The sequence below is a fragment of the Pannus brasiliensis CCIBt3594 genome (assembly GCF_036688125.1).
GTDB lineage: Bacteria > Cyanobacteriota > Cyanobacteriia > Cyanobacteriales > Microcystaceae > Pannus > Pannus brasiliensis.
This window is the reverse complement of record NZ_JBAFSM010000014.1, coordinates 1-57,151: the sequence shown is the minus strand read 5'-3', so window position 1 is coordinate 57,151 and position 57,151 is coordinate 1. Positions and strand designations below refer to the sequence as shown.

Annotated in this window: 56 protein-coding genes (1 of these 56 cut by a window edge); 23 read left to right on the top strand and 33 right to left on the bottom strand. The window is 52.9% G+C overall.

What is annotated here, in order from left to right; genetic code table 11:
- From V0288_RS09175 to V0288_RS09130, 10 genes are all read right to left on the bottom strand, one after another.
- Window positions 1–213 carry the 5' portion of a hypothetical protein gene (locus V0288_RS09175; RefSeq protein ID WP_332864781.1) on the bottom strand. Its footprint begins 156 nt before the window's first position, so only the first 213 of its 369 coding nucleotides appear in the window; its start codon is at window positions 211–213; its stop codon lies off the left edge, out of view.
- A 6-nt stretch (window positions 214–219) separates the two neighbouring features.
- Window positions 220–915 (bottom strand): peptidoglycan DD-metalloendopeptidase family protein, encoded by a 696-nt coding sequence (locus tag V0288_RS09170; protein ID WP_332864780.1) that lies wholly within the window; start codon window positions 913–915, stop codon window positions 220–222.
- Between the two features lie 8 nt (window positions 916–923).
- Entirely contained in the window at window positions 924–1,148 is a 225-nt protein-coding gene (locus V0288_RS09165) for a hypothetical protein (protein ID WP_332864779.1), read from the bottom strand.
- 671 nt (window positions 1,149–1,819) lie between these two features.
- Window positions 1,820–2,032: a hypothetical protein gene (locus V0288_RS09160; protein ID WP_332864778.1), complete on the bottom strand. Its 213-nt coding sequence runs from the start codon at window positions 2,030–2,032 to the stop codon at window positions 1,820–1,822.
- Window positions 2,033–2,045: 13 nt separating this feature from the next.
- A complete protein-coding gene (locus V0288_RS09155; RefSeq protein ID WP_332864777.1) occupies window positions 2,046–2,705 on the bottom strand; it encodes a hypothetical protein in 660 nt (219 codons plus the stop codon).
- A 24-nt stretch (window positions 2,706–2,729) separates the two neighbouring features.
- Window positions 2,730–3,515, bottom strand: a complete 786-nt coding sequence (locus V0288_RS09150) for a hypothetical protein (protein WP_332864776.1) — start codon at window positions 3,513–3,515, stop codon at window positions 2,730–2,732.
- Window positions 3,516–3,860: 345 nt separating this feature from the next.
- Window positions 3,861–5,450, bottom strand: coding sequence for a hypothetical protein (locus V0288_RS09145; RefSeq protein ID WP_332864775.1), 1,590 nt, complete (start codon window positions 5,448–5,450; stop codon window positions 3,861–3,863).
- Window positions 5,443–7,296, bottom strand: coding sequence for a hypothetical protein (locus tag V0288_RS09140; RefSeq protein WP_332864774.1), 1,854 nt, complete (start codon window positions 7,294–7,296; stop codon window positions 5,443–5,445). Before V0288_RS09140 ends, V0288_RS09145 begins: the two co-directional genes overlap by 8 nt.
- Before the next feature lie 9 nt (window positions 7,297–7,305).
- Window positions 7,306–8,418, bottom strand: coding sequence for a hypothetical protein (locus tag V0288_RS09135; protein WP_332864773.1), 1,113 nt, complete (start codon window positions 8,416–8,418; stop codon window positions 7,306–7,308).
- A gap of 1 nt (window position 8,419) precedes the next feature.
- The gene (locus tag V0288_RS09130; protein WP_332864772.1) at window positions 8,420–8,800 is read right to left on the bottom strand and encodes a hypothetical protein; all 381 of its coding nucleotides are present in this window, start codon (window positions 8,798–8,800) and stop codon (window positions 8,420–8,422) included.
- A gap of 349 nt (window positions 8,801–9,149) precedes the next feature.
- Here V0288_RS09130 and V0288_RS09125 point away from each other — a divergent pair, with 349 nt between their 5' ends.
- The 4 genes from V0288_RS09125 (at window position 9,150) to V0288_RS09110 (ending at window position 12,795) form a co-directional block, all read left to right on the top strand.
- On the top strand, window positions 9,150–9,443 hold the full coding sequence (locus V0288_RS09125; RefSeq protein ID WP_332864771.1) for an Arm DNA-binding domain-containing protein: 294 nt from the start codon (window positions 9,150–9,152) through the stop codon (window positions 9,441–9,443).
- 644 nt (window positions 9,444–10,087) lie between these two features.
- Complete coding sequence (locus V0288_RS09120; RefSeq protein WP_332864770.1) at window positions 10,088–10,501, top strand: MerR family DNA-binding protein; 414 nt, start codon at window positions 10,088–10,090, stop codon at window positions 10,499–10,501.
- 198 nt (window positions 10,502–10,699) lie between these two features.
- Entirely contained in the window at window positions 10,700–12,016 is a 1,317-nt protein-coding gene (locus tag V0288_RS09115; RefSeq protein WP_332864769.1) for a hypothetical protein, read from the top strand.
- Window positions 12,013–12,795 (top strand): hypothetical protein, encoded by a 783-nt coding sequence (locus tag V0288_RS09110; RefSeq protein ID WP_332864768.1) that lies wholly within the window; start codon window positions 12,013–12,015, stop codon window positions 12,793–12,795. Before V0288_RS09115 ends, V0288_RS09110 begins: the two co-directional genes overlap by 4 nt.
- Window positions 12,796–12,927: 132 nt before the next feature.
- Here the strand turns inward: V0288_RS09110 and V0288_RS09105 are convergent, their stop codons facing one another.
- The 4 genes from V0288_RS09105 to V0288_RS09090 all read right to left on the bottom strand — a co-directional run bounded on the left by V0288_RS09105 (window position 12,928) and on the right by V0288_RS09090 (window position 18,401).
- Window positions 12,928–13,482, bottom strand: a complete 555-nt coding sequence (locus V0288_RS09105) for a cupredoxin domain-containing protein (RefSeq protein WP_332864767.1) — start codon at window positions 13,480–13,482, stop codon at window positions 12,928–12,930.
- 109 nt (window positions 13,483–13,591) lie between these two features.
- Window positions 13,592–15,850, bottom strand: a complete 2,259-nt coding sequence (locus V0288_RS09100; protein WP_332864766.1) for a heavy metal translocating P-type ATPase — start codon at window positions 15,848–15,850, stop codon at window positions 13,592–13,594.
- Window positions 15,851–16,348: 498 nt separating this feature from the next.
- Complete coding sequence (locus V0288_RS09095; RefSeq protein WP_332864765.1) at window positions 16,349–17,653, bottom strand: Nramp family divalent metal transporter; 1,305 nt, start codon at window positions 17,651–17,653, stop codon at window positions 16,349–16,351.
- A 103-nt stretch (window positions 17,654–17,756) separates the two neighbouring features.
- A complete protein-coding gene (locus tag V0288_RS09090) occupies window positions 17,757–18,401 on the bottom strand; it encodes a class I SAM-dependent methyltransferase (protein WP_332864764.1) in 645 nt (214 codons plus the stop codon).
- Between the two features lie 325 nt (window positions 18,402–18,726).
- Between V0288_RS09090 and V0288_RS09085 the strand changes: the two genes are divergently transcribed.
- From V0288_RS09085 to V0288_RS09075, 3 genes are all read left to right on the top strand, one after another.
- On the top strand, window positions 18,727–19,455 hold the full coding sequence (locus V0288_RS09085; protein ID WP_332864763.1) for a DUF305 domain-containing protein: 729 nt from the start codon (window positions 18,727–18,729) through the stop codon (window positions 19,453–19,455).
- Entirely contained in the window at window positions 19,431–19,841 is a 411-nt protein-coding gene (locus V0288_RS09080; protein ID WP_332864762.1) for a hypothetical protein, read from the top strand. The genes V0288_RS09085 and V0288_RS09080 overlap by 25 nt, the downstream gene beginning before the upstream one ends.
- 424 nt (window positions 19,842–20,265) lie before the next feature.
- Complete coding sequence (locus tag V0288_RS09075) at window positions 20,266–20,817, top strand: HPP family protein (RefSeq protein WP_332864761.1); 552 nt, start codon at window positions 20,266–20,268, stop codon at window positions 20,815–20,817.
- Here the strand turns inward: V0288_RS09075 and V0288_RS09070 are convergent.
- The 4 genes from V0288_RS09070 to V0288_RS09055 are packed head-to-tail and all read right to left on the bottom strand — an operon-like array spanning window position 20,769 to window position 24,005.
- Entirely contained in the window at window positions 20,769–21,104 is a 336-nt protein-coding gene (locus V0288_RS09070) for a glycine zipper 2TM domain-containing protein (protein ID WP_332864760.1), read from the bottom strand. The genes V0288_RS09075 and V0288_RS09070 overlap by 49 nt on opposite strands.
- Window positions 21,101–21,616, bottom strand: a complete 516-nt coding sequence (locus V0288_RS09065; protein ID WP_332864759.1) for a DUF1622 domain-containing protein — start codon at window positions 21,614–21,616, stop codon at window positions 21,101–21,103. Before V0288_RS09065 ends, V0288_RS09070 begins: the two co-directional genes overlap by 4 nt.
- Entirely contained in the window at window positions 21,613–23,190 is a 1,578-nt protein-coding gene (locus tag V0288_RS09060; protein ID WP_332864758.1) for a GMC family oxidoreductase, read from the bottom strand. The genes V0288_RS09065 and V0288_RS09060 overlap by 4 nt, the downstream gene beginning before the upstream one ends.
- A gap of 2 nt (window positions 23,191–23,192) precedes the next feature.
- On the bottom strand, window positions 23,193–24,005 hold the full coding sequence (locus V0288_RS09055; protein ID WP_332864757.1) for an SDR family oxidoreductase: 813 nt from the start codon (window positions 24,003–24,005) through the stop codon (window positions 23,193–23,195).
- Between the two features lie 169 nt (window positions 24,006–24,174).
- Between V0288_RS09055 and V0288_RS09050 the strand changes: the two genes are divergently transcribed.
- The gene (locus V0288_RS09050; protein WP_332864756.1) at window positions 24,175–24,681 is read left to right on the top strand and encodes a DoxX family protein; all 507 of its coding nucleotides are present in this window, start codon (window positions 24,175–24,177) and stop codon (window positions 24,679–24,681) included.
- A 229-nt stretch (window positions 24,682–24,910) separates the two neighbouring features.
- Entirely contained in the window at window positions 24,911–26,638 is a 1,728-nt protein-coding gene (locus tag V0288_RS09045) for an SMP-30/gluconolactonase/LRE family protein (protein WP_332864755.1), read from the top strand.
- Window positions 26,639–26,770: 132 nt separating this feature from the next.
- Here V0288_RS09045 and V0288_RS09040 read toward each other — a convergent pair whose 3' ends face one another.
- Both V0288_RS09040 and V0288_RS09035 read right to left on the bottom strand, forming a co-directional pair.
- A complete protein-coding gene (locus V0288_RS09040; protein WP_332864754.1) occupies window positions 26,771–29,191 on the bottom strand; it encodes a glycoside hydrolase family 15 protein in 2,421 nt (806 codons plus the stop codon).
- Window positions 29,192–29,709: 518 nt separating this feature from the next.
- Entirely contained in the window at window positions 29,710–30,144 is a 435-nt protein-coding gene (locus V0288_RS09035; RefSeq protein WP_332864753.1) for a cupin domain-containing protein, read from the bottom strand.
- A gap of 526 nt (window positions 30,145–30,670) precedes the next feature.
- Here V0288_RS09035 and V0288_RS09030 point away from each other — a divergent pair.
- The 4 genes from V0288_RS09030 (at window position 30,671) to V0288_RS09015 (ending at window position 35,066) form a co-directional block, all read left to right on the top strand.
- Window positions 30,671–32,962 carry a molybdopterin oxidoreductase family protein gene (locus V0288_RS09030; RefSeq protein ID WP_332864752.1) on the top strand — a complete coding sequence of 764 codons (2,292 nt, stop codon included), beginning with the start codon at window positions 30,671–30,673 and terminating at the stop codon, window positions 32,960–32,962.
- A 12-nt stretch (window positions 32,963–32,974) separates the two neighbouring features.
- Window positions 32,975–33,433, top strand: a complete 459-nt coding sequence (locus tag V0288_RS09025; protein WP_332864751.1) for a hypothetical protein — start codon at window positions 32,975–32,977, stop codon at window positions 33,431–33,433.
- 7 nt (window positions 33,434–33,440) lie between these two features.
- Window positions 33,441–33,998, top strand: coding sequence for an HPP family protein (locus V0288_RS09020; RefSeq protein ID WP_332864750.1), 558 nt, complete (start codon window positions 33,441–33,443; stop codon window positions 33,996–33,998).
- A 255-nt stretch (window positions 33,999–34,253) separates the two neighbouring features.
- Window positions 34,254–35,066, top strand: a complete 813-nt coding sequence (locus V0288_RS09015) for a potassium channel family protein (RefSeq protein ID WP_332864749.1) — start codon at window positions 34,254–34,256, stop codon at window positions 35,064–35,066.
- 57 nt (window positions 35,067–35,123) lie between these two features.
- Here the strand turns inward: V0288_RS09015 and V0288_RS09010 are convergent, their stop codons facing one another.
- Complete coding sequence (locus V0288_RS09010; protein ID WP_332864748.1) at window positions 35,124–36,197, bottom strand: AI-2E family transporter; 1,074 nt, start codon at window positions 36,195–36,197, stop codon at window positions 35,124–35,126.
- A 441-nt stretch (window positions 36,198–36,638) separates the two neighbouring features.
- Between V0288_RS09010 and V0288_RS09005 the strand changes: the two genes are divergently transcribed.
- Window positions 36,639–37,187 carry a DUF3611 family protein gene (locus tag V0288_RS09005; protein ID WP_332864747.1) on the top strand — a complete coding sequence of 183 codons (549 nt, stop codon included), beginning with the start codon at window positions 36,639–36,641 and terminating at the stop codon, window positions 37,185–37,187.
- 274 nt (window positions 37,188–37,461) lie between these two features.
- On the top strand, window positions 37,462–38,805 hold the full coding sequence (locus V0288_RS09000; protein ID WP_332864746.1) for a hypothetical protein: 1,344 nt from the start codon (window positions 37,462–37,464) through the stop codon (window positions 38,803–38,805).
- Between the two features lie 109 nt (window positions 38,806–38,914).
- On the opposite strand, the gene V0288_RS08995 is transcribed toward V0288_RS09000, so the two are convergent.
- Entirely contained in the window at window positions 38,915–39,361 is a 447-nt protein-coding gene (locus tag V0288_RS08995) for an alpha/beta fold hydrolase (RefSeq protein ID WP_332864832.1), read from the bottom strand.
- 443 nt (window positions 39,362–39,804) lie between these two features.
- Between V0288_RS08995 and V0288_RS08990 the strand changes: the two genes are divergently transcribed.
- Entirely contained in the window at window positions 39,805–40,848 is a 1,044-nt protein-coding gene (locus tag V0288_RS08990) for a tetraprenyl-beta-curcumene synthase family protein (RefSeq protein WP_332864745.1), read from the top strand.
- Window positions 40,849–40,925: 77 nt separating this feature from the next.
- On the opposite strand, the gene V0288_RS08985 is transcribed toward V0288_RS08990, so the two are convergent.
- Window positions 40,926–41,627, bottom strand: coding sequence for a Crp/Fnr family transcriptional regulator (locus V0288_RS08985; RefSeq protein WP_332864744.1), 702 nt, complete (start codon window positions 41,625–41,627; stop codon window positions 40,926–40,928).
- Window positions 41,628–41,635: 8 nt separating this feature from the next.
- On the opposite strand from V0288_RS08985, the gene V0288_RS08980 reads away from it, so the two are divergent.
- From V0288_RS08980 to V0288_RS08965, 4 genes are all read left to right on the top strand, one after another.
- Window positions 41,636–41,770 (top strand): hypothetical protein, encoded by a 135-nt coding sequence (locus tag V0288_RS08980; RefSeq protein WP_332864743.1) that lies wholly within the window; start codon window positions 41,636–41,638, stop codon window positions 41,768–41,770.
- A 361-nt stretch (window positions 41,771–42,131) separates the two neighbouring features.
- The gene (locus V0288_RS08975) at window positions 42,132–42,959 is read left to right on the top strand and encodes an SAM-dependent methyltransferase (RefSeq protein ID WP_332864742.1); all 828 of its coding nucleotides are present in this window, start codon (window positions 42,132–42,134) and stop codon (window positions 42,957–42,959) included.
- Window positions 42,956–43,288: a cupin domain-containing protein gene (locus V0288_RS08970; protein ID WP_332864741.1), complete on the top strand. Its 333-nt coding sequence runs from the start codon at window positions 42,956–42,958 to the stop codon at window positions 43,286–43,288. Before V0288_RS08975 ends, V0288_RS08970 begins: the two co-directional genes overlap by 4 nt.
- Before the next feature lie 15 nt (window positions 43,289–43,303).
- Window positions 43,304–44,119 carry a YwiC-like family protein gene (locus tag V0288_RS08965; RefSeq protein ID WP_332864740.1) on the top strand — a complete coding sequence of 272 codons (816 nt, stop codon included), beginning with the start codon at window positions 43,304–43,306 and terminating at the stop codon, window positions 44,117–44,119.
- A gap of 409 nt (window positions 44,120–44,528) precedes the next feature.
- On the opposite strand, the gene V0288_RS08960 is transcribed toward V0288_RS08965, so the two are convergent.
- The 3 genes from V0288_RS08960 to V0288_RS08950 all read right to left on the bottom strand — a co-directional run bounded on the left by V0288_RS08960 (window position 44,529) and on the right by V0288_RS08950 (window position 46,678).
- Window positions 44,529–45,557, bottom strand: coding sequence for an IS701 family transposase (locus V0288_RS08960; protein ID WP_332864831.1), 1,029 nt, complete (start codon window positions 45,555–45,557; stop codon window positions 44,529–44,531).
- Between the two features lie 132 nt (window positions 45,558–45,689).
- Window positions 45,690–46,088 (bottom strand): histidine kinase dimerization/phospho-acceptor domain-containing protein, encoded by a 399-nt coding sequence (locus V0288_RS08955; RefSeq protein ID WP_332864739.1) that lies wholly within the window; start codon window positions 46,086–46,088, stop codon window positions 45,690–45,692.
- Window positions 46,089–46,441: 353 nt separating this feature from the next.
- Window positions 46,442–46,678: a CDGSH iron-sulfur domain-containing protein gene (locus V0288_RS08950; protein WP_332864738.1), complete on the bottom strand. Its 237-nt coding sequence runs from the start codon at window positions 46,676–46,678 to the stop codon at window positions 46,442–46,444.
- Between the two features lie 165 nt (window positions 46,679–46,843).
- Here V0288_RS08950 and V0288_RS08945 point away from each other — a divergent pair, with 165 nt between their 5' ends.
- The gene (locus V0288_RS08945) at window positions 46,844–47,776 is read left to right on the top strand and encodes a LysR family transcriptional regulator (protein WP_332864737.1); all 933 of its coding nucleotides are present in this window, start codon (window positions 46,844–46,846) and stop codon (window positions 47,774–47,776) included.
- Window positions 47,734–48,279 (top strand): GNAT family N-acetyltransferase, encoded by a 546-nt coding sequence (locus V0288_RS08940; protein ID WP_332864736.1) that lies wholly within the window; start codon window positions 47,734–47,736, stop codon window positions 48,277–48,279. The genes V0288_RS08945 and V0288_RS08940 overlap by 43 nt, the downstream gene beginning before the upstream one ends.
- A 260-nt stretch (window positions 48,280–48,539) precedes the next feature.
- Here the strand turns inward: V0288_RS08940 and V0288_RS08935 are convergent, their stop codons facing one another.
- From V0288_RS08935 to V0288_RS08920, 4 genes are all read right to left on the bottom strand, one after another.
- A complete protein-coding gene (locus V0288_RS08935) occupies window positions 48,540–50,507 on the bottom strand; it encodes a protein phosphatase 2C domain-containing protein (RefSeq protein WP_422661941.1) in 1,968 nt (655 codons plus the stop codon).
- A gap of 130 nt (window positions 50,508–50,637) precedes the next feature.
- Entirely contained in the window at window positions 50,638–51,621 is a 984-nt protein-coding gene (gene mdh, locus V0288_RS08930) for a malate dehydrogenase (RefSeq protein WP_332864734.1), read from the bottom strand.
- Window positions 51,622–51,648: 27 nt separating this feature from the next.
- Complete coding sequence (ndhO, locus tag V0288_RS08925) at window positions 51,649–51,864, bottom strand: NAD(P)H-quinone oxidoreductase subunit O (protein ID WP_332864733.1); 216 nt, start codon at window positions 51,862–51,864, stop codon at window positions 51,649–51,651.
- 248 nt (window positions 51,865–52,112) lie between these two features.
- Window positions 52,113–52,568, bottom strand: a complete 456-nt coding sequence (locus tag V0288_RS08920; protein ID WP_332864732.1) for a putative molybdenum carrier protein — start codon at window positions 52,566–52,568, stop codon at window positions 52,113–52,115.
- A 501-nt stretch (window positions 52,569–53,069) separates the two neighbouring features.
- Here V0288_RS08920 and V0288_RS08915 point away from each other — a divergent pair.
- The gene (locus V0288_RS08915) at window positions 53,070–53,435 is read left to right on the top strand and encodes a DUF1815 family protein (protein WP_332864731.1); all 366 of its coding nucleotides are present in this window, start codon (window positions 53,070–53,072) and stop codon (window positions 53,433–53,435) included.
- A gap of 43 nt (window positions 53,436–53,478) precedes the next feature.
- On the opposite strand, the gene V0288_RS08910 is transcribed toward V0288_RS08915, so the two are convergent.
- The 3 genes from V0288_RS08910 to V0288_RS08900 all read right to left on the bottom strand — a co-directional run bounded on the left by V0288_RS08910 (window position 53,479) and on the right by V0288_RS08900 (window position 57,021).
- A complete protein-coding gene (locus tag V0288_RS08910) occupies window positions 53,479–54,447 on the bottom strand; it encodes a glycosyltransferase family 2 protein (protein ID WP_332864730.1) in 969 nt (322 codons plus the stop codon).
- A 68-nt stretch (window positions 54,448–54,515) separates the two neighbouring features.
- Entirely contained in the window at window positions 54,516–55,787 is a 1,272-nt protein-coding gene (locus tag V0288_RS08905) for a glycosyltransferase (RefSeq protein ID WP_422661940.1), read from the bottom strand.
- 175 nt (window positions 55,788–55,962) lie between these two features.
- Entirely contained in the window at window positions 55,963–57,021 is a 1,059-nt protein-coding gene (locus tag V0288_RS08900; protein ID WP_332864728.1) for a formylglycine-generating enzyme family protein, read from the bottom strand.
- Between the last annotated feature and the right edge of the window lie 130 nt (window positions 57,022–57,151).

The following is a 57,151-nucleotide window of genomic DNA, read 5'->3' as shown; positions in this document are numbered from 1 at the left end:
ATATTCCCCCCCCGCGACCACCCCGAACTTCCGAAGGAAAAGGGGACGGGCTTGATAATGGACGATCACGAAATCCCTCTCAAGCCCGGACGCGCGGATCACCGGATTGAAGTCGATCGTGATCCGGCTGTTGGGGACTTCCCGCCCCGCGGGAGTTGTCCAGTAGAGGCTAAAAGAATTCGGGGTTTCCCGTGCCGTGATTATCTGGTTCATACTGGTTCATACAACGCTCATCACGTCTTCAGGGTTTATCGCCTGTCCGTTCCGCCAGATCTCGAAATGGAGATGAGGGCCGGTAGACCGTCCCGAACTTCCCATCGTCCCGATTACCTCTCCGGCTTCCACGATCTGCCCGTTGCGGACGTTCGCCGATTGTAGATGCGCGTATAGAGATTCGCTAAAAGACGGGTTATCGAGATGGAGGATTCTAATATGATTCCCGAATCCCCCGCCACAGCTATTATTCTCGCCCTTGCACCCGCTCTCGACCACGGAAACCCGTCCGGGCGCTATGGCATAGATCGGGGTTCCTCGATCCGCGGCTATATCAATGCCACGATGAAAAGCGCGGGTTTTTCGGATCGGGTGAATTCGGTATCCAAACGGCGATGATAGCCGTCCTATTCCCCTTGTTGGCTGAACGTATCCCCTGATCGGGTGCATCTCGAAAAGTTTCTCGATCGTCGTTTTCCCGAGAAGTTCCGGAAATTGTAGGTGTAAATGGTCTTTCGCCTTCTCCAGCGCGGCGAGGGTTTTGGTTCCCGCGAACCCGTCGATCTGTCCGGCGTTAAAGCCTTTAGAATTTAGAAGGCGTTGGAGTTCCGCTATCAAAGCTCTATCTTCGGTTTCCTCGATATTAGTAGTGGTGTTTCCCTCGGCAACTTCCGCAAGTTTCGGGTATTGTTTAGATAACATGACTTTTCCTATTTAAAAGAACATTTTTCTTCCAAGGCTTCTAACTTCTTGGTTACTTCGTCTAAACGCTCCATCCTTACCTCAAGAGTTGTCATTCGTTTTTCCTGATTGGCGATAGCGGCGTTAATCGTTATCCACAGTCCCACCAGAGCGCCGATCGTGGTGATCGCGTGAATTACTAAGCTTAGAGGGACGTAAGTATCGCTGGCTCTCCGTGCTTCCGTGTTGTGCATATCTTTATTCGGGGTCGTTGTTTTCAGGGTTTTTAGTTTTCTTCCCGTCGTCCTTGCCTCTTAGGTAAACAAAGTAATAGGTAATTGAATCCTTTCCTAATCCCTCCCAGTTAATCGAGCCACCGCTTAAAAAAGTTAGTCCCGCCGATAAAATAAGAGCGATTAGAACTACAGTGGTGGGACTGAGGAAATTTTTCACGGGATTTCTTCTCGGATAGCCTCGATAATTCGGACAGTTATCGCGTCCAAATCTGACGCTTTGAGAACCTTAAAATTTTGCTCGAACTCTGGTAATGGCTGGAATTCCTGTAAATTCAGGGAATATCGGGAATCTTTGTTTATTCCAAGTCGTAATCGTCGGAACCATTTTTGACATTGAAAAGCTCTCGATATTCCCTGAGACTGTAACTCTTCTGGCAAAGTCAGAAAGAAAATTTCGCTTCCTGACTTTGGATAGAGTCTTTTCCATCGCGAATCGGGTTCGGCGAATCCCCCTCGGGTGTAAATCGCTCGCAAGTAAACGAAGCTTTTAATATCCGAGAGATCGCCGCCCCAACTCGCGCGGAAAATCGAAAGACCTCTTTCGGCGGGTAACGGGAAAGTTACCCAGTCACCCGATGGAAACAGCGTTCCTAGGTTTGTCCAGATTCCTAGATCGTCTAGAAGTAGGGTCATAGAAAGAATTCGTCTTCCGGTTCCGGGTTAGCTTCCAGATATTCATCGACCTGATTTTCTGCCAGAACTGAAAGAACGCCGTTTAGGTCGGGAGCGATATAAGCCACGTCCCCTGTAACCTGCGCCCTCCAGTTAGGAGGTGGTGCGGAATGCAGAATTTCCGCGAATCCTTTATCCCACGGATAAAGCAGAAGATTGTTAGATGTCATGGCTTATATTCTCCTAGCTGACTATCTCTTTAGATAGCGGTCTCCAACCATCCCCTAAAGGAGCGTCATGAGAGTAAAAGAATTTGGCTTTGCTGTCGCCAATGGTTTTTGCCGCTTGTCCGGGTCTGTTGTTCGATGTTCCGGTTATTAGCTTCGATCGTTCTGTTTCAGTATTGATAGATGCGGGGTCTATCAATCCTAGTTCAGTAGAGAATCTAGTGAAATCCGCGCGAAGCATATCAAAAACGTAAAGGAGTCCGTTGGAAAGTTTCGCCGCGGTAATGATAGATTTCCGTGTGGTTCCCACGCTAGGAACTAACCCTTGATGCTGAACCGTCCATCCCGCGGCGATAGCCGCTTTGACTTTGTTGACGGCACAAAAAGTGCTTGCCTTTGTCGCCAAAGTAGTATTGGTAAGACCGGAAGAGATGTTTAAAGCCACTCTGGGCGGTTTCGGAGAGTTGCACCGAAGTAAAATAATCGCCCCACTAGGCGGCTTTACCGTGTCGTCGCCGTTTTCGCCTAATTTTATGTGTCCGATATTGATTAGGTCTGAATCCGTTAAAAGGGTAGTGGCGGCTAAATCTTTTGTAAGGAACTGGTAATACAACTTGCTAGTTTCGTTTACCAGAACAATTATCTTTTGGTCTCGCTTAACGCCTCGGGTTCCCATGTTTCACCTCGAATTTTAGTTAGATTACGCCACACGGACATCGAAAGTCTGCGTGACCTCGTTGATCAGATACTCGATCGAGAACTGGATAGACCGCGAGTAAATATCGAGCATAGTAAGCTCGCTAGAGGATAGCCCCGTGGTCGGATTGGTTGAAGCCGTGTCACTGTCCGCGAGATCGTATTGAGTGATTTCGTTTAAAGCTTTCACGGTTAGAGCCGATTGAGTGACCCCGGCTTCCCGTTGGGGGATCGTGTCGAATAGCATCCGGAAAACCGCCGCGAACCATTTCCGAGACTGAGTATCGTTGTCTACGGCTGTAGTGGATTCAGCCCCGTACATATCAACGTCCGTATGGGGGATGACCACGCCCGCCTCGGAAATCGCTCCACTCGCGGCAACGGCGAGCGCGTCGGGGAAAATGTCGGTAATTTTCAGAATCCCCTTGCCGTTACTGGTTCCCGCGGTGGGGACGGGAATCGGATAGGCGGTGTTATCGGTGTTATCGAAGACGGTGGTAAACGTGGCGATGAAGGTTTGAGAGAATCGCCCCTGACCCGAGCCGATCGGGTTCCCTTTCGTGAGAGCGAAGCCCAATCCCGTCGCGAGGGAACTGGAGTTCGCCCGATTAGCCGCGAGTGTCGATTGAAAGGTCGCGAGAAACGCGGCTAAGAATTTACATTGTTTGGTGATGGTCGATTCCCCGCTCGCCAGTTCGCTGTTAGCGGTAAGCCCGTTTAGGTTGTCGCGAGGGATAAAAATCCCGGCGCTCGTCGCCGTTCCCGCCGCGTCCAAATACTGCAAAGCCATAGATTAATTCTCCAAATCCAAGTGAAAGAACGTACTTTCACTGTATTCACTCTGCCTTCCGTTGCCTAGCCCTCGAATAAACGTTAGGGTGGTTACAATATCTAGATGTTGCTGTTTGCACCGAGTGCTGGAAAATATGAACTTGATTCTTTACCCGTTGCTAGGTACCCGCTCTAAGCGGGCTATTCTACGAGAGCGAAAAAAATGGGGGCATCCCGTAAATTACGCGCCGAGAGACCCGTTAGTTCGCCGGCTCTCGGAAGAAACCGGAATGGGTTACGAGGAGGTCGTTAACCAACTGGATAAAGAGAGAGCGTTCTTACTTCGACATCGAAAATACTTCACCTAACCGTTCGGCCCTCTGGTGGTCGTCAATTCCCGGATGACCTCATCCCAGTTATCCGGCTTCGTATCCGTCCAGAGATTCAATCGAAATTTCCGTTCCTTGTATGCCCCGCTTAACGTCGCGCGTCCCTGTTCCTCGTTAAGAACCTTCTGCCGGTTGATAACCGTACAGTGGACGGGATAAATGCGTGTGGTCTCCTTATAAAGTGCCTGATCGTATTTCCGACGATTGCCCTCTTTTAATTCTTCGGTGACGTTTATCCCCGCTACTTCCAGATCGGCTAAGGCGAGAAACGCTTCCGCTCTATCCTGTGCCTCGGCTTTCGTCGCCCCGTAGACCTTCATGTTCGGAATTCCGGGATCGACAAACTTGACGATGGCTAAGAATCGTCCCCACAGATACCCGTTATCACCCCCACAAGCAAGCTTGATTTTCTCCCAGTCCAACGCCGATCGCTTGACGTTAAAAATGGTGTATCCTGCCCGTTGACTATCTCGAAATGGCGGCTTTTTCTTGCCTCTGAATGCGATTTTTAAAGCCAACCCTTCTACAAAGCTTTTCCCTGTAGCCTCTCGAACGGTTTCCCCTATCCATTGCCCGATATCTCGGTTGTCTATCAATTGATGATGCGACAGTGCGGACACGATCGCGGGCTTGACGATCTCCCGCGCTCCCGCCACGATGATCCGTTCGTCGGGTATCTCGCGATTGGGGATGATCTCCAGCGCGGTATCCTCTCCCAGCACCTGATTATTCTGTAGGCGCTGTTGGGCGAACCAGTTATCGAGGGATTGAGCCAACACGAAACCAGCCTCACTACACCCCTCTACGAATCCTTCCCACGCATTTTCCCAAAACTCCTGAGCATAATCATCTTCTATGGACTCAATTTTATTTTGAATCCAGATATTAAATGACCACGGCTTGCTTCCTTCGGCTCCCCATGACTTAATCGCATCATTAAAACTATCCCCAAATAATCTGCGCCCGAATTGGGACTGTGGGCTATTCGGATTTTTGAAAAAGTCTTTAATAAAGTTTCTTGTATTTTTATAGAGGCTGTAGAAAGCATGAGCGGCAAGGGTATAAACAGTCTGTCTCAACAAAACTCTTAGATTTCCCATTAACTCATCAAAAGCCTCTTCCGATACTTCCTTTAAAACATAAGCGGCTAGAGCTTTATTGAATTTGGCTAAAACCACGCCAGGGAGAATACCACAAATTAAGAATCCGATAGAATTGCCTATCGTTTCCCCCAATTGACCGACCAACGCTAGACGCATTCCTTTTAAAATCGAATCAATTTCCTTGTCGGTAATATTCCAGTTGAAGTTAAAGAGAAATCCGATCCCCCCTTGCATAAATGACATTAAAGCTGAAAAACTAAACCCTATGAATCCTAAGCCAGCAAGTAACCAGCCTCCAAACTTGGCTAAACCACCCCCTAAACTTCCAAGTAACTGGGTAAACCAGTTTCCCCCCGATTGAGAGTTCGCTTTCGCGATAGTGCGGGTTCGGTTACTCCCCTCGCCCGTCACCTCCTGCCGAACGATTTCCGATCTCAAAACACTTCTCGTCAGATTAATCAATCCCACCTTCCGTAGCCCCCAATTTTCTGATACGCGGTCTCTGGTCTCTGCTTCGTCCGTAGGGTTTCGTCGGGTCGATAATGCCTGGCTCTTGCGTGAACCCCTCTTCCACTTTCTGTAGGAAGTCGTCTAAATCGTCTTTCTTTTCCTCCTCTTTCTCCTTCTCTCCCTTGACCAAATCTTTAAAGGTTTTAACATAGTTTTCCCAATCGGCATCACTATTAGGATTCGCTTCCTCGAACAGCGAAGCCTTAATAATGTTGGCGGCGTACAGGAGAATATCTAATTTCCCCTCTAACGGCGTTTTCTCCCGCATATCGTCCACGATGACATCGATTTCCGTCTCCTTCAGCAACTCCTCGAAAATCGGCTGTTTCCCTTCCTCGACCGTATAGTTAGGATTATAGAGAAACCGTATTTTCTCCGTTTTCTGCCCATCCTCGTATCCGAGATAGGTAGCGATCGCCTCTAAGATTTTATGGGATTTGAACCCCTGTAACTTCGTAGAACCTAACTCGTTAAGAAGTCGAAAATTGATATTCGCTAACAGGTTAACCAGTGCCTCGTTGGTGATGCTCTTCCCGACCAACTCCGCCACGGTCTCCGCGAGGTTGGGTAGCTTCACCTCGACCGGCTGATCGCCCGTCTTGATCAGGTCATTATCCTCGATGCGAATCTTAATCGGGAACTGTCCGAAAAGCGCGTCAAGCTGACGGAAACGCCACTCGTCAAACTTGGAAGCGTAGGGGATAGTTTCCATTTCCTCCTGTCCATCCTCGGGGATTTCCGATATATCTTTCGGAACTTCTAAAGGATACTCCTGTAAGCCTTGTCTGAAGTAATTTAAAGAGCTAATAACCCCAACTACATCGATCATATCTTTGATTTGTGCGGGACTAGGGCTAGTCTTTTCGGCTTCAAGTCCCCACTGACTAGCTACAAAACCTTTAATGTAAGATTCAGTATCTAGTGTAATTTTAGGCTCGATTCCTTCCTCAAACCACTGATCGCCCCCTAAAATCTGATAAATACGCTTGACATTGTTTTTAATTTCTTGATCCACGATATTTACCGTCCCTGTTCCCGCTCTAGATCCTACTTTAACAGTAGTAGTTAATATTCCCGTTACTTGATTAAACTGAGTGACAACGGTTACTGGTTGATTGAATTGATTGCCACCCCCACCGACTCCTCTTAAACCTATTCCACTAGGTGAAGGTATACCTACGCCATAAGGTAGAGGTAATTTAATAGGTAAAGGAGGTAATTTTGGAATAGGTAAGGGTAAAGGAATTACAGGTCTTATAGTCGGTAAGTTGATTCGAGGTAAGGTAGGTAATTTTGGTAAGTTAAAAGGATTGCTTTTACCTAAAGGGATAGTTACAGTAGATGAATCGTTACTACAGACCCCATCAACACATACGCTAGAAAATACTTTTAAAGTTCCGTTTTTACTAGCGGCTAGGCTAATAGAGTTTTTTACGGTTGGTTTATTTTTTGATAGATTAAAGGCTTGCGAGTCGGCACCAACAGACCGATCTACGCTCACGCTAACGGCTATATTAAATCCGTAAGCTGTAGCGTTACCACTAAGGTTAACTCCTACGTTTGGTTTATATTCAAATTTATGAGCTTTGGGAATAGCCTGACTTTTATGATCGGCAAATTCACTCTCTAGTTGAATAACCTTTCTTCTTGCCTGTGTTGCTATTTCTCTAATACGAGAACATTCACGAGTCTCGCACTTCTCCCTATCAAGGCGTTTAACTTCTTTCTCAAGAATTTCTATCCTTTTTCTTAAGGAATCGCACTCTTCTTTAGTGCAGTAACAAGTGGCTACAGGCATACCATCTCCTTAACATTTACAATTGAAAACTTCACAACGATCGTCGTAAGGTATCTCTTTTAAAATACATCCACTTTTATCGATACACTGTAAAATACCACCTACTAAAATCTTTTTCACTGTACCTTGTGGGCATTTTTTATCCTTGCAGTACCCACACATACAATCCACTCGATACTCTGGCGGAGGACATCCCTCGGGAGAACATATAGTTTCCAAATTTTGAACAATGACGCTACTATAATCGGTAGAAAACTGCCTCCTATTAATTTTTAAACAATTATTTTCTGTGACAACCTGTATATCCTCGAACTCCGCTAAAGAATCGAGACTTAATCGCCCTAGAATATTAGTCACTAACACATTAAACTCTGTAGCTTTGTCGAAAACACACTGCCTTTCGATGACTTCGACTTCAGGACATACTGATTCTGTGCGGCTAAAAACCTCCTGATCGTCTTTGTTAAATATCTTAAATACACACGTTTCTGGCGGAGGCTGACCGTAAACGTTGCTAAAAGAAATATTTATAATGCTTTTACTCTCATATCTTTCCCAGTATCTATTTTCTCCTGTCGCGTTAGTAAACTGGGTTTCAAATATTAAAGTTTTTAGACTATTACTCGCATCTCTATAAGTTACCTCTATATTCCAGCCTGTAAATAATAAACCATAGGTTCTAATATCCCCTAACACTCTGGCACTAACAAAAGTGCCTACAAAAGCAGGAATACGATAATTCGTATATCTTACGCCATGCCATGCCCTAAAGATAGCGACATTTCTATAAACTTGATTACCGAAATCATGCCAATATTCTACGTTAATTGTACAATCCCATAAGTACCATTGAGATAGGTGATCGCCTCCTTGAGATTGAGCTTTATCAACGCTATAAGTCTCGCCTTCTACCTCCTGCCACTCTTCATCGGGATACTTAAAGCGAATCTTTTTGGGAATCAGTATAGGGACTGTAACCCACACACAACGATCGCCCCTAATCCCCTTACAATAGGCTCCTGTAGAGTCATAGTTAGAGTTAGGAGGAACAGGAAAGGGAACCCTTCTCAAAATCTTTTTAGACCGAGAAGGGTACAATTTACCGATAGATACTTTATCCATGTTAGAGGCTCGAAGCGGTAGGTCTGGTGGGATTAGAATCGGGGATATATAAGCCTAGCAAGACACTGTATAAGGCGAGAGTAGTATTCGCCTCGAAATTGCCTTCATCAATAGACTTGCCATTGTCGATCGCCGAAAATCTTCTACTAGCCGTAATTTTAGCCCCCGTAGCATTAGTATCGGAAGTTGTTAAGCTAATAAGCTTGTAAACAAAAGCGGCGATCCAATCTTCCAGACTATTAGGAACGATGGTTAAGGAGTTGATAGAATCAGCTATATCCTCCCAAGGGATCACGAGATAGCGTTTATTAGGATTTAGGGAGATCTCGCTCCCTAGCCCGGTTTGGGTATTCTCACCCAGGAAAGTAACAGGTAGTGCCATAAATACAGCCGAAAACAATAGGATTACATCCATTCTATAGATAGAAAGAAAATTTGTCGATCGATCCTAGACCGCGGAGGCGCTCGATCGCGCGACAAATCCCGATCGGACTAATCCTATAATTCTCGCACTACAGACAGACTACACGGGGGATTTTAGGCAAGGGCTAGGCAAGGCTTTTTCCGCGTGAGCTATAATCGAAGCGGGGAGAGACGGATAATTTTTCGGCTAGGTGTCTGCAAAACCTTTACCCCCAGTTCGAATCTGGGTGGCGCCTTCAACGAGAATCAATCGTTCCGCGGGCCTCGGTAGCAAGTACCGAGGTTCGTTCTATAATACCGGTGTTCTAATGTCGGGTCATTTCGGAACATTTCGCCCCCCGCGACCTGAAGGTAGAGCGAGTAAAGGATCGATTCGGATCGAGGGATCGAACGGCCGACGACAACGCGTTTTTTCCTACGATGGCACTCGCCATTACTTATCATTGGGTTTGCCCGACAGTAAAATAAATCGCGTGGTGGCCGAGGCGAAAGCCAAAATTATCGAGTCCGACATCGCCCTAGAACGATTCAACCCGACTCTCGCGAAGTATAAGCCCTTATCGCTGAAAGAGGCGTTGCTGGATCAAGGTATGAACAGTTAAGGAATACAGACATCCCGAAACTTAAGATAATGAATCAGTAATCTAATCGAATACTGGAGCGTTTCTTGTCACGCGGATTCAAATCTGAAATGCATCACCCTGACTCATAGACGCTGAGGGCGTTCTCACGGATCGGACGGGTGAGGGAAATATCGATCGCCCATGACAGAAGGATTGACCGAGTGTGAGGTGGTAATGACCACACGTGACTGCCGAAGCGGATTTGAGTGGGTGATGCATTTCAACGTTAGAATCGGCCTTGTTTTCCGAGAATCGATCGCTCCCAACGGGCGATTCTCGTTTCAAAAAGACGTTAGCCGATTATTTCGGAAACTACATATCTCCGCGCGGGTGGGGCGATCGATTTTTCCCGTCACTAACAGCGTTCATTGAGTTAAGCGGATCGAAACTCGGGTTTATTTTTCCAAGATTCAACCCGCCCGCTCGGCTAATTCTCGTCGGCGTGGCGATCGACAAGATTCAACCTCCATTTTTGTCTATATTTTTCATCTTGATTTTATTTTTACCTGAAATCATGGAATAACAGTTCTCGCGAGGACGAAGTATCAAGATTTTGTCTAGCCCCTTGACTCTCCAGTTAACTGGAGATTCTAGACTGAAGGTAAACGTAAGGAGAGACGATCGTGTCGAGCGCCCTGGCAGACCACCTCAAAATCGGCCGACTCTCGATCGAGAGCGGTGTCCCGATTAAAACGATTCGCTACTACGAGGAATTAGGATTAATCCGCTCGGACGGTCGTACCGAGGGACAATTCCGCCTATTTAGACCCGATACGGTCAATCGATTGCTATTTATCAAACGTTTACAAACTCTCGGCTTAAGTCTCCAGCAAATACGGGACTGTTTGAGCGTTCACGAACGGGGGGAACTTCCCTGCGAGGAGATCAAGGAAAAGTTAGAGGGACAGATCCGGGAGATCGATCGCCAGGTCGAGCAATTACTTCTCCTACGACAACAGCTAACCGAGACTTTCGGGGAATGGGAGGAAAAACCGCGACCGGACGAGCGATTTATCTGCCCTAACCTCAAAATCTGAAGAATCGAGCGAAGAGTCAGAGAAGGTAGGGGGCGGGTGTTTAAGGGAAACCGGTACTCCCGCCAAAAATTTTTCCCCTTGAAGGGAAGGCTTCCGCTCGCCCCCGGTCGGAATCGCGAATATTTCCAACTCGTTCTTCGAGCGGATTCTCACTCCCATTTCAGACGATTCAATCGGTCAATCTATTCCAGAGAAAACATGAAAAAACTACTTTTATCTCTCGTGACGCTCGTTTTAGTGGCGAGTCCGATCGCCGATCGATCCGCGCGATCGGAGCAACGAGCAACCCGCGCTCTACAAGCCGTTCCATCCGATCTACCCGGTTGGATGTATAACAAACAACGCAATCATATCTATCGTAAACGCGGGGTTTACAACGACGCGATCTACAATGTCGAATCGTTAGCGAAAGATCTCAACGCGGTCGCGGTCGGTCACGCGTTCGCCTACGAGGATCTCGTCACCGGCAAAGAGAAAGGTTTAGAAACCGAAACCTTTGAAAAAATTCAATGGGTGTTAAAAAATCCCCCGCGATTTATGCCCGACGAGGCCAATATTTCCCCCACTTTCGGCAGGAAATACGGGGTCTTGGAACAGGTTTTCGACTGGGCGCACGTTTTCCACGCGCAGACCGTCGATGTCCTCGCCAGTACGAAATTAACCGAGGCCGAAAAAGAAGCCGAGATCGATCGCCTGTATAAATTTTACGTGACGAAAGTTCCCTACGCGATCACGGGTTTGCCGATGAATATGGGCTACCTCGACGGACAACCCTACTCCAAGGCTTTCCGACAGAAATATCCCAAAGTCAACGGCCTGTTCTGGGGTTACCACTGGTTACAGGGGTCGATGTACGATCTGCTCTACGGCAAGACTCTAGACGAACAACGGAAAGCTTACGAGAAAGTGGGGCGACAGTATCACGAGAAAGAACTGTATCGGGTCGATCGACCCTTCATGCCCATGTTCGCCGAACTCAGCCCCCGTTTCGCGGAACGTTTCCCCTATATCGCCAACACCTTCGACAACCTGCATATGTTGCACGATATGGTGAACGACATCATCGCGTCCGATTGGATGACCGAGAAACAGAAGGAGGAACAGATCACCCGCGCCACTTGGTTAGTGATGGCCGCGAATCACCGGGGAATGGAACCGGGCAAAAATTACGGGGGAGATGGACTTCACGACCACCGGTTTATGGCGGGAACACCGGGGATGGGATTGATGCCGGAGGGAGTAGGTCACGAGGGACATAATCACGGCGATTCGGGGAATCCGGAAACCGAACCCGCGACCGGACACGAGGGACATAATCACGGCGATTCGGGGAACCCGGAAACGAAACCCGCGACCGGACACGAGGGACATAACCACGGCGATTCGGGGAATCCGGAAACGAAACCCGCGACCGGACACGAGGGACATAATCACGGCGATTCGGGGAACCCGGAAACGAAACCCGCGACCGGACACGAGGGACATAATCACGGCGATTCGGGAGAGAAACGATGAAAAGAGCGATTTTAATCGGCATCGGTTCGCTGTTTGCTTTGGTTTCTCCCGTTACCGCCAACGATCACAATAATCTCGACTCCGATCGCCCTCTCTCGTTCGAGGACGCGGAAAGTATCGGTTTCGGGGAACAGTCCCTAGAATTCGGTGCCAGTGCCGTCTTTCTGGAAAATCGATCGGTCGGGGGAGAATTTAGCTTCGAGTATCTGAACGGGGTGATCCTTAACGGCCACATGATTATCGGGATCGAGCCGAGCGTTGGCGGACGGGTCGATTCGGAAGATACGGATTTCGACATCGGGAATCTGTCGATCGGGTTCTTCTATAATTTCAATCGCGAGTACGACGAGGTTCCCGCTTTCGCGCTCCGGGCCGACGCGGGATTAACGACCGGCAACGACGCGAGCGGGGTCGATTTCCGTCTTCGGGGAATCGCCAGTAAAACCGTCGGTCAATACGATCGCCTGCATCTCAATCTCGATCTGGAAGTGAAAACCGACCCGGATAGCGAGGATCGATCGGTGATTCCGGGGCTGATTCTCGGCTATTCCACGCCGCTCGGCTACCCGAAAAGGTTCGATCGAACGTTTCTCGCCGAATTGGGCGTGTTAGCCAGCGAAAACGTCAACGGTGGGGTAGTGATCCGCACCGGGGTGGGTTTACGCCAGCAAGTCGGTCTACAGAACGTTCTCGATATCGGTATCGAAGGAGATATCGCGACGGGTTCGGAGGGAAATAGTCAGCTAAAACTGACGATCGGTTATTCCTTCGGGTTCTAATCGTCTCAAGTCGGGGAAACGAGACGGTTTATAGCAATTTTCCGAGTGTCCTAGCGGGGATACGGGCGCTCGTAAAGGGGGAGGGGAAAGGCTTATACATTCCCCTTTACCCTTTACCCTTTACCCTTTTCCCTACGTTCGATCACCCGTCGTCGTCCCGATCGGTCGCGCCTCGATCGCTCCCCGGTACATATTCATCCCGCAGGTGAACTCGTACCTGCCCGGTTCTTCCGGTAGGAACTCGATCGCCGTCACCCGATGCAGGGGGAGCGATCGAACGATATTGAAGTCGGGGAAGCGTATTTCTTCCAGACAACTACTGGCATCCTCGCGTTTAAAGTTCAAGCGTACCGGTCTTCCCGCCTCTACCTCGATCCGGCTCGGTTCGTAACCCCCGTCCACGGTCACGGTCACTTCTTGAATTCCCTCCCGCGCGGTCGCCCGACGGGATTTCGGTTTACTCCACAGGAACCAGCCGAGTTCTAACCCGATCAACCCTAAACCTCCCAGCGTTACGGCGATTTTATTGGCGATCGGTTGCTCGACTCGTTGAAATCCCCCGGTAAATCCTTCTCCCGATGGATGCGCGCCATCGCCAGACATCTCGGCGACAGCCCCCGGCGCGACCGTCCCGAATACCAATCCTAGACCCGCGATAGCGCCCGCGAGCGCGATTTTCTTAACCATCGTTCACCTCCTACATAATCGCTCCCGATATAGCCCCGACGAGAAATCCGAAACCCGCCAATGTCGCGAAAAACATGATTTTTTGAAGCATGATCGTCCTCCTTATCGACTAGCCGAGGGTTTTCGGTCGGAAGTTCCGCAGGCGTAAGGCGTTGGTCACGACGGACACCGAACTGAACGCCATCGCCGCGCCCGCGACGATCGGGCTGAGTAGCCAACCGAAGAAAGGAAAAAGAATCCCCGCGGCGATCGGGATTCCCGCCACGTTGTAGATGAAAGCGAAAAAGAGATTTTGGCGGATATTCCGCATCGTTGCCCGACTCAGTTGGATAGCGGTGACGATTCCCTGTAAATCCCCGGAAATCAAGGTGATATCGCTGGCCGCGATCGCGACATCGGTTCCCGTGCCGATCGCCATGCCCACGTCCGCCCGCGCGAGAGCCGGCGCGTCGTTAATACCGTCCCCGACCATCGCCACGATTTTCCCTTCCGAGCGGATCGTATCGATGGTGTCGGCTTTGCGATCGGGACGAACTTCCGCGAAAACCCGATCGATATTCACCTCGCGGGCGATGGCCCCGGCGGTATGTCGGTTATCTCCCGTCAACATGAGCACTTCCAGACCCATTTTCTGTAAGGCGCGGATCGCCCGGGCCGACGAGGGTTTTACCGCGTCGGCGATCGCCATAATCCCCTCGATCCCGTCATCGACCGCGAGCCAGACGACCGTTTTTCCGAGAGATTCCAATCTCTCGCTCTCTCGCTCCAAGACACCGGTATCGATTCCTAACTCGTTCATCCAGCGGCCCGTACCGATCCGCGCGAGTCGATCGCCGACGTAACCCTGTACCCCGCTCCCGGCGATCGCCTCGAAATCCCGAACAGGCTCTAGGTTTACCCCTTGTGAGTCGGCGTAGCGTACCACGGCTTCCGCTAGGGGATGTTCCGAATTCCGTTCCACCGATGCAACCGAGCGCAGTAGACTTAACTCGTTCCCGTTAGCCGTTCCCCGCGCGGTCACGAAATCGGTCACGGTCGGCTCGCCGCGGGTGATCGTACCCGTTTTATCGAGAACGATCGCCTGTAATCTGTGCGCCATCTCCAAACTTTCCGCGCCCTTAATCAAGATGCCGTTTTCCGCTCCCTTGCCCGTCCCGACCATGATCGAGGTCGGGGTGGCCAGACCGAGGGCGCAGGGACAGGCGATAATCAGTACGCCCACCGCGGTGATCAACGCCATCGTCACGTTCCCCATGACGTTGTACCAGATGATGAAGGTGGCGATCGCTATGGCGATCACGGCCGGAACGAACCATCCCGTCACCCGATCGGCCAGCCGTTGGATCGGCGCTTTAGAACCCTGCGCCTGTTGGACTAACCGGACGATCTGCGCGAGGAACGTGTCTTTTCCCACCCGCGTGGCTCGAAATTGGAAACTACCGGTTTTATTGAGCGTCGCGCCGATCACCTCATCGCCCGGATTTTTTTTCACGGGGATACTTTCCCCCGTCACCATCGCCTCGTCGATCGTGGAGGAACCCGAAACGATCTCGCCATCAACCGGTATTTTTTCCCCCGGACGCACCACCACGAGATCGCCGAGAATCACTTCGGCGACGGGAATATCGAGCTCGCGCCCGTCCCGGATAACCCGCGCCGTTTTCGCCTGCAAGCCCATCAGCTTACGGATCGCCTCGGAAGTTTGACCTCTGGCGCGGTTTTCCAACAATCTTCCCAGTAGGATCAGGGCGATGATCATCGATGCCGCCTCGTAGTACACGTCGGGGGCGAGCCCCCGATCGAGAAACCATCGCGGGAAAAAGGTGGGAAATAGGGAATAAAGATACGCCGTACCCGTTCCGAGGGCTACCAGCGTGTCCATTGTCGCCGTGTGGCGTTTGAACGCTTTCCAGGCGTTGAGAAAGAAAGACGAACCGCACCAGAACAACGCGGGGGTAGCGATCGCTAACTGCACCCACGAGTTATGTAACCAAGGGGGGATGACAGGGATAGCCACTCCCGTCATCGCGGGCAGGGAGCCGATCACTAAAATCGCCCCGATCGTGCCGCTCGTCCACACTTTACGGGTCAACCGCCGATTTTCGGCGAGTCGTTCCCGCCTTTCGCTGTCGTCTTCCGGGGCGAGTACATCGTCTTGCAGGGGAATCGCCGAGTATCCCGCCCCGTCCACGGCTTTTTGAATCGTCGCGATATCGGTCACGCGGGGATCGTAGGTAACGCTGGCCTGTTCGGCACCGAAATTAACAGTACAGGTCTCGACACCGGGTAGCGATCGGATCGTGTCCTCGATCGTTCGAGCGCAGGAGGCACAGCCCATCCCCCGCAGTTTCAAACTACTCTTTTCCATATACCATCTCCGAGATGCGAAGGTGGAGGCAACGGGATCGGTCGTTGCCGGTAACGCTCTCGCTCTTCGATCGAGCGTCCTACTGTCATTGTGATCTCTCCAGTTCACGGGAGAGTCAAGGGGCCGGGGACATATTTTTCCCGATCGGGCGATCGCTCGATGTTCGGTAGGGGAGCGTCTCGATCGTCTCGTCCTCGCTCTAAATTTTAAATTTTGAATTCATCCCGGATCATTTTTAGTAGTTAACGTCAGTTCGGGATAAGTCAGAATCGAGATCCTCTCATTCGAGTCATCCCGAAATCTTGTCAACTCGAAGTGATGTCGCGCGTGGCCTTGTGCAGGGGGTCCGGGGGAGGCACCCCTCCACCGGTGGGGGGTTCGGGGGGCTAGTCCCCCGAATAAGACTCGGCTTCTCACCGAAAAATCGTCAAATTCCGATCCCGAACTGACGTTAGTTATCTCCGGGGCGCCAAAGGAAGACCCCGATCGAATCTTCGCCTAAAAAACGGTTTGTAAAAGTAGCCGGGCGTTTAGCGCGACAATGATGGAAGCCACCGCCCAAGCCACAACTTTCAACCACGTCGGATTGACAAACTCGCCCATTAAGCGGCGATCGCTAGTAAACATCACCAGGGGAATCACCGCGAACGAGAGTTGTAAACTCAGAACCACCTGACTGAAAACGAGCAGTCGCCCGGTACTTTGTTCCCCGAAAAACACGATCGCGATCAGGGCGGGGATAATTGCCAGTAAGCGAGTCGCTAATCGACGCGACCAGGGCGGCAACCGAAACCGCAAGAAGCCTTCCATCACGATCTGTCCGGCTAAAGTCGCGGTCAGGGTCGAACTCTGTCCCGAAGCCAGCAACGCCAATCCGAAAATCGTGCTGGCGGCACTCGCGCCCAGTAAAGGAGACAGTAGCTTATAAGCGTCCTGAATTTCGGCGACCTCGTGATAACCGGAGAAATGAAAGGTGGCCGCCGCGACGATCAGGATGGCGGAGTTGATAAACAGGGCGAAGGACAACGCGACCGTCGAATCGATCGTGCCAAACCGGATCGCTTCCCATTTCTTTTCCGGTGTGGGTTGCCAGGCGCGAGTCTGAACGATCGCCGAATGCAGATACAGGTTATGCGGCATCACGGTCGCCCCCAAAATCCCGATCGCCAGGTAAAGCATATCCGGGTTCCGCATAATTTCACGGTTCGGGAGATATCCTTGCAAAATTCCGCCTACATGGGGTCGGGAAAACAGAATTTCCGCGCCGAAGCAAACGCCCACCGTTCCCACCAGCGCGATCACGAGCGCTTCTACATAGCGGAAGCCTTTACCTTGCAGGAATAGTAACGCCAGCACATCGATCGCCGTAACGCACACCCCCCATACCAGGGGAATTCCAAACAGCAGTTGTAGGGCGATCGCGCTTCCGAGCAACTCCGCCAGATCACAGGCGGCAATGGCGATCTCGCACAACACCCACAGAATGAAGCTAATCCAAGGGCTGAAGTAGTCCCGGCAAGCCCGCGCCAAATCTTTTCCGGTGGCCACTCCCAATCGCACACAAAGGGATTGCAGTAAAATCGCCATCAAGTTGGAAAGCAGGATCACGCTCAATAGGGTATAGCCGAAACGTGAACCGCCGGCGATGTCGGTCGCCCAGTTGCCGGGGTCTATATACCCGACGGAGACCAGATAGCCCGGCCCCGCGAAGGCCAGCAACTTACGCCAAAAGCCTTTGGCGGCAGGGATCGAGATACTGCGATGAACCTCTGGCAAGCTGGGAGGACGATCGGAGAGTGCCATCGCGAACAGCCTTTCATAATTCTTTCATAATTAACCGTACCACCTTGTTACCACGATAAGAAAGCCCTTACGAAAGTTCATGCTTCCGGGGAGCGATTCCGGGTCACGCGTTTGAACCCGGAACCGAGTCAGGTCGCGCGGTCGCGACCATTAATCCCCAAATGAAGTCAAACCGAACTGTAGAAGAGCGCGGAAGGCAAAACCCGGCACGAGAGAGAAACCGATGCAACTCCGCCCGCGTATAGCACTGTTGATGGGCCGGATCGACTCGTTGTAGCACTCGATCACAAATCCGGCAAGCTAAAAAATCTTTGCACCAGTCCAAGATAATGAGATTGCCATTCGGCTTTAGAACCCGCTTCATCTCTCGTAAGGCAACATTAGGATCGTCAAAATAGTGAAACGCGTTAGCGGAGATGACCGTATCAAAACTCGCGTCGGGAAACGGTAAGGCAGAGGCGGAGGCGCATTGAAAGCGAACGTTGGCATAAGACTGAAGCTTTTGCCGAGCGATCTTCAGCATTTCCTCGGAAATATCCACCCCGACCATATTCTGTGCCGGGTTTTCCCGCGAGATCAGCCGCTCGAACTCCCCCGTGCCACAGGCAACATCAAGAACCGAATCGGTTGGAGCGATCCGCGCCCAGATTTTGAGAAACGATAGGGTGTTAGAAATATAACGATGCCAGCGTCGGTCATACCGAGTTGCTAATTGATTATATTGTTCGCGGACTCGGGATTCATTCATACCGAGATAATTACGGGTACCGTTAACCCTAAATTTATTCTGGTCTTTTTCTTGGTTTCGATCTAATACTTTTTTCTAAAGATCGATTCTTGTAATAAAATTTTGTCTTTCAGTTAAATAAAGAAATATCATTTTTCTGTAAATAGCAAGCTTGAAAAACTCATTTTATTTATTCTAACAAATAAAAATAAAATCAGGATAAAGTTTAAGTTTCGTAAACAACAAAAATTATTTCATCCCGATTTGATATTTCTTGTCCAGACTAGATAGTAGAAGCGTTTGATTCGGTACCGATCGCGCGACAGGCGATCGGGGAGGTAATTTTATGAGAGATAGAGCTTTACTGTACGGTCTAGTGGGTTTACTCGCGGTCGTCACCCCGATCGGTCTTCTATCGGTTTCCCGGAGCGTCGGGGCGAACGGGGCCGCGATCGATCGAGACGCGTCCGCGAACGGGAAAAATGACGCGCGCTATCCGCGAAATTCTCCCGCTCTCTCTCCGGGAGGAACGGGAATGATGGGAGGCGGGCAGATGATGGGAGATCAACAACAGATCGATCGACACTTTATTCAAATGATGATCCCGCACCATCAGGGGGCGATCGATATGGCGAAACTCGCCTCGCGGAAAGCCAAACACCCGGAAATCAAAGAACTAGCCCGAGCGATCGAGACAGATCAAAGCCGGGAGATTCAAGAGATGAGAGCTTGGTATCAGAAATGGTACGGAACCGACGTTCCCTCCGTTTCTCACACGGGAATGTCGATGCACGAGGGGATGTCGGGAAACGCGGGCTTAGATACCGACATGACGTGGATGATGGGGGGAATGGGCATGATGAACCTAGATCTCGACGCTCTTGAAAACGCGCCCGATTTCGATCGAGCTTTTCTGGAAGGAATGATCTACCATCACGAAATGGCTATCATGATGGCGGCGATGGTTTTGAATAGTCCGCGAGCCGAATTGAGAGATCTCGGCAAAGCGATTATCGCGAATCAGACCGCGGAGATCGATCGAATGGTGACGTGGCAGGAAACTTGGTTTCGCTAGTTCTCTCGCGTCCGGTTAGGGGGAAGTGTTGTTTCCCTTACCGCGACGGCACTTCTCGATCGATTCTCCCGCGCTCTGGCAATCTCGAAAGATCGGCTTTCCCCGTGGGGAACCGGCTCGATTTCCCGATCGATTGGCGGGGCGGTGATTTCGATTTCCGAGTCCGGCGATTAAAAAACACGTATCTATGCCTGAAATCGAAGAAAGACGAGTATGTAGAAAGAGAAAAAGACATCTGGTTAACGCTGAAAGACTTAGAGCTAGAACCGGGGATGTCGCTCTATTTACAAGGAGTAAAAATCACCAATACGAAGGGGTTCGTCCCGAGAAATCTAGTGGAAAAAGGGAACAGAAAGTACCGAGGGTGGACGGCGGAGGAAGGATAGTTTATTCTCACTAATCTCGACAGTTTAGAGTCCGCTTTACTGGTGTATCAAAAACGTTTGGTAACTCGGACAAACAACTTGCTCTAAAATTATTGAATAATCTTTTCGAGTTTTCGGTTTATTACTTATATCCCATTCCACAGATCTAAAACACGACTAGCTCGCTCTCTCGGCCGGTACGCCCGGATACTTTCTAGCTATATCGAACGGATTTCCCGTCGCGCCGGCCTTCGTTTCTAAAATCCCTTCCGCGCCGGTCTTCGCGGTTGTCTACCTTACGGGTAAGGTCGTCGCTGGCTCGCGGGTTGTATTTTGAAAAGAGCGGGATTTATCCGAATTAAACACTTCGAGAAGGTGCTTTTTTCCTTTCTTTCCCGCCACGTCCCTTTAAAAATCAAGGCGGGAAATTCGCCGTAAAAAGACTATGAACCGGGAACGGAAAAGTTTGAAACCGATCGAGGGGGCGAATCGATCGCTCCGACGTAGATTGAACCTGCGAGGAGAGTTCACTCTAGCCCTAGCCCCCACGCTCGTCGTTCTGACCGTTTTAGCCCTAGTAGAAGCCCTCAGCCGACAGAGATTACTGTTCGCTTCCCTCGCTTCCAGCGCCTTCCTCATCTATCTCGATCCGCAACACGGGACGAACTCGGTTCGCACCCTAACCCTATCGCAGATCATGGCGGCGGGAATCGGCTTTCTCACCTATCTGATCCTCGGCCCCGGCTATCTATCGGGAGGAACCGCGATGGTGGCCACGATCGCCCTGATGATCCTGCTCGATGTCGTTCACCCTCCCGCGGTCTCTACTTCCCTGAGTTTCGCGTTACGCGCGGGAAAAGAAAGTAATCTCGCGTTGTTCGGTCTGGCCGTGGGAGTGACCGCGACTCTGGTACTGCTGGAACGGCTCGCGCTCTGGTTACTAACGCGTTATAACCCCCCCGGTCGCGATAACGATCGCAATTCTTCCCAGGAATAATGCGCGGGTAGTTCGATCGCTTTCGTATCCGCGCCTAAACCGAGGGATATCCCCGCTTCTTCGGCGAATTCTCCCGCGATTTCCGCGAGCGCGTTACCCGCGAGACCCCCGGCGATCGCCCCGGCCACCGCGCCCAATGTCGCGCCCGTTTTGCCAGCGATCGCTTTCCCGATCGCGCCACCCGCGACCCCTCCCCCGGCCGCCCCGATTCCCGTGGAGAGAGGGTGATCGATCGAGTTCTCGGAGTTTTCGGATTGATTTTCCCCGGACGATGGTTCGCGTGTCATGATGGGCTCCGTAGTGAGTCGCGGTATTCCGGCGCGGGTTCCCGATCGGCCGCCCGATTTCGCTCTCCCTGGCGGATTTCCCGTTCTAAAAAGTAATTCAATAACGTTCGCAGGAGAACGATCGCCCCCAAGTTCAAAATATCCTGACGGGTGGGCGCGACCGCGGTGCGGAGAATATCGCTGGCGACGGTAAATTCCAATCCCAGCGCGAGAACCCGACCCAGTTGAAGCCGGATTCCCTCGGTCGCGTCGAAGTGCTGGCGCGCGCGGGAGAATAGTTGCTGTAAATACGCGAAAATCCCCCGAACGACCGCCCCACCGATGACGATCGCCGCCGCGATCTCCGCGCCGGCCGCGAGATAGCCGACGATCAACTTCAACCAATCTTCTAACGGGCCGGGTTCGTTCGCCGCCTGTCCGCTCGTTCCGACGTTCAGACTTAACAACAGCACCAATCCGAAAATCAGGGATAACGGCAATAAAAGCTCGATCCAAGACTCTTTCTTTATCATGCTTTTAATCGCTCCCGTAAATGATCCCCGACGCGGATCGCGTTGGCCATGATCGTCAGCGTGGGATTCACCCCCGAATTGGAGGGAAAGAAACTCCCGTCCACCACGTAGAGATTATCGACCTCGTGGGCGCGGCAGTTGACATCGAGTACCGAGGTTCGCGGATCGGAACCGAAACGACAGGTTCCGCACTGGTGGGCGACCGCTTGAACGGGCATTTGATTCCGCGGATAGATGCTAAAAGGGATAACGTGCATCGCGCCCCGATCGATCGTCTTGAGAACCGAAGTCCAGCGATGGATCAGGCGATCGCTCGCCTCGGTATTATTGAGCTTGTAATTCAGATGAACCTTGCCGTCAATTACTCGCGCCCGGTTATCGGGATCGGGGAGATCTTCCGTCTGTAACCACCAACCGGTCGATCGTTCGGCGATTAACTCCCGCTCGAAATGCGGGATCAATTTGACGAGAGGGGCCATTAACGGGGGCGCTTCCGCCGGGAGCATATCGGCCAGAACATTTCCGGTATTCTGTACCATGCCCATCGGGTAGGGAAAATCCGGTTCCCCCCAGTAGAAATCGTTGACGGCGATCGTTTTTTGAAAGCCGGCGCGATTGGGTTCCAGATGTAGGGCTACCAACGCGACGGCTAGATGTTTCATAAAATTACGTCCCACCTGATCCGATCGATTGGCGAGTCCGTTCGGGTGTCGATCGTTCGCGGAACGTAGAAGCAAAACCGAGGAATTGATCGCGCCGCAGGCCACGACGACAATATCGGCGGAAAAAAGATAGGTTTCTCCGTATATCTCCGTTTCTACCCCGGTAACTTCCCGGCCCGATTCACCGGTAATCAATCGCGATACCTTCGCGCTGGTTAATAACGTGAGGTTCTCGTGGCGATCGCGCGCCGGCCGGATCGCGTTCACGTCCGAGTCCGCTTTCGCTTCCACCAAACAGGGATAACCGTCGAAGGTATCGCAACGAATACAGGGACTTTTGAGACGGTTTCCCTCGTTGAGTTTCAGGCCCAAGGGTAACGGGAAGGGATAATAGCCCAGTTTGCTAATCCCGTCGGCGATCGCCTGCATATCGGGTTCGTGACTGACGGGAGGATAGGGATAGCGATCGCTCGCGGGCGGTTCGGTCGGGTCGCTTCCCCTCTGGCCGTGGACATCGTAGAGCTTTTCCGCGCGCGTGTAGTAGGGTTCAAAATCCTGATAGCTCAGTTCCCAAGCCGGGGAAATCCCCCCTTTATGGACAACTTCCGTGAAATCCCGCTCCCGCATTCGCAATAACGCGGCGCCGTACACTTTCGTATTCCCCCCCACCCTGTACCCCGTCTGCGGTCGGAAGGGTTCGCCATCGTTGCCGATCCATTGTTCGTCGGTGTGGTAGCGTTCTTTTTGATAAACCTCCAACGCGCTCCAATTCGCCTTTTCCCGAGGCAGAAAATCCCCGCGTTCCAAGACGAGAATCCTTTTTCCGGTGGTCGCGAGTTCGTGGGCCAGGGTTCCCCCTCCCGCGCCCGTACCGATGATAATGACATCGTAGTGACGATCGGCCGTGGTCATAATTATCCACCTTTCGCGAATCCGGGGTATAGGGTCATGCCGCCATCGACGAATAGGGTCGCGCCGTTGACGTAATCGGAATCGTCGGAAGCCAGCCACACGACCGCTTTGCCGATGTCTTCCGGGACTCCCACCCGACCGGAGGGAATGAGTTGTAGTAATTTATCCCGCGCGTCGGGGGTATTCCAGGCGGCCGTGTTAATGTGGGTTTCGATCGCTCCTGGGGCGATACTGTTGACCCGGATTTTTCGCGGCGCGAGTTCTTGGGCCATACTTTTCATTAACATATCGATCCCGCCTTTACTGGTCGCGTAATTGACGTGTCCGGCCCAGGGAATGGTCTGATGTACCGAACTCATACAGATAATTTTGCCGGCCGCGCTAGAGATAGCCGGCCGGACACCGCGACGGAGAAACTCGCGAACCGCCTCGCGCGCGCAGAGAAATTGTCCGGTTAGGTTAATACCGATAACGAGATTCCACGCGTCGAGGGTCATCTCGACGAAGGGGGAATCTTTCTGTAAACCAGCGTTATTGACCAGAATATCGATCGTGCCGAACTCTCGAAACATCCGATCGAACATCGATCGAACTTCCTCTTCTTTGGCCACGTTCGCGCCGATAGCGATCGCTTCTCCACCTTCGGAAGTAATATCTCGAACGATCTTTTCAGCCTCTTCTTTCTCGGAATGATAATTAATGACAACAGATGCCCCCGCCCTTGCCAGACAGCGAGCCGAGGCTTCACCGATACCGGAACTCGCGCCCGTTACTAGGGCTTTTTGACCTTGGAGTAAAAAGGGTGGATAACTCATCGTTTTTCGGAAAGTTCTACCTTAGTCTAGAGCGCGGGACGGCGGGGAACTTCTACCATAGGACTTAACGAATTTTCCGTCGATCGACGCGAGCGACTTTCACGGGAATTTCCGTATTCTATAATCCGATCGAGAACGTTCGATCGAAACTTTTATTTCGATAACGAATATGCTCTATACACTCCCGATCGCTATTATCTTCCCGTTTAATTTACTAAACCCTCTCTATCTCGGTTTTCCCGCGGGGATGGAAGGGATCGCGCTATTAATATTACGGGTAGGAACCGGGATATTATTCTTTCTCCACGGTTATCCGAAGATTACCCATTTACAACAATGGGCGAGTTCTTTAAAAATGCCCGTGTTCCTCTGTTTTCTCTCGGCTCTATCGATGGTAGCGGGAGGGGTTTGTTTGGTGATCGGGTTGTTAACCCCTCTAGCGAGCGTAGCGATTTTCGTTTCGATGGCTTTCGCCGCTTATTTAGAAATCTCTCAAGGGTTGCCTTTTGTCGCTCGCGATCCCTATTTAATTCCCGAGGGACAGTACGAGGGGCCGAAGGGAAAGGGAGAACCTCCGAGTTGGGAAAAGGCTTTTATGTATTGTTTAATCTTGATCGCGCTCGCGGCGATCGGGCCGGGGGCTTTTTCTCTCGACGCTCTTTTGTTTGGGGGATAGATTTATTGTAAGGCAAAAGAAAAAGGGTAGTCGATCGCGTATTTGTTGGAAATTTTATATACAATTTTAGGCAAATATTTTTTCACAATACATAATAAATTATTTTTATTGAGAAAATAATAAATGGTGGTTACGACGGATTGATACCATAACGTTCTATTTCAAAGGTTATCGCCGTCTAACCCACCCTACGGATTTAATCGAGAATTATCAACATCAATAAAAAACCATGAATATATTACTTCGATCGAAAATTCAAATTCAACAAGTTCAAGCGATCGATCTCGTCGTTAATAACGTCGATCTCTCGAAAAATTTTTACGTTCAAGCTCTCGGTTTCGAGGTAATTTCCGATACGGTAATCGAGAATAATCGAATTCGATCGATCACCCTAAAACTCGGAGACGAGAGCGTTCGTTTACAGCAATATCTCGATATTCCCGGTAAACCCGTTCCCGTGGATTCCCGGAGTAACGATCGCTGGTTTCAACATCTGGCGATCGTGGTGAGCGATATGGAACGCGCTTACCACCATCTTCGCGCTTTTCCCATCGAATTTATCTCCACGGAACCGCAGACGATCCCGATCGATAATCCGGAAGCGGCCGGGATTCAAGCGTTTAAATTCCGCGATCTCGATCGCCATCCTCTCGAATTGATTTGGTTTCCCTCGGATAAGGGACAGAAGAAATGGCACGAGAAAAGCGATCGATTATTTCTCGGCATCGATCACACCGCGATCACCGTTGCCGATACCGAAGAAAGTCTAGAATTCTATCGGGATTTTCTCGGGATGCGAGTGGATGGGGGCAGTTTAAATCACGGGGAAACGCAAGCCCGAATGGATGGTTTACCGATCGCGCGGGTTCGGATCACGGCATTACGTCCCCCGCGCGGGGGAATGGGAATCGAATTACTAGATTATCTCGAACCCGCGGGAGGTCGTCCGATTCCCTCCGATTGGCAGGATTCGGATATGACCTCCACGCGGGTAGAATTCGCGAGCGATGAAATCGATCGAGATTATTCGATACAAGACCCGACCGGACATTCTTTATTATTAATTCCCGAGGATTCTATGACCGGATCGATCGAGATCTACGACGATCGGATGCACCCGTTAATTCGATCGAACGCTTCTTTGCAAAAACTAACCGGTGGGGCAGTTCATACCGAGGGGCCAGTGTATTTTCCCGAGGATGACAGCATCGTTTACAGTGATGCCCACGGGAATCGATTATTACGTTGGAGTCGGGAAAATGGCGTTACCGTACTTCGCGATCCCTCCGATTATCAGAATGGGAATTATCGGGACTTAGAGGGTCGTTTAGTGGGTTGTTCCGGGGGTTTACGGGCGATCGTTCGTCGGGAACACGATGGGGAATGGAAAGTGTTGATCGATCGCTTTCAGGGCAAACGATTGAATAGTCCGAACGATCTGGTGGTTAAAAGTGACGGTACGATCTGGTTTACCGATCCTCCCTACGGTATCACCGAACCGAATCAGGGATACGGTGGAATACAGGAACAACCGGGCAGTTACGTCTACCGTTTCGACCCGAAAACAAGCGAGATCGACGTGGTAATCACCGATATGCTCCGTCCTAACGGTTTAGCCTTCAGTCCCGACGAAAATCTTCTCTACGTTTCCGATTCCTCCGCGTATAATATTCCCGACGGATTCCATCACGTTCGGGTTTACGAGGTTATCGATGATCGAAAAGCGATAAACGGCCGCGTTTTCGCCGTTATCGATCCAGGTCAACCGGACGGTTTACGGGTGGATAAACGAGGTAACGTCTTCATCAGTTCCGAGGATAGCGTACAGATATACGCACCCGACGGAACCCGTATCGGCAAGATCCCCGTACCGGAAACCGTGGCGAATCTAACTTTCGCGGGAAATCGCCTGATTATCGCCGCGGGTGGTTCATTGTACTCGATCGATCTCCGGTAGGGAGATGGGGAGATAGGAAAAAGCTGTCAGCGGTCAGCGGTCAGCTAGATCTCTCTTTAGATAGTAGCCAGGGCGAAAAAACTCGCTCTTTGAAAGCTGATAGCTAAAAGCCTTTTGCCTCTTGCCTTCCCCTCAATCGATCGCCACGCGAAAATCCCGATTCTCCCATTTCTGGCTATGCGTCCAGAAAAAGGTGAAATCGATCGCCCCTTGCCAGTCACCCGCTACGGCAAGATCGACGTAGTGGATATCGAGAACGGTCGCGATCGAGTCGGTATCCTGAACGTTTTGCCAGTTATCGCGCGACCAGTGGAGACGGAAGGGCGCTTGGGCTTGAATTCTGAACAATTGTCCCCGATTTACCCGATCGATCTGCCGGTTGAACTTCCAGATCTCTAGGGATTTACAGTCGTGGCGGTCGCCCAGATAGCGATCGGCGACCTCGGGAATGAAATCGAACCCCTTACCGTCCCGCGTCGATCGCAGGAGATTAATATACTCCGCGTGGGCCCACATCAACGGCATCGCGGAACCGGTCGCGTGTCCGGAAAACATATGGATCTCGGGGCGATCGGCCTCGTCCCATACCTGTTCCGGCAGTAAACCGGTCGAGGAAGCGAAACGTTCCATCGCTTGGATATAGGGTTTCGGATCGTGTCCGGCCGCGAGTTCGTAGTGGCCCCGTTCCCCCGTCAGTAGCGGCCAAGCCCGTCCTTTTCCCCAACCGACAAAGGGGCCGCCGTCCTCTCTTTGTCCGTAGCCGTCGTGATTGTAGCGATGCCAGCAGGGGCCGGAGAAGGTATCCACTTTAATCACCGCGTCGATGACTTTAATCGAGTCGAGAACGATCGGATCGTCCGGTTTCCGGATACCGAAGCGCACTAATTGCAGGAAACCCGCGTCCACGATCTCTTTCGCGGGAAATTCCTTCCGTTCATCCGGGGGATGGTTGGCGATCGCCAGGGTTTTTCGATCGGGATTCTCGTCGGGACGGGGATCGTCAATACTGGCGGGATTGATGCGGATATAATGCCGTCGGATACCCGGAACCAGCGTTCCCTCGTTCGTTACCGTCCAGGTTTCTAGGTGACTTTCCAGAAAATCGGCGTACTCTTCCAGAAATCGGGCGGTTTCCCCGTCTTTTCGAGCGCGGGCGAAAGCGGACGCGCAGATCAAAGCGGCGATACAGGCCGCGAGGGTAGAGGGAGAAAATCCACCGGCTTCCTCCCAACGTTCCTGTTGCGTCACCGGCCCCTGTCGGACTAAAAATCCCGCCGCGCGGAGAACCATCGGGTAGATGTCAAAATTCACGAGGGCGTTCAACTTCTGTAATTTCCACGCCAGCAGGATCGGGAAGGCCACCTCATCCAATTGAATCCCCGTCCAGTAGGGATCGCCGTCGATCCAGAAATTCTGCGCGAAGCCGCCGTCCTCCCCTTGGTTGGTCGCGAGATAAACGAGGGCGCGGGTGGGGGTTTGGCGATCACCGGCGGCGAGTAGGGCGGTCGCGCTATTGACCATATCCCGCGTCCAGACGAGATGGTATCCCCCCTGATTGAGATCTCCCATCGCCTCGCCCCAGGGAATCGAGAGAGAGGCGATCATCGCTCCGGGGTAAGATTTATCCTCGTGGGCCAGGAGTAAACTGAAACTACTGTGGTAGAGATTGCCACCGTCGCCGGATTGTTCGTCGAGAGGTAGGATCGACTGGCAGATCCCGTCCCACTGTTGTTTATAGGTTTCTTCCTGTCGATCGAAAGATAGTTCCAGAGATTGAAATAGAGTCGAGATGGCGTTATGGACACTATCGCCGAACGCGAGTCCCAGGGTGAACTCGATCGAATTCCCGCTACGGTACAGGCGATCGGATTCTAGATCTAATTGTCCGGTCAGGGCGATATTACCGTTCGGGGCCCGATCGAACTGCCAGTCCATCCGGAAATTATCCGCGAGATCCGTCCAGCCGTCACTTTTCCCCACGTAACCGCAGGATAATCGCGCGAAGGGGATCGTCGCGCCCAGGGCTAGCCAGGTTTTTCCCTTACGGGCCGTCAGAATAAACTGTCCGGCCACCTCGGTAACACTCGCGTGATTCCCCCATCCCCCCACGTTCAGATGCGGCGCGCAGAGGGCGTATAGTTGCAATTTCGACACGATCGAGGGATCTCCCGTCAGTCGGGTGCGCTGGAGTACGCAGGAGAAACGCGGGTCACTAATGACTTCTTTAATCACGGTATATCGATCGAGGGGATCGCGGTTGTGAATCCGATAACCTAACCCGTGGGGCCACATCCGTTCTACTCTAGAATCGAGATGGCGTTTTTCCTCGTGAAAAAAACTCTGTCCGTCGCTAATCAGGTATTGCAGGTCGCGGATCTGCGGTCGATCGACCGTGGGATAATACACTTCCGTGATCGCCCCGTTCCAGATCGTGAACCAGACCCGACTCGCGCTATAGTAGGCGGTCCCGATCCCGTCCTTACTGGCCTGTGTCCATCGAGGCTCGATCCCCGGCGCGCCGAACGCGGCCGATCGATTATAAAATCTAACCATATTTTCAGCGATTATCAAAAGAATGAAGCGATAATTTTCTCGACATTCCAGCGCGAAGAACAACCGAAATCTTGACTTTCTTAGTCTACTTAACGTCAGTTCGGGATAACAATTTGACGATTTTTCGGTGAGAAGCCGAGTCTTATTCGGGGGACTAGCCCCCCGAACCCCCCACCAGGGGAGGGGTGCCTCCCCCGGACCTCCTGCACAAGGCTATTATCAACCTCACCGCGAGGTAAAAAGATTTCGCGATGACCGGAATCAGAGGATCTCGATTCTGACTTATCCCGAACTGACGTTACTTAAGATTTTAAAATTAAAGCGGATTTTCAACGTCTATCACGCGAGAGAGTGCGCTCTTCTCTCTATAGAGATAAGGCTAGTTCACGATAATTTCATTCTCTTAAAAATTTTAAGAGAGTTTTTATAAAATACAGCGTCTCGAAAATCCGCGGTATATTTCCCCTTTGCCTCCTGCCTCCTGCCTCCTGCCTCCTGCCTCCTGCCTCCTGCCTTCGTTACCCGATCGCCGGCATTTCCCCGAACTGCACGATCGCCAGAACCGCCGGTCGATCGCCCACGGTTCCCGAAAGATGCCCCTTCCGTCCCCGATCGTCTTCTCTCGTATTCTGATCCGCGCCGAAAGAGATCTCGCCCGGCCCCATTTCCACCCTTTGCCCGTCCATCGTTTCGACGAACCAGCGTCCCGATAGGGGAATAATCCACTGGGGTTTCGGGTTCTCGTGCCATTCTCCCCTCCAGCCCACCGGTAGAACGGTAAAGCTCACGGTTCCTCCTTCCTGTTTTACCCGTCCTAGCCATTGAGGAGAGGCGGGAGGCGAGATACTTTCGAGTTGGAAATCGCGGATCTGTTTTCGGGTTTGATGGCTAATTCCGTTTTCATCCGTCCAAACGTGCCAGTATTCGATCGTGGGAGTCGCGGTATCGTTCATAAGATCTCTCGCGCGGAATTCAAAAATTGTCGTGTGATTCGGGAGTCAGGAGTCATACCAAATCCTGTTTAAACAGTAGAGAAAAGTGGGGAGATGGGGAGATGGGGAATATTAATTTCCTACCTTCTGCCTCTTGCCTCCTGCCTCCTGCCTCCTGCCTCCTGCCTCCTGCCTCCTGCCTATTGCCTATTGACTATTGCCTCTTGCCTAAAACCCGAAAGTCTGTACCTCATCGTTTAGTAAAAAGGCTGTATCTACTGTTTACTGTTACGCGGTGGAGGGTTCGATCGCGTCCGTCTTCGGTCGGGAGAGGGAATCTATCTTTTTACGCGGTGAAAATGCCCGGCGCCGAAAGTAGGAAATCGTTCTATCTCCGACGTGGGAGGCTTTCGCTCTCGTCTTTTCTTTAAGGTAGAGGGTGTAGCCCGATGTCCGTTCTAACGGCTTCCTAACTTTCGTTCCCGATCGGGGCGAACTTCTTAAATCCGCCTAAACGGGAAACTTTAATTTACGCGAGGGATCTACGATGTACGAGACTCGTGACAGTATCGCCGATATCTGGGGAGAACGTACCCCCTACGTCAATGACTGGCCGGTTCGGGTGGACGAACGTATCTCCGAGGAACCCGATCGATGGGTACAATCCGCGTGCGTTCTCTGTTCCAACGGGTGCGGACTGGATATCGGGGTGAAAGACGGGCGGATCGTCGGGGTGCGCGGACGGGCGATCGATCCCGTCAATCACGGACGGTTGGGGCCGAAAGGATTACACGGGTGGGTCGCCAATCATAGCCCCGATCGCCTGACGAAACCGCTGATCCGCCGGGGCGATCGCTTGGAAGAAACGAGTTGGGACGAGGCGATGGAAGCGATCGTCCGGCGTTCGCGAGAGATCCGCGACCGTCATACCGCCGGGGCGATCGGTTTCTACACCACCGGACAGTTGACGATCGAGGAGTATTACACTCTCGGGGTGATCGGTAAAGCCGGACTCGGAACCCCGCACATGGACGGTAATACCCGTCTCTGTACCGCTACCGCCGCGGCCGCCTTGAAACAGTCCTTCGGCAGTGACGGGCAACCGGGTTCCTATACCGATCTCGATGTCACCGACGCGATCCTTCATGTCGGCCATAACATCGCCTCCCAACAGACGGTTTTATGGGCGCGGGTTCTCGATCGACGACGGGGACCGAAACCGCCGAAACTGGTAGTGATCGACCCGCGGGAAACGGAAACGGCGAAAGAAGCCGATGTGCATCTCGCGTTAAAAGTCGGCACGAATGTTCCGGTCATGAACGGCCTGCTGAATTTAATCATCGAGGCGGGACGGATCGATCCCGCGTATATCCGCGCCCATACCATCGGATTCGAGGATTTACAGAAAACCGTCAGCCGGTGGTCGCCCGAACGGGTGCAAGAGGTCGCCAACGTTCCCGCGGATAAACTGCGGGCCGCGGCGGAAATTCTGGGAAGCGCGGACACGCTGGTTTCTACGGCGCTTCAAGGGGTGTACCAATCGATGCAGGCCACCGCGGCCGCGTGTCAGATCAATAACCTGCACCTATTACGGGGATTAATCGGTCGTCCGGGTTGCGGTATCTACCAGATGAACGGTCAACCCACCGCGCAGAATACCCGCGAGTGCGGCGCGGACGGCGATCTTCCCGCGTTCCGCAATTGGGACAACCCGGAACACGTCGCCGAACTGGCGCGCCTGTGGAACGTGGACGTGAATGTTATCCCCCACTGGTCGCCCCCCACCCACGCGATGCAGATCTTCCGTTACTGCGAGACGGGATCGATTAAACTGCTCTGGATCAGCGCGACGAATCCGGCGGTTTCTATGCCGGAACTGGCGAGAATTCGCGAGATCTTGAAGAAAGAGGAATTATTCGTGATCGTGCAGGACGCGTTCATGACCGAGACGGCGAAACTGGCGGACGTGGTGTTACCGGCGGCGATCTGGGGGGAAAAGACCGGGTGTTTTACCAACGTCGATCGAACGGTGCATATCTCCCACAAGGCGATCGATCCCCCCGGCGAGGCCCGTTCCGATCTCGATATTTTCCTCGACTACGCCCGTCGGATGGATTTTCGCGATAAAGACGGCGCGCCTTTGATTAAATGGAATACCCCGGAAGAGGCTTTCGAGGCGTGGAAAGAATGCACCCGCGGCCGTCCCTGCGATTACACGGGATTGAGTTACGAGAAACTGACCGGGAACGGGGGAATTCAATGGCCCTGTAACGATCGCTTCCCCGACGGCACGCCCCATCTCTACACCGACGGACATTTCAACACCAGTTACGACTACTGCGAGACCTACGGCCACGATCTCGACACCGGGGGGGCTATCACTCCCGAAGAGTACCGGGCCGACGATCCGAAGGGAAAAGCTTTTTTCCGAGCGGCGGATTATATCCCCCCCCACGAGTGTCCGGACGGGGAATACCCGCTCTGGTTAACCACCGGGCGCGTGGTCTATCACTTCCATACCCGTACCAAAACCGGGCGATCGAAAGAACTCCACGACGCGGCCCCCGACGCGTTCGTACAGATCTCCGAAGCCGACGCGGCAGGATACGGTATTGTCGAGGGCGACTGGATAGAAGTGGTTTCCCGACGCGGCCGGGCGATCGAAAAGGCGAGGGTGGGGGATATCGAACCGGGCGTGGTGTTTATTCCCTTTCACTACGGCTATTGGGACGATCCGGGACGACCCCGCGCGGCTAACGAACTGACGATTACCGAGTGGGACCCGATCAGTAAGCAACCGCATTTTAAATACGCCGCCGTTCGTATCCGCAAGGTGTAAGGGGGAAAAATCATGCACATCGGGAACTATTTAGGCTTGATCCACCAGAGCGAGAAACAGTTAGCCGACGCTCTGGTGGCGGTCGGGGAACACCATAAGGACGAGCCGGATGTTTATCAAACCTGTATGCTGTTAGCCTCGTGGTCGCGGGAACACGTCGAGGCGTTACGACCGTTTATCGATCGCTATTCGGAAGACAAGAGCGACGAGCCGGAAAGGTTGAGTCAGTCGCTATTCGAGGAACCCCGATCGGGTAGTCTGGCACTACTGCGGGATCTACACGATCTCTGGCTGATCGCTAACGAGGTTCATCTGTGTTGGACTGTCATCCTACAGGCGGCGAGGGCGTTACGGGATAGTCGGTTAGAAGCGCTCTGTCAGCGACTCGACGGACAGACGAGCCGACAGGAAGCCTGGTTACTCACCCGGATCAAACAGGCGGCCCCCCAGATTTTAGTCGTAGCCGATTGAAAGACCGATGACCGCCACCGAACACGCCCGAAGCGATCGAACTTCCCGACCGCGACGCTATCCCCCCGGAATTCCCGATATCGTCTGGGCCCCGATCGTCGCCTCGTTATTGATCGCGCTCGTCGGGGCGATCGGGCTGATCGCCGGTCAACCCTGGCTGTTCCCCAGTTTAGGGCCGACGGCTTTTTTGCAGGCCGAACAGCCGGAACAACCGACGGCCCGATTCTACAACACCGTTGTCGGTCACGCTCACGGACTGGTCGAGGGTTTCCTCGCGGTGTGGGTATCGGGAGCGAGCGCGGCCCCTCCCGTTCTTTCGAGTCACGAGTTAACCCCCGCGCGGGTCGTGGCCTCGGTTCTCGCGGTGGGGTTGAATATGCTGTTCGGATTCCTTCTCAAAGCCTCCCATCCTCCCGCCGCGGCGACCACGCTACTGATCGCGCTCGGCGGCGTTAAACCCGTCTGGCGGGACGCGGTAACGATCGCCGTCGGTGTGATCGTCGTGGCGATCGTCGGGGAATTTTTCCGCCGGTTTCGGATGGGGGATTTTTCCCGACAACGCTAGAAAAATAGCCTTAAAGAGAATTTTTTCGGTAAAAGTTTAGGTCTCTCTCCAAAATACGCTTCCTGTTTTCTCGTGCAGGTCGCGCGAACTAGCGGATTCGCGTAACCATTGGAAATCAAAAAATCGATAAATTTTAAAAAAAATCCTCGCTTAGAAAAGTTTTTCAGGCGGGGCGAGGATCTTTCCCCGGCTAGAGAGCGAAATATCCGGCGATCGACGAAGGTTAGAAATAGAAAGATAATCACGCGATGGGTTATGAATGACGCGGAACGGTCTTTCCGGCACGTTCTCGATCGAGAACGCGACGAGATCCTACAACAGTTAGAGGACTGGCTAGAAATTCCCATGCTCGTTCTCGGTTTCGTCTGGCTGGCGCTATTCGCGATCGAGTTAGTGTGGGGACTGCCCCCGTTACTCGATCTGGTCAGCCTCGCGATCTGGGGGGTTTTCGTTTTCGATTTCGCGCTCGAATTTCTGCTTTCTCCCCGTAAAGGGGCTTATTTACAACGGAATTGGCTGACCGCGTTCGCCTTACTCCTTCCCGCCTTACGGATCTTCCGCGGGGTGAAGGTGGTACGGGCCCTACAAACTACCCGCGCGGTGAGGGGGATACGACTCCTGAGAGCGGTGACGCGAACGAACCGGGGGATGCGGGCCCTGGCGGCCAGCGTCAAACGGAGAGGATTCGGCTACCTCGTCGGGCTAACGGGAATCGTCACGCTCGCGGGATCGGCGGGAATTTACGCGTTCGAGAGGGACCTGGCGGGATCTCCCCTGAGCGATTACGGCGCGGCGCTGTGGTGGACGGCGATGGTGATGACGACGATGGGATCGGATTATTTCCCGAAAACCGCGGAGGGAAGGGTACTGTGCTTTCTATTAGCCCTGTACGCGTTCGCGATCTTCGGTTACGTGACCGCGACGATCGCCACTTTCTTTGTCGGCCGCGACGCGGAAGATCCGAAGGCCGAGGTCGCGGGGGCGAGAGCGCTCGCCGATTTACAAGCGGAAATCGCCGCGCTACGACAGGAAATCCAAGTTTTAATCCGTCAGCGGGATGGAGAATAACCATCGAGAATATCCGAAACGATCGATAGAATACGGTGATTTCAACGCTCGTGAGAGTTACGGTTCTCGATCCTCCCGCCGGTTAATAACTTCCGATTTATCCGCCCGATTTCCCTCGCTCTTCCACCAACTGGCGATCACCCCGGCGATCGGGAGGGAGAGGAAAACCCCCGGCAATCCCGCGATTTTCGCCCCGACCAAGAGAGCGAAGAAGGCGACCACGGGATTTAGCTCGATCGTGTTCTGCATGACTTTGGGCGCGATCAGGTTATCTTGAATCTGTTGGAGAACGATACAGGCGATTAACGCTTTCAAGGCTAATCCAACATTTTGAGCGAGGAGAATTAAAACGACCGTACTCACCCCTAATGTCGCGCCGATTCCCGGTATTAGATCGAAAATCCCGGCGATACAAGCGAGAAGCAGGGGAAAGGGAGTTTGCAGGAATACGAAGATGATAAAGGTAGCGGTGATTAGAAACAAACATAACAAGATCTGTCCTAGGAAAAATCCGAGGAAGTTGTCTTTGACGATTTTCGTGAATTTTTGTTGGCGGTTTTCCGGTAAAAGCTTGAGGAGGGAATTCCAGAGATTTTCTCCCTCTAGTAACATAAAGAAAGCGACGACCAGGGTTATAATTAATCCTAAAATATTTTGGAATGTCGATTGGAGGTTAGAAACGATATAATTGACTAAAACGAAAAGTTGATCCTGTATCGATCGCTGTACCGCGTTTAAATTCACTTGAATATTCAGCTTGTTTAAAAAGGCTTCCGATCGCTCGAATAGAGAGGCGATCGACCCGATAAAATCTGTCATACTATCGATCAGTTGTTGTCCCTGCGATAGTACCTTTAGCCCGATGCCCACCAGTAAAGTTCCCGCGAGCAGTAGAGCGGACAGGAAAACGACGATCGCCGCTAGATTATAGGGAAAAAAGCGGCTCAAATATCGAGCGGGATAGTGCAGTAAAAAGGCGAGAATCGTCGCGAAGGAAAAAATGGCGATGATATCTCCGAAGTAGTCAATGATCCGGACAATCCCCCAAGCGAGAACGAGCAGTAGGATCGATCGGACTAAAAAATTAATCGTGATCCGCTCCCATAAATTTTTTAGAAAAGCTTTTCTCATATCGAGATTTATCCGGGCAATTTTCAATCCTCGCTTCTTCCGACTAGAGAGAAGAATAAGCGAACCTGAGTTTTTTATAAAAAATCTCGGTAATTTTTTCTTCTATCTAAAGCTCTACATTTTGGGAAAGGGCGTATCGTCCGCGATAAAAAATAGCCGTTATCGAATTAAGTTCGAGATTTATTTAAATAGAAGAAGTCGCTAAAAAGCTAGTATAATTTATCTCGTACCCGATCGCCGATCGAGTATTCTTCTCCCGCCTCGATCTAAAAGAATAAATTTTATCGAAAATCTGAATCGATGGATTCTCTGCCGGTTGTTTCGCCCGATCGCCCCGACCTCTTCCCGTCCGATTCACGACTTAAGATAGTTGTCGATCGTGAAAAATATTATCAAACTGAAAATGACGGTCGAGCGATCTAAATAGTAGAGAGAAGTTCTATGATACAGGCACCGAGTAGACAGCGGTTCGCGAGTACCTTCCGAACCTTGAGTAAATTTAGCTTCTGGCTACAATTGGCGTTAGGAACCGTTTCCGCTCTCGCCATTTTCTTGGCGATTTCTAGCAGGAATTTAAGTGCGGGAACCGAAAATCCGGCGATCGGGGTCGGGATTTTCCTCTGTTTGACGGGGATCTGCGTTCTGATTTTCCGATTATATTGGGCGTTTCAATACCGACGGACGGCGAAACTTTTACAGACAGCCGATCGCGCTTTACGACCCTCGAAACAGGAAGTTTTAGAGAAATTACGTTTCGGTTTACTCGTGAGCGGTATCGGTTTGGCGATCGCTTTTATCGCCTCCGAGATTAGCGTGATCGGGGTACTGGGAAAATCTCTAGCGGAGCCGCAGGGGGTCGCGATCTATAACCGAGAAAACGTGGTACGTTCCCTCGATCTTTTCGTTCTCTCGGGAGGAATTCATTTAATCGGCGCGCATTTAGTGGGCGGGGTGACATCGCTCGGATTATTGGAGTGGCTGGAAAAATAATCGGGGTGAAATTCGCCCGGATCGGGAAAAGCTCTGTCGCCCCGATCGATGGGTTACTCGTAATTGAATAAAATCCCCCGTTCTCTCTAACAATCCGTCTCGCCTTTTCCATCTACAAGCGGTTTTCAGCGATCGAGATTTACTCATCGCTGAATTTCTTTCTACAGGAAGAGTAAAAAATATCACATCCGAAAGACGGCGAGAACGAGTCTTTTCAAATTATATAGAAGAGAGTGGGAATATTTGTAACTGTCGGGAGTGACAGATTTTCGCGATGAAGAGATTATTAACAGCAACCCTAGCCCTATCTTTTTTGCCCGTTATCATCGGTACGCCGAATCTTGTCCTCGCCAATCCGGCGATCGTGGCGCAATATTCCGCCCCGCGTATCGATAGTTTCCGCGTCGAACCGATCGATCGCCCGGCTCCCGGACGCGAATTAGTTTTTACCCTAGAGGGAACCCCGAACGCTAGAGTGACCGTGAATATCGGCGATATCGCCAGGAATCTCCCCGCTCGCGAGGTGCGATCGGGCTATTACGAGGCGCGGTACACGATCCGGGATCGGGATAATTTTAATGGCAACGTCCCGGTTCGCGCCGATCTACAGGCGGGAAATCGTCGCGTCAGCGCCACGCTGGCCGATTCCCTCGTGACGACGGGAAATAATCGCGATCGCCACGCGAATCTATCGATCGATCGTTTCACGGTGAATCCCGTCCGTAACCTACAACCCGGAACCGAATTAGTGTTCACCCTGCTCGGTACTCCCGACGCGACCGCGACCTACTCGATCGAGGGGGTAACTTACGATCGACCCATGCGGGAAGTCTCCCCCGGACGCTACGAGGGAAGTTACACGATCCGGGGTCAGGATAATTTCGACGACAATACCTCGGCGAGCGCCGAGTTACGGGTGGGAAATCGTCGCGTCAGCGCCACACCGATCGATTCCCTCGTGGCGACGGGAAATAATAGCGATCGCTACGGGAACCTGTCGATCGAGCGTTTCACGGTCAATTCCGTCCGCGACTTACAACCCGGAACCGAATTAGTGTTCACCCTGCTCGGTACTCCCGACGCGACCGCGACCTACTCGATCGAGGGGGTAACTTACGATCGACCCATGCGGGAAGTCTCCCCCGGACGCTACGAGGGGAGTTACACCGTCCGCGATCGCGATGTTTTTTCCTCCTCGGGGATGAAGGCAACGGCGGCTTTACAGAGGGAAGATCGGGTCGTCCGCGCCCGTCTCGACGACACGCTCGAAGCGAGTAACCGGAATACCCAGGACTATATTTCCACGAACGAGGCTTTACCTTTAGAAATTTTCAGCCCCGCCAATAACAGTCAGGTGGGCGATCGGGTGGAAGTGAGCGGTAGAAGCGCTCCCAACGCGACGATCACCGTGAACGTCATCGCCCGCAATAGCGTGATCGGTCTCTTCGGTGTCGAGCGCAACGTTCTCAGTCGTACTATCCAGGCCGACGATCGGGGAAATTTCAGCCTCAGCTTCCAGCCGTCGGGAGGCGTACCCGGAACCCGCTACGAGATTAGCCTGAGCGCCAGTAAGGGAGAGCGAACCAATCAGGAAACCCTCGTTCTCGTACAACAGTAGCCTCTCGCGCGAGGTGTAAAATCCCGTCTCGTGGCGGACCGCGAACTCGCTTCCCCCGTTCCCGATCGAGGAAAGGGGGCTATCCGACTAGAAATGGGACGCTCCCGATCTATACGGGTAAGAAACGCGTCTCCCGTAAAATCGCGATGAGATCCAGATCGGATTCCAGTAAACACGCGTGGCCGCTGTGGGGTAGGATAACCGTCCGAGCGTTCGGAAACACTCCCGCTAAACGGTAAACCTCTTCGACCGAGGGCAGGATTCGATCGCCCCGACTACCGAACAATAGAACGGGTTCGGTAAATTGTCGCAGTCGCGCCGTGTCGATCGTGAATTCCCTCGGCAATTCTAAACGCTGTACCGCCGTGGGTTGAGGAGCGTCGCGGACGGCTTTCCGTAGCGTTTTCCGGGCGATCGGGGATAATCTCGTCATCCGCGCCAGGAAAAATACCGCCGGAATCGAGGAAAGTTCGTAAACGAACTGGGGAGTCCAAGGGAGGAGAAACGAACCGAGAACTAATAGGGGAACTCTCGGGAAAGAAGAGGTGGGATTGATCAGGATCGCCGTGGTGCGGAATTGGAAACTACCGGGGACGGTGAAAATAACCCTAAGACGTGAATTTCACCTAGAAATTATCGCTATCGCGGAAAAGAGCCTCTAAATTAAATATAGAATGGGCCTGCTGAAGTATTCGCGTTCTATCAGCTTACCGCCCTCTCCTTTCCTTATCCCGAAATCGGGTTAATTCGAGAAAGCTTCGATCCGAGTAGTGATGCTGATTCGATCTACCCCTGTCTAATTATAGATAACGTTCTCCTTAAAAATATTTCAATCGATGGATAATTTTTCAGAGTTTTAATTCTAAGCTCGAAATAAATCGTGAATAAAATATGCTAGAAATCGTTAATAAATATTCCGATAATTATAAAGATACAAAATCTCTCTTTTCGGTAGATAGATCTCGATCGAGATCGGTTCCGTCCAACCCGGCAACCTTGATGCTAAGGGTTTATCGGGAAGTTCTACCGAGGGCGCGCGAGTATTTAAACGGATGGAGAATAGAAGCCGAGAAAATTCCCGATCCCGAACTACGGGCGCAGGCTCTAGCCAGTATCGACAGCAAAACCTTTCACTGCGAGGGGGGAGCGATTTACGGGTTACTCGCCGGGGAGGATATCGATCGAACGATCCGTTTTATCGTCGCGTACCAGACGATCAGTGATTATTTAGATAATCTCTGCGATCGGAGTACCTCTTTAGATCCAGACGATTTTCGGAGTCTCCATCTCGCTTGTTTTCACGCCCTGACCCCGAACGCGGAATGCGTGAATTATTACCGAGCGCGCGCGGAACAGGACGATGGCGGCTATCTCGTCAAATTAGTGAAAACCTGTCAGAATGTATCGCGTCAATTACCGTCCTACGGGGCGATCGCCGGTTGTTTACACGAGTTAGCCGAGCGTTATTGTAATTTACAGGTGCATAAACACGTTCGGGTTCAAGAGCGGGTTCCCCGATTAAAAGCGTGGTTCGAGGAGTATCCCGACTCGGTTCCCGATCTGACGTGGTACGAATTTTCCGCGTGTGCCGGTTCGACCCTGGGAATTTTCTGTCTGGTGGCCTACGCCGGCGATCCGGCGCTCTCTCGGGAATTCGCTATCGAGGTGAAAAATAGCTATTTTCCCTGGATGCAAGGACTGCATATTCTACTCGACTATTTAATCGATCGAGAGGAGGACAGACTCGGGGGGGATTTGAATTTCTGTACCTATTACCCTAGCGATCGGGAGATGACCGATCGATTGATTTTCTTCGTCCGAGAGGCTGATCGGGCGGTTTCCGGATTACCGCGCCGATCGTTTCACCGAATGATCGTTCGGGCTTTACTGGGGGTTTATCTGGCCGATCGCAAGGTAAACGAGCAAAAAGAAATAAGACGGAGCGCGAGGCAGATTATCCGCTCTTGCGGTGGGCTACCATTCTTTTTCCTTTGGAACGGTCTGATTATGTCCCGAATCCGCTCTCGGCGGATGCTCCCGTAATGGCCGACGCGATAATCCCGCCGGCACATTCCCCGAAACCGAACCTGGCTGACACAAAATTCGGCAAAATAGAAGATTCACGAGGTCTCCGCGTCTCTCGCCAGCGATTTCAGGACAGACCACTGCTTTATCGTGATTTTCCCGCCGCGACGGTACTCCACCACCGTCCGGATCTGTCGGAACAGCCGAACGCATTCCTCGTAGGTAATGCCGATACTGCGGGCGATCCGGTAATAGGATAGCCGCTCTCGCAACACGTCTCCCGCGGCCGTGGTATCCGTCCCCCCCTCGGTCGCGGCCGTGACCAGATAACGAGCGAGACGGGCGATCGCTCTCTCCGACATCAAACCGTGTACCGTGTCGTGAAGCCGTTGTAAACGCCGGTTCAAAATCTCCAGCATTTTCAAGGCGATCTCCGGGTTAACGCGGATCGCATCCAGAAGAGCCTCCCTCTGTATCTCGATCGTCTCGCTATCGGTTTCCGCCGTGACGGTGGCCGGGGCGATCCCGTTACCGAACAGAGCGGGAGCGGCGAAAATCTCCCCCTTCCCCAAAACCCGAAAAATGGTTTCCTTCCCATCGATCGCCAACCGACTCACCCGGAGCGAACCCGATAACAGCGCGTGTAAAGCGGCGGGAAGACGATCGCCCTCGTGCTGTAGGATCTCTCCGGCTCGAAAGGCTCGAATCTCCGTGAAAGGCGCGAGGGAAAGCAACTCGGAATCCTGAAGGGTCGCGAGTAAGGGAACCTGTCGGAGTTTCTCGATACTACCTAGCATCCGGTGGATTGAATCGGACTATTCTCGATCCCGATTATAAAACCTCCGGCAAACATCAGAAATCTCTTGTCGGGTCAGAAGTCAGGAGTCAGGAGTCAGGAGGAGGAAGAAGAAGTAAAGAGCTTTTAAGGATAAAATACTGAATTTATACAGAATTTTCTTTAAATATTCTTAAAATCATATTTAAGTTTGAATCCGACGTTCAATTCTCACTTTTACCGGAGGTCTATAAAGAGAATTTTCCCCGATACCTCGAAGCGCGATTCGTTTTTGAGGGTCTAAAAACTTCAAAAAATAGAATCTTACAAGATAAATAGGTTTTTGGGAAAATTTTTACTTGGAAATTTTTTATTCTTCCTCCTGACTCCTGAATTCTGGCTCCTGTCTCCTTAACCACACGACAATTCTTGAATTCTAGAATGAGGTCTCCAGTATGAGCTACCTCATAGTCCCCTGCCGTCCTTTCTTCGATACTGGGTACAGAACGAGTCAAGGTTACAAACCATGAGCGATACAGTAGCGAGGGGGACGACGAATTCCCCCGGAACCTCCCCTCTCGATCCGCGGACGGCTCCCGGCCATCAGGTTCTAGCGGCGGCGGGAAAAAAATTTTTACGCCCCGGCGGACGGACGGCGACGCGACAATTGTTCGAGATGGCGAATTTCCAACCGGGAGAAACCGTTTTAGAACTCGCGTCTAGCTTCGGTTATAGCTCGATCGATCTCGCGTCGCGTTACGGGGTAAACGTGATCGGGATCGAGAAAAATCCCGAGAGCGTGGAACGGGCCCGGGCGAACGTGGCGAGCGCGGGACTAAGCGATCGGATCACGTTCATCGAGGGGGATATTTTCCGGCTCGACGAGATCGATCGACGGTTCGACGCGGTAGTGGCGGAAGCGATTCTCTCGATGCAGTCCGCGCCCGCCAAGGCGAAAATTCTTACCGGAGTCAGCGCCCTCCTCGAACCCGGCGGTCGCTTCCTCTCCCACGAACTCCTGATCGAAGGCAATGAAGCGGAAATTTATCCGGCACTACGAGGGGCGATCCGGGTAAATACCACGCCTCTCTCCGGGGAAGGCTGGCGGGAAAATCTCGCGAACGCGGGATTAATCGTTACGCGCCATCAGATCGGGGCGATGGGACTCCTCGACCCCCGAACCGTCCTCCGAGATGAGGGAATTCTCGATACCCTGAAGATAGCGTGGAACCTCCTCGCCCGTCCCGACCTGCGCCAACGGGTTCTAGAAATGCGCGAGGTTTTCGATCGTTATCGCCACGAACTCGGTTATATTCTCCTACTCGCCCGTAAATCGGCAGGAGCCAACAGATGAACACGACCTTACTATCGCGAACCCCCGTCCTCCAACTCCGCGAACATCTGGAATACCCGGAATCGGGGATCTTAAGCAAAATTCTGTTTAAAGACGCGGCCTGTCAGTACACGCTCTTCTGTTTGGCGAGCGGTACGGAGATAAGCGAACACACCTCTACCCGGAACGCGACCGTACAGGCGATCGAGGGAAACGGCACGTTAACCCTGAACGGAGAGGCGATCGCCCTAGAACCGGGGGTGTTGGTCTTTATGCCCGCTAACGCCCCTCACGCTCTCGACGCGACCTCCAATCTCGCTTTTCTGCTGATTCTCTCGGCGACTTCGTGAGGGAGGCTCGATTCGATGCAGACAACGATCGCCCCGTCCCGTAGACCGAATTCGGGAGCTTGGTATCGCCCCACGCTCTCCCCGGAACACGGTGTTTACATGATTCTCTTCGTTTCTTTTCTCACCGGCGCGGCCGCGGCGGGACGGTGGACTGTCGCGACGACTCTCGCGAGCGTTTGCGCTTTCGGGGCGTTTCAAGCCGAACACCCTTGGATACTGCAAATCAAACAGCGCAAGAGTTGGAAGCCCCGTTTTCTGGTGTGGGGTAGCTTCTACAGCGCGATCGCGGTGGGACTCGCCTCGTTCCTGTGGGCGCGCGACGACGGGAAAATCTGGCTCTCGATCGTCTATACCGGGGCGGGCGTTGCCTTTATCTTCGACGCGATTTCCGTGACGCGGCGGCAACAGAAATCGGTTTTCAATGAACTGATCACCTTCGCCGCGGTCTGTCTGTCCGCGCCTTTCGCCTATCGCGCGGGCGGGGGAGAAATCGCCCGCGACGCGCTCTCTCTGTGGTTATTGAATAGCCTATTTTTTTCGAGTACGATTTTCCTCGTTAAATTTCGGAAGGCGAAAGACCCCTCGATCGGGCCGATCGTTCTCTTTCACTCGATCGCTACGGCGATCGTCGTCGCGCTCGGATGGGTGGGCTGGCTATCCCCTGTAGCGGTGGCGGCTTTCGGCATCGCCCCTTGGAAAGCGCTGTCGGTCGTCTGGCAACGGGACCGGTATCGCTCGGCGAAAATCGGTGTGGTGGCGATGTTGGAAACGATCTCGGCACTACTGTTTCTAGCGATCGTCGCTCTCTCGTTCTTACCGCCCCATCTTTGAGAGAAGAAAACAGACCGGGGATCAACCGGATTTCTAGAGATCGAGGTTCGATTTAATCGCGACGGGGCAGTTTTCGCTCGGTGTAGAAGCCGTAAGGGTTATTGTAGCGGATCATCCCTTTCGGCAGTCGGGGCAGTATCTCCCGGATCTCCCGTCCACAATCGGTCATTCCCGCGGTCTCGGCTATTTCCGCTTTAACTTGAAACGCGTAATTTTAAGATCCTTCAAGACAAAAATCAAATTTTTGACTTTTCAAAGCTATTTTCTTCTTCCTCTTGCTGGCTCCCGCTTTCTTTTTCCCGGCTCCTGTACTAATCCCTCTTTCATCGGAGTAGGATCGGTTCCTGTTGGCAATCCGAGCCGGAACGCTTGTCTATCATAGGACTTTCGCATTGACAGAAAGTGTAAGTTATGCAAGTAAATCCAAGGAAGGAGATAAGTTCGCTAAAATAAACTCTTTAACTACTTTTAAATAAAGCTGTTTCTGAACCGCGTACCAAGAATCTATTTCTGCCCTCGCTCTCAGGGACTCTAGGAAACAAAAAGCTCTTAACGAGCAAAAAACATGAGTGGTAATCGCTTCGGTTTTTCTCACTTGAAACTTTGATAATCCACACAATTGTTTTAGCGCTCTATGATAGCGCTCGATCCCCCAGTGAAAATTCTGTAGTTGTCGAAAGTCATCGCGAGTCCAATTTTCCAGTTCGGACTCGTCATTTAGAAAAGTGATATAATGGCGAAAACTTTTGTCTTTAAAAGTTCTCCGAAATACTTTCACTTTTCCGAATCCTTTGAGTTCAACTATCTTTCCCGACTCGGGAATCTCTAAATTCTCGACTCGCTCGAATTGCCCTCCCATCTCTCTAAGCAAACGATTTTTAGCGATTCCTAGCTGAAAACCGAGTTTTCTGTCTTTAAAAAACTGTAAGTTTTCCCGCGAGGAATACCAACTATCGGCCGTTACCATTGATGGTTCGACTCCCCACTCGATTACTTCCTCTATCATCTCTCGGACGTACTCGTTTTTGGTCTTTTTTTCGACCGGATTGTAAAGACGATAGTTGATCGGTAATGATTTTCCCGCCGGCTCGGTATAGTAAAGCGTGATTAAATTTAGCCCCACGATCGCTTTCCGATATTTTCCCGACCAATAATAGCCGATTAATTCCGAGCGCTTCGGATCGCTGTACCTTTTTTCGACCACCGTATCGTCCGCACTTAACACACCTCCTTTCAGGTTCAGATTCTTTTTGACCTCTTCAAACAAGTCTAGGGGAGTATATTCCTCGCGTGACAGGAAACGATTACTACTGTGACGAGAGATCCCTAAAACCTCTGCCAGACGGCAGCAACCGCCCCCTTTCGGCTCTGAAAGCAGAAAATAAGTGTATTTATCTACGTCACATCGAGCGGTCGAGGGCTTGGTTAGAACTCTGATGGCTGGTCTCCTCGGCTTTGAAACAGGTCATTAGCATCCTCTACATATTCCGCCAGTTCTGTCAATGCGAAAGTCCTATATCAATGGTTTCACGAGAATTGAGCGTTGTTACGACCCGATCGAGGGAAACTGTCAGCAACTCAATCCCGAAATCCTCGCCCGGTAAGGGAATCGTTCGATCGCGGGATCGGCGGCATTCCACCTCTGACAGAAAAGGGATAACAGGTGCCGGCCGCTTTTCTCGATCGTGGCGATCGATTTCTGTTGTCGCTCGTTGAGCGAGCCTAAAACCTCGTCTTGCAGGGCTTCCGACATTCCCGGGATCGCGTTCGGGGGAGCGCGGAGTTCGTGGCTCATATTGGCCAGAAATTCATCCGTAAGACGGGTGGCGCGGGCCAGTTCCTCGTTCGTTTTGTGCCATCTCGCCTCGTATAGCTCCCGCTCGGTGACATCCCGCGAGGCGGCGAGAATCTGGAAAACCTCGCCGTTACTGTCGAAAATGGGCGTGACGACCACATCCCACCATTTCATTTTGTGGATAAAATACAAAGTCGCCCTAGAAGGGCGAGGCTTTCAACCCGGATCTCCGGTAACTTTCCGCCAGCCGGCGCTCTGTTCACCATTGTAAATGCCCGGACAGTCGAGGTAGCCGCGGGACAGGGGGGAAATCATCGTGCATTCGGTCACGATCGGACCGGCCGAGGCTCTTTGGGTGTAGTAAGAGCCATAACCTCGGTAGGAACGGTTCCGTCAGCCCGTAATCGGGTCATGGGAGCCATGACGATACGGTTGGCGAGGGAAAGGGAACCGAGGGGAAAGGGCGAGACTAAATCGAGGGTCGGGTTTATAGGAAATGCTGTTACGAGAGATCTTCGCTCGATTTTCTACAGTTTGGTGTGGCTTCCGTCACAGAAAGGAGCGCTCGCCGTCGCCTTGCACAGACAGAGGGCGACTTTCTTCGGCTCCTCGACGGTGAATTTCACGGGAGTGAACCCCGTACCTTGGTGAGCGCCGTTGCAGTAAGGCTGGTTGGTCGATGCCCCGCAGGTACACCACCAGTAATCTCCCGGTTCGAGATCGAGAACGGCGGGCTTCTTGTCGGCGATAATCGGTTGATCCACGGGTAGTATTCTCCTTAATGACAATTCTCGTTTGTCGATCGCTGTCTATACCCTTTCGGGAACATCTGGCGATCTCGTTAGTTGTATTATCGATTGGATCTTTAAAAAAGACAATACGGTATTTAAGAGATACACTGTTTCTAAATAGTTGACAATAGTGGAAGAATGGATAAGTTCGAGAGCCTGAAAGCTTTCACGACAGTGGTGAAAACGGGGAGCTTCGCGGGAGCGGCGCGGGAAATGCAACTATCCCGATCGGCGGTTCATAAACTGGTGATCAATTTGGAGAGGGAACTGGGAGCCAGACTGTTCCATCGCAGTACCCGCCGGGTCACGCCGACCACGACCGGACTCGCTTTTTACGAGCGATGCGTGACGATTCTGGCGGATCTGGCGGAGGCGGAGATCGCCGTGTCACGCTGGCACGAGGAACCGGTGGGAGTCCTTCGGGTGAACGCGCCCATGTCTTTCGGGGTGTTATACCTCGCGCCCCTAATCACCGATTTCATGACTCGCTATCCCCGGTTACGGGTGCAGTTAACCCTCGACGATCGCCTGATCGACCCGATTAGCGAGGGGTTCGATTTCGTCGTCCGCGTGTCCGTCCCTCCCGAGTCCGCGTCGCTGGTGGTTCACCCTCTCGCCTCGATCGAGCTTGTCCTCTGCGCGAGCGATCGCTATTTAACCGAGCGCGGGCTTCCCGAGCGCCCGGCCGACCTACGCGAGCATTCCTGTCTGCACTACGGCTATATGAGCGCGGGAAACGTCTGGAAACTAGACGGGCCGGACGGGGAACAGGCCATCCCGATCGAGGGCGCTCTCTGCTCTAACAACGGGGAGGTATTGAAAGAAGCGGTGATCAAGGGCTTGGGTATTGTTTTACTGCCGACCTTTCTCGTGGCCCGCGAGTTACGTCGGGGAACCTTACGGGCGATCTTGCCGGACTACTCGATCGGTTCGCTCTCTTTGTGCGCGATCTACCCGACGAACCGCCATCTCTCGATCACGGTTCGGTTGTTTACCGAATTCCTACAGGAAAGCTTCGGTCGCGCTGATTGGATGGAGACGCTCCCGATCTCTCGCTCTCACGAACGATAACTATAGAACCCGATCTGATAATTCGTAACGCTCTACCGGGAGATCGATCGATTCTCGTCGGTTTTAGGGAGGCCCTGCAAGATAGCGAACGGGAGTATCACCCGAATCGTCCGCCGGGCGTGGAAATCGGTGACGCTCATCTAGCCTATCTAGAAGAACTCGCGCTGGAACGGGACGGACGGATTTACGTGGCCGGTTCCGCGGGGGATATTCTCGGTTTTCTCGTCTGTTTTATCGAGAGACTCGACGCGGGGGATCTCCACGTTTACGACCGCGAGCGGGAATACGGTTATATTTCCGATCTGTACGTTTCGCCCCGATCGCGCGGGCGCGGTATCGGGACGGCTTTGATGGAAGCGGCCGAGAGCCATTTTCGGGGTCGGGGTTTGTCGGTAATCAGGGTGAATACTTTGGCGGATAATCGAGCGGCGATCGAATTCTACCGGGCGATCGACTACGGATTTTACGAGATCACCCTCGAAAAGCGACTGGAAGAAAAATAGATAATTCCGCTCGCTCCCCGAACCGGCTCGTCAACACGAGCGTGAAGACCAAGGTAATGCCGATCGTCCCCTCGTTTTTGCCCGACGGTTTGACTCCTCGATCGAGAGTTAAACACTACCTCTTCCCGGAATGACCGGATTAGACCGATTTTCTGTCGTTCTCACCGGGATACGAGCGGGGGAAAAGGGGAGATCGGGCGACCTTGTTTCTGGATTCTCTACCCTTTCCCCGCGATCGGATTCCGGATCATCGCGCTCGTTTACCAACGCCGATCGCTCTTTTCGGGTTCAGGGAGTCGGGGGGGGGGATCGATTGGAGAAGTGGGGACCGGAGAGGGATCGGTAACGGCCCGGGGAGAACCGGCTAGATACTGCCAGGCGAGCGCACCGAGGATGCCGATCGCGCCCAAAGCCAGCAAGCCGACCAGCGCGGTCATAGAAAACGGGCGAGAACGAGCGGGCGCGGGCGCGGGAACCGGCGCGGGAACCGACGCGGGAACCGGCGCGACCGGGAGCGGTATAGTCGGGATCTCCTCACCCGTTTCCTCTTGGCCGGCGGTATCTAGAGTATCCTCGCTCGCGTCGATCGTTCGATCGGGAAAAATCGTCTCGATATCGCTACCGGACAGGGGAGCGATCGGTTCGTCGGCCGGTTCCAGATGACAGTGGACGAGGGCGATCGTGGCGTTATCGTGTCCGTTTTTCCGATTGGCCAGTTCTAGTAATCGGGTTCCCACCTCGACGACGGTTTTCTCCCCGGTTAGCAGGGGTAGGATCTCGCTATCCCAGTATTGTTCGACCCGATCGTAATCGCTTAAACCGTCGGAACAGAGCAGGAAAACACAATCCTCATCGAGAATGAATCTCTGCACGGTGGGGTGGAGATTGTTGGCCCCGCTCATGCCCAACGCCTGTACCAGAGCGCCCGCGTTGGGATACTGCACCGCGTCGCGATAGAGCAGGTAGCCTAATTTCACTTCCCGGGAGGCGAGATCGTCATCGACGGTAACTTGATGGCAACTGTTGGCGGTGATCCAGTACACCCGCGAATCGCCGACGTGCGCGACGTACATCTCGTGAGCGCGGGCTAGATTCATCACGACGGTGGTTCCCATGCGCTGGCGTTCCCTGCGGTGTTCGCTGTCGTTGCGCTGGCTGATCGTGTCATTGGTGATGCGGATCGCCCGCTCGATCGAACGGGAGATCGTGTCGGGATCGTCGCCGATCGGTAGGGGATTATCCGAGATCAGGGATTGTTCGAGAGTCTCGATCGCCAGGCCCGAGGCGATTTCTCCCCCGTCCTGACCGCCGATGCCGTCACAGACGATCGCGATCGGCGTGCCGTCCGGGTCAACGGTCACGATCCGATCGGGCGCGGGATAACAGGCATCCTCGTTATGATCGCGGGTCGGCCCGGTATCGGTACAGGTATAGAGATGATAGACACGTTTTCGAGAGCGGCCGTAATGGGCCAGGGCCCGATCGAGGGACGCGATCAGGGTTTCGGCCCGATCGATCTCGCCGGATTGCAGTTTCTGGCATAAAGAATCGAGAAAATCCCGTACCTCCTCCGCCGCGCCCGGTATCCAATCCGACCACAACCGCCCCAGATCGCTCAATCGAGGCACGGGCGGTTCATCGAGTTTTAATTCCAACAACTGCACGAGGCGACCGTTCACCCGTAACAGGGACGGGTCGAGCAGGCTAGAAACGACCGTTTTTTTCTGGAGCGGTTGCCAGATTCGGGCGATCTGCCAGAGCCAGTGAAGTTGACCGAGAGCACTCGCTTTCGGCCATTCTTCGGTGAAAAGGGGTAACAATCCGGGATAGAGTAATTCGCCCTCGCTATCGAGGGGAACCGTACCGTATTCCAATAGCCAGAGATCCATCGGCAGACGCTCGTCCGGGCTGGGAATATACCCGTAGATCTGCGGGACGTGGAGGCGTTGGGGAAATAGTTTTAGGTACGGGGCGATCTCGGTCGGCGGCTCGTCGGGCGCGCGCGGGGCCTGAGCGGGTTGGGTATCGAGAACGACGTTCGGCTGTTTGACCAGGTAGCGATCGTCCACGAGATCGCCGATCCGATAGTAAGTTTTCACCCAATCGCCGGGCATCCAGAGATAACGCTTGACCAGGGGGGTGCCGCATTTTTCACAAAACTTGTTGGCGAGGGGATTGGGGGTCAAACAAGTTAAGTTTTGACATTGAAGGGTCGTCACGGAATCCATGCCAGCGGTTTGCTCCTCGGCGGGGGTTTTCAAGCGGTTTATCTCGTGTCAAGGACACGAAAGCTGTAATTATACACGATTTTCCAGATTGTAGCGTTCCCGCTTTGGTTCCCCGCGCTTTTCCGGGATTCTAGCGGGCGCCCGCGACCGTTAGGCTATCGATCGCTATTTTCACGTTCTCTCGCACCGAGGCCGCGGAAACGTGCAGGTCCTGTTGTTCCGCGTCGGTCAGGCGCACTTCCAGAATACTCTCGATCCCGCGACATCCCAAACGACAGGGAACCCCGAGATAGAGATCCCGCAATCCGTACTGGCCGTCGAGATAGGCCGCGGCGGGTAGTAATCGCGAGCGATCCCGTAAAATCGCCTCGACCATCAAACACGCGGAGGCGGCGGGCGCGTAATAAGCTCCCCCGGTCTGGAGTAATCGGACGATTTCCGCTCCCCCGTCGCGGGTTCTCTCGACGAGGCGCTCGATCGTGGCCGCGTCCATCAGTTCGGTGATCGGTACGCCGCTCACGGTGCAATAGCGGGGTAGGGGCAACATCAGATCCCCGTGTCCCCCTAACACCATCGCCTGAACGTCGGCGGTGCTCACGCCCAGTTCCATCGCGATAAAGGTTTGCAGGCGCGAGGAATCGAGTACCCCGGCCATCCCCATCACCCTCTGCGGGGGCAGATCGGTGGCTTTCCAGGTTAGATAGGTCATCACGTCGAGGGGATTGGTGATGACGAGAAAAATGGCATCGGGAGAGTATTTAAGGCTATTTCTCGCCGCTTCGTGGACGATTTTGGCGTTGACGGCCATCAGGTCATCCCGACTCATCCCCGGTTTGCGGGCGAGTCCGGCGGTGATGACGACGATATCGCTCCCCGCGGTCATCGCGTAATCGTTCGTCCCGATAATCTCGCTATCGTGTTGTTCGATTCCCCCGGCCGCCATTAGATCGAGGGCGATTCCCTGGGGAAGTCCCCCGACGATATCGAGGAGAACGACATCGGCGAGGTTTTTTTCGGCGATCCGTTGGGCGAGGGTTCGTCCGACATTCCCCGCGCCGATAACCGTGACGCGCGGGGATTGGCAGGGCAGAAGCGTATCGTAAAAGTCAGCCATAATCGATCGACGGGGACGAACTCCCCGTCACGCGGGTTCTAGTTGGTCGAGCTTCAACCACACATTCGGGGTGGGAACGTAGAATCTCAAAAGCGCGTATTCATCTTTGATGTCCAAGACTTCCGCTTTGCTGTCCAACAGATAGCTCGGCAAGCGTCGATCGCTGGCGGCCGCCTCCAGGCTATTCTCTAACGTTTCCCGCACCACGCGCACTAAAGCTCCTTTCTTGATTGTACCTGCCATGTTTTTTCCGTTGGTTTCGCTCTAGGTTTTCTTCCATAAATTGTTACATATCCCGGCGATCGGGGTGGGGATGGGGGGACGGGGAGTTCGGAGTTCGGAGTTCGGAGTGGGAAATCAAGATAGAGAGGTTCTAGTTTCGGGAAAAAATGGAGAGTTTCGAGAAATTTACTCCCTACTCCTGCCTCCTGACTCCTGACTCCTGACTCCTGCCTCCTGCCTCCTGACTCCTGCCTCCTGCCTCCCTCGCTCTACAGTCGATCGAGGATTTCCCGGACGAATCGATCGAGATCCGGTTCGGACGAGGCTCTCGGCCCGGCGATGTTGAGAATCTCGATCCGGTGTTCCCCGATAAATTTTCGGAGTTTCGCGGACCGATCGCCGTCGGGTAGCGTTTTACAGAGAATCAGACAGGGTTTTCCGTACTGTCGGGCGAATCGTTCGGTTAATAACGTTCCTCCCGTCAGGGGATAGTGAATACAGAAGATCGCCGTTCCATCGGAGTCGCGGACATTCCACTCGGTACGAACCGCCGGGTCTGCCGAAGGGGTTTCCCGTAACTCGTAACGGGGATCGATCGCCCCGTCCTCCGCTCGTCGTCCCCGCGGACACCAACCCCCGTGAGGAATCCCCCGATCGATCGCGTGATCCAACCCCGCTCGATCGGCCCCGGTTTGCCCTCCCGAAACAATTTTCCGTAATTTCACGTAGACCTCCGATCGGGAGTCAGGAGTCAGGAGGAGAGGGTAAAGGGTAAAGGGTAAAGGGTAAAGGGTAAAGAATGAAAGATCGCCTTTTCCCTTTTCCCTTCCCCATTTTCCCGAAAAACTCCCCCATCTCCCCATCCCCCGACTCACTCCGTACCCGAATCTAACGCGCGAGTTTTTATGATTGTCAATGGAGATTTGCAAATTTTTTTCTCGAAAATCCCAAGTCGTCGAAAAGAGCGCTCAGAATGGGGATAGAGCGGTACGCGAACCTCTCGGCCGTCCGGGAGTACAGGTTATCGGCAACTGACAAAGCGCTCGATGTGTGACCCGCGATACCGGGCGATCCACGGAATTCACGTTACCCTAGACCGGGAGAGGTAAGATTGTATTCTCTAATCGGTAAGAGAACGGTTCATCGCTTTACGTTATCAACTCTGAAAAGAATCTTAAAAAACTATTAAGGTTTTATAATTGAGGAGTGTTGTTAGGAGGATCATCGTGTTTAACCGACTTGCAGAGCAACACCGCCAACTGGTACAAGATCTCGTGATGGATTTACAAGCCTTAGCGATCGCCCTGGAGAACCGAGGCTATCCAGCATCCTGCTATACTTGCGGCGGTCAGATGAATAGCGCGTCATTTATGGTGAGTCTCGGCGAAACGCATTTGATCCGTTTTCTGGTATCCGATTACGGGATCACCTGGACGGAGATGCGCGACGATCGAGAGTTAATGAAACTCGAAGGGGCCGAGGCGATCGCTCAACTCGAAGAGTTAGCCAACCTGATCAAATACGCGGTCGCGCCCTCGGAATTTATCGGCAAAAAACCCTCGTCCGTGTTCCAACAGCTACAGGCTGTCTAAACCGGAGCGATCGCTAGATCCGTATGTTTAGCGAAGCTTTTTCCTAACTTTCGATCGACGGGTTCGCCAGATACGCCATCCGCTTCACTTCCTTACGCCCTCGGGAGACGGAATCGAGAATCATCCCGGAGGTGAAGCTCAAAAAAGCGAGAAGCATGATCGACGCGGCGAGGATAGCCGTGGGAAAGCGCGGGACCAATCCCGTCTCGATGTACTCGACAAAGACGGGGATCGCCAGTAAGAGCGAGACGATCGCCAAAAGAAGAGCGACCAAGCTGAAAAAGAGAAAAGGACGAATTTCTTTAAATAATAAGATCGCGGTTCCCAAAACGCGCCAGCCATCCTGAAAGGTTTTTAATTTACTCTCGGAACCTTCCGGACGCTCCCCGTAAAGCGTCGGTTCTTCGGCGAAGGGAATTTTCAACTCTAGCGCGTGAATGGTTAACTCGGTCTCGATCTCGAATCCGTTGGATAGCGCGGGAAAAGATTTAACGAAACGCCTGGAGAATACCCGATAGCCAGAGAGCATATCGATCAGGCGCGCCCCGAAGAGAAATTTCACGAAACCGGTCAGGAAAGCATTGCCGGCGCGATGTCCGGGACGATAGGTTCGCGCGGATTTGCGTTCCTCGACGCGGGCCCCGACCACCATATCTAACTGTTCGTTCAGGAGTCTCTCGATCAAGCGTCCTACCGCGGGGATCTCGTAGGTATCGTCGCCGTCGATGAGGATATAGATATCCGCCTCGATATCGGCGAACATCCGGCGTACCACGTTGCCTTTTCCCGGTTGGGTTTCGTGGCGGACGATCGCCCCGGCGGCTAGGGCGCGCTCGACGGTATCATCGGTGGAGCGGTTGTTATAGACGTAAATTTCCGCTGACGGGAGGACCGATTGAAAGCGGGAAACGACCCGATCGATAGTTAAGCCCTCGTTACGACAGGGAATCAGCGCGGCGATCCGGTAGTTTTTCAGGGACGGGTTCGGAATGGCGGTTAAAGGATCGAGCATGATAGATAGGGGGAGTCGAGTAGGGGAAAGCGGTCTTTTCTAGAAACCCGATCGAGCCTCGATCGGGCCTACGATTTCGGGTGGTTCACTTCCGTTACCCGCCAACTGAGTTTGAAATTCATCCAGAAGTTCCACACCGTGACGAGCGCGATGGCCAGTAAATTGGCCGCGTAGCGATCGATCCCGAGAACGTTAAAGAAAAAGTTGAGGAACAGAACGTTAAGAATCAAACCGGCCAGACAGATTAGATTGAATTTTAAAAATCGTTTAAAGCGTTGACCGGCTCCTTTCTGGGCGCTGGCGATATCCCCGAACGTCCAGCGATCGTTCCAGAGGAAATTATTAATAATGGCCATCTCGGCGGCGATGATCTTGCTCCGGGTCATCCCCCAACCGAGAGAGGCGGGATCGCTCAAGAGATAGAAGATCGCCATATCGACAAAGACCCCGCTCAAACCCACCGCGCCGAAGCGGAGAAAGCGATCGAGCGGGAATTGCAACCGTTGCCGCAAGCGACCGACGCGACCTCTCGATCGCAATTTCAACAGGTGCAGGATGTACTCGATGTATTGTTTCCCGGTGACTTTACTCTCGCCCTCGCGACGCTCTTGGAAAACGTAACCCACCTCGGCGATCGTGGCGATATCGCCGCGACCGATCACTTCGAGCAGAATTTTATAGCCCATCGGGTTCAAGACGGGCCCGGCGATCGCTTGGCGGCGTACTAGAAAATAACCGCTCATGGGATCGGATACGCGCCCGACGACATTGGGGAGAATCAGTAATCCTAACAGTTGCGCTCCCCTCGATAGAAAGCGTCGGGTGAGACTCCACTCGCTCACTCCCCCTCCCTCGACGTGACGGCTGGCTACCGCGAGATCGGCTCCCGATCGGATTTTTTCGATCAATTCGAGGAGTATTTCGGGGGGATGTTGTAGATCCGCGTCGATCACGCCTAAGATTTCCCCGCGCGCCGCTTGCCAACCTCGCACGACCGCGGAGGAGAGTCCTTTTTCTCCCTCTCGCCGCATAACCTGTAATTGGGGATGATCGGGCATTAAAGAGCGGGCGACCTCCCAGGTGAGATCGGGGCTGTTATCATCGACGACGATCAATTCGTAATCTCCGGGGATCGCTCGATCGAGGAGATCGCCGAGAATTCCCACCAGAGCGACGATATTACGCTTTTCGTTGTAGGTGGGAATGATGAGAGATAGGGAGAGAGGGTTCGCGAGCGAACCGGACTCGCCCTCGATCGCCTCGCCCGAGGGGGGAGAGAGCGGCACCTGAAGACAGCCGGAGGGGGAGGGGAGAAGAAGACGAGAGGCTTGTACGGTCATGAAAACGTTACCTGACTCACTCACAACACGATTAGCTTTTAGACGCGATGGCGAGGATAAAAGGTTTCTCCCCGTCGATCGGTTTTCGGAGCGCGATCTTCATTGAACCACGACCGGGCGATCGATACGGGGACGTATCGCCGATTTTCCGCCGAGAATCGGGGCAGTTTCTCGCTCAGGTTAGCGCGACCATCACCCGGAAACCTAGCACGCTATAGCGTTTTTCCGGTAGACAGAAGGTGCGGTTCGCGCTCCGCAGATGCCTCGCCTCATCCCCCCAACTGCCCCCGCGCACGACGCGGGCCGGACGACGACGGGGATGTAATCGGGGATCGCTCTCTAACCAAGCACTGCCGTCGAGAGGGGGTTGCCCCTTGTAATTCTGATGCCAGAGATCGGCGCACCACTCGTTGACGTTCCCGTGCATATCGTAGAGACCGAAAGCGTTGGGGGCGTAACTACCGACCGGGGTTGTTTTGGCGGGGTAGGCGCTTCCCGATTCGTCCGCGTAGGGATCGTAGGCCGCGAAATAGTTGGCCCGAGCGGCGGTTACGGTTTCGCCGCAGTAAAAGGGGGTGGTGGTTCCGGCGCGACAGGCGTATTCCCAGCGCGCCTCGCTCGGTAGACGGTAATCCTTGCCGGTGGCTTTGGAAAGGCGTTGACAGAATTCGATCGCCTCGTACCAGGATACCCGCTCGACGGGATGGTTATCGGTCGGGAAAAAGGCGGGATCGTCCGGGAGATCGAGATGGATTTTCGGGAGGGTCGCGATCGCCCGCCATTGCGCGACCGTGATCGGGTATTTGCCTAAAGCGAAGGGAGCGATCGTGACCGATTCTCGCGGTCTTTCACTGCCGGTTTGATCGCCTTTTTCTTCGGGCGTGGAACCGCGGAGAAAACGGCCGCCGGGGAGATAAACCATTTCGAGATCGAGATTGTTTCCGAGCGGTTCGCGCCAGGAGCGGGCGGTTCCGGGACGGCGATCGACGATCTGACCGGTTCGATCGACCGTTACGGTTTCAAAGGAATATTCGCTTAGTTTTAGGGATGGAAAGTCGGTGGGGTTCGTTTGTCGGAGAAAGCGATCGAGATCGGCGGGATCGAGCGGTGAAGAGTTTCCCCGTCCCGTAGAAAGTACGGTGGCGATTCCCGCGCCGGTGCCGACTAACCCCGCGAATTTCAGGAAATTTCTTCTGGTGAGGGGTTCGCGGGAGTTATCGGTGAGGTTTGTCATCGCTGGTTCTCGATCGGGTAGTCGGGATCGTTTTTCATTCTATCATTGGCGATTTCGGAACGTCCGGGCGGTCAGAGGAGGCAGGAGTCAGGAGTCAGGAGTCAGGAGTCAGGAGTCAGGAGTCAGGAGT

Excerpts from the sequence above, each read along its gene's own strand:
- V0288_RS09010 (WP_332864748.1), bottom strand. The coding sequence starts at position 36,197 with ATGAGAAAAGCTTTTCTAAAAAATTTATGGGAGCGGATCACGATTAAT.
- V0288_RS09035 (WP_332864753.1), bottom strand. The coding sequence starts at position 30,144 with ATGAACGATACCGCGACTCCCACGATCGAATACTGGCACGTTTGGACG.
- V0288_RS09015 (WP_332864749.1), top strand. The coding sequence starts at position 34,254 with ATGAATGACGCGGAACGGTCTTTCCGGCACGTTCTCGATCGAGAACGC.
- V0288_RS08935 (WP_422661941.1), bottom strand. The coding sequence starts at position 50,507 with ATGGATTCCGTGACGACCCTTCAATGTCAAAACTTAACTTGTTTGACC.
- mdh (WP_332864734.1), bottom strand. The coding sequence starts at position 51,621 with ATGGCTGACTTTTACGATACGCTTCTGCCCTGCCAATCCCCGCGCGTC.
- V0288_RS08905 (WP_422661940.1), bottom strand. The coding sequence starts at position 55,787 with ATGACCGTACAAGCCTCTCGTCTTCTTCTCCCCTCCCCCTCCGGCTGT.
- V0288_RS09025 (WP_332864751.1), top strand. The coding sequence starts at position 32,975 with ATGCACATCGGGAACTATTTAGGCTTGATCCACCAGAGCGAGAAACAG.
- ndhO (WP_332864733.1), bottom strand. The coding sequence starts at position 51,864 with ATGGCAGGTACAATCAAGAAAGGAGCTTTAGTGCGCGTGGTGCGGGAA.
- V0288_RS08965 (WP_332864740.1), top strand. The coding sequence starts at position 43,304 with ATGCAGACAACGATCGCCCCGTCCCGTAGACCGAATTCGGGAGCTTGG.
- V0288_RS09005 (WP_332864747.1), top strand. The coding sequence starts at position 36,639 with ATGATACAGGCACCGAGTAGACAGCGGTTCGCGAGTACCTTCCGAACC.
- V0288_RS09165 (WP_332864779.1), bottom strand. The coding sequence starts at position 1,148 with ATGCACAACACGGAAGCACGGAGAGCCAGCGATACTTACGTCCCTCTA.
- V0288_RS09065 (WP_332864759.1), bottom strand. The coding sequence starts at position 21,616 with ATGATAAAGAAAGAGTCTTGGATCGAGCTTTTATTGCCGTTATCCCTG.
- V0288_RS09000 (WP_332864746.1), top strand. The coding sequence starts at position 37,462 with ATGAAGAGATTATTAACAGCAACCCTAGCCCTATCTTTTTTGCCCGTT.
- V0288_RS08970 (WP_332864741.1), top strand. The coding sequence starts at position 42,956 with ATGAACACGACCTTACTATCGCGAACCCCCGTCCTCCAACTCCGCGAA.
- V0288_RS08900 (WP_332864728.1), bottom strand. The coding sequence starts at position 57,021 with ATGACAAACCTCACCGATAACTCCCGCGAACCCCTCACCAGAAGAAAT.
- V0288_RS09060 (WP_332864758.1), bottom strand. The coding sequence starts at position 23,190 with ATGACCACGGCCGATCGTCACTACGATGTCATTATCATCGGTACGGGC.
- V0288_RS09105 (WP_332864767.1), bottom strand. The coding sequence starts at position 13,482 with ATGGTTAAGAAAATCGCGCTCGCGGGCGCTATCGCGGGTCTAGGATTG.
- V0288_RS09150 (WP_332864776.1), bottom strand. The coding sequence starts at position 3,515 with ATGGCTTTGCAGTATTTGGACGCGGCGGGAACGGCGACGAGCGCCGGG.
- V0288_RS08985 (WP_332864744.1), bottom strand. The coding sequence starts at position 41,627 with ATGCTAGGTAGTATCGAGAAACTCCGACAGGTTCCCTTACTCGCGACC.
- V0288_RS09115 (WP_332864769.1), top strand. The coding sequence starts at position 10,700 with ATGAAAAAACTACTTTTATCTCTCGTGACGCTCGTTTTAGTGGCGAGT.
- V0288_RS09020 (WP_332864750.1), top strand. The coding sequence starts at position 33,441 with ATGACCGCCACCGAACACGCCCGAAGCGATCGAACTTCCCGACCGCGA.
- V0288_RS08955 (WP_332864739.1), bottom strand. The coding sequence starts at position 46,088 with ATGAAATGGTGGGATGTGGTCGTCACGCCCATTTTCGACAGTAACGGC.
- V0288_RS09090 (WP_332864764.1), bottom strand. The coding sequence starts at position 18,401 with ATGAATGAATCCCGAGTCCGCGAACAATATAATCAATTAGCAACTCGG.
- V0288_RS08910 (WP_332864730.1), bottom strand. The coding sequence starts at position 54,447 with ATGCTCGATCCTTTAACCGCCATTCCGAACCCGTCCCTGAAAAACTAC.
- V0288_RS09030 (WP_332864752.1), top strand. The coding sequence starts at position 30,671 with ATGTACGAGACTCGTGACAGTATCGCCGATATCTGGGGAGAACGTACC.
- V0288_RS08975 (WP_332864742.1), top strand. The coding sequence starts at position 42,132 with ATGAGCGATACAGTAGCGAGGGGGACGACGAATTCCCCCGGAACCTCC.
- V0288_RS09130 (WP_332864772.1), bottom strand. The coding sequence starts at position 8,800 with ATGGCACTACCTGTTACTTTCCTGGGTGAGAATACCCAAACCGGGCTA.
- V0288_RS09040 (WP_332864754.1), bottom strand. The coding sequence starts at position 29,191 with ATGGTTAGATTTTATAATCGATCGGCCGCGTTCGGCGCGCCGGGGATC.
- V0288_RS09095 (WP_332864765.1), bottom strand. The coding sequence starts at position 17,653 with ATGGCACTCTCCGATCGTCCTCCCAGCTTGCCAGAGGTTCATCGCAGT.
- V0288_RS09135 (WP_332864773.1), bottom strand. The coding sequence starts at position 8,418 with ATGGATAAAGTATCTATCGGTAAATTGTACCCTTCTCGGTCTAAAAAG.
- V0288_RS09075 (WP_332864761.1), top strand. The coding sequence starts at position 20,266 with ATGAACCGGGAACGGAAAAGTTTGAAACCGATCGAGGGGGCGAATCGA.
- V0288_RS09155 (WP_332864777.1), bottom strand. The coding sequence starts at position 2,705 with ATGGGAACCCGAGGCGTTAAGCGAGACCAAAAGATAATTGTTCTGGTA.
- V0288_RS09125 (WP_332864771.1), top strand. The coding sequence starts at position 9,150 with ATGTCGGGTCATTTCGGAACATTTCGCCCCCCGCGACCTGAAGGTAGA.
- V0288_RS09160 (WP_332864778.1), bottom strand. The coding sequence starts at position 2,032 with ATGACATCTAACAATCTTCTGCTTTATCCGTGGGATAAAGGATTCGCG.
- V0288_RS09100 (WP_332864766.1), bottom strand. The coding sequence starts at position 15,850 with ATGGAAAAGAGTAGTTTGAAACTGCGGGGGATGGGCTGTGCCTCCTGC.
- V0288_RS09170 (WP_332864780.1), bottom strand. The coding sequence starts at position 915 with ATGTTATCTAAACAATACCCGAAACTTGCGGAAGTTGCCGAGGGAAAC.
- V0288_RS08990 (WP_332864745.1), top strand. The coding sequence starts at position 39,805 with ATGCTAAGGGTTTATCGGGAAGTTCTACCGAGGGCGCGCGAGTATTTA.
- V0288_RS09070 (WP_332864760.1), bottom strand. The coding sequence starts at position 21,104 with ATGACACGCGAACCATCGTCCGGGGAAAATCAATCCGAAAACTCCGAG.
- V0288_RS09140 (WP_332864774.1), bottom strand. The coding sequence starts at position 7,296 with ATGCCTGTAGCCACTTGTTACTGCACTAAAGAAGAGTGCGATTCCTTA.
- V0288_RS09045 (WP_332864755.1), top strand. The coding sequence starts at position 24,911 with ATGAATATATTACTTCGATCGAAAATTCAAATTCAACAAGTTCAAGCG.
- V0288_RS09055 (WP_332864757.1), bottom strand. The coding sequence starts at position 24,005 with ATGAGTTATCCACCCTTTTTACTCCAAGGTCAAAAAGCCCTAGTAACG.
- V0288_RS09110 (WP_332864768.1), top strand. The coding sequence starts at position 12,013 with ATGAAAAGAGCGATTTTAATCGGCATCGGTTCGCTGTTTGCTTTGGTT.
- V0288_RS09050 (WP_332864756.1), top strand. The coding sequence starts at position 24,175 with ATGCTCTATACACTCCCGATCGCTATTATCTTCCCGTTTAATTTACTA.
- V0288_RS08945 (WP_332864737.1), top strand. The coding sequence starts at position 46,844 with ATGGATAAGTTCGAGAGCCTGAAAGCTTTCACGACAGTGGTGAAAACG.
- V0288_RS09085 (WP_332864763.1), top strand. The coding sequence starts at position 18,727 with ATGAGAGATAGAGCTTTACTGTACGGTCTAGTGGGTTTACTCGCGGTC.